This is a genomic window from Streptosporangium sp. NPDC087985, assembly GCF_044741965.1.
Classification (GTDB): domain Bacteria; phylum Actinomycetota; class Actinomycetes; order Streptosporangiales; family Streptosporangiaceae; genus Streptosporangium.
On sequence record NZ_JBIUTQ010000008.1, the window covers coordinates 112,184 to 169,854 of the forward strand.

The 57,671-nt window shown below is 71.1% G+C and carries 40 protein-coding genes (2 of these 40 running past the window's edge); 26 read left to right on the plus strand and 14 right to left on the minus strand.

Annotated features, from left to right (window positions below):
- From ACIN94_RS18000 to ACIN94_RS18015, 4 genes are all read left to right on the plus strand, one after another.
- A protein-coding gene (locus ACIN94_RS18000; protein WP_400706984.1) for an ABC transporter substrate-binding protein crosses the window boundary here: on the plus strand, positions 1 to 810 show its 3' portion. 495 nt of this gene lie to the left of the window's left edge; only the last 810 of its 1,305 coding nucleotides appear in the window; the start codon falls outside the window, past its left edge; its stop codon occupies positions 808 to 810.
- Positions 811 to 872: 62 nt separating this feature from the next.
- Positions 873 to 1,751 (plus strand): carbohydrate ABC transporter permease, encoded by an 879-nt coding sequence (locus tag ACIN94_RS18005; RefSeq protein WP_400706987.1) that lies wholly within the window; start codon positions 873 to 875, stop codon positions 1,749 to 1,751.
- Positions 1,748 to 2,563 carry a carbohydrate ABC transporter permease gene (locus ACIN94_RS18010; RefSeq protein WP_400706990.1) on the plus strand — a complete coding sequence of 272 codons (816 nt, stop codon included), beginning with the start codon at positions 1,748 to 1,750 and terminating at the stop codon, positions 2,561 to 2,563. Before ACIN94_RS18005 ends, ACIN94_RS18010 begins: the two co-directional genes overlap by 4 nt.
- Before the next feature lie 124 nt (positions 2,564 to 2,687).
- Entirely contained in the window at positions 2,688 to 5,609 is a 2,922-nt protein-coding gene (locus tag ACIN94_RS18015; RefSeq protein ID WP_400706993.1) for a glycoside hydrolase family 3 C-terminal domain-containing protein, read from the plus strand.
- A 77-nt stretch (positions 5,610 to 5,686) separates the two neighbouring features.
- On the opposite strand, the gene ACIN94_RS18020 is transcribed toward ACIN94_RS18015, so the two are convergent.
- The 5 genes from ACIN94_RS18020 to ACIN94_RS18040 form a co-directional block, all read right to left on the minus strand.
- Positions 5,687 to 6,604 (minus strand): hypothetical protein, encoded by a 918-nt coding sequence (locus ACIN94_RS18020; RefSeq protein WP_400706996.1) that lies wholly within the window; start codon positions 6,602 to 6,604, stop codon positions 5,687 to 5,689.
- The gene (locus tag ACIN94_RS18025) at positions 6,601 to 7,152 is read right to left on the minus strand and encodes an RNA polymerase sigma factor (RefSeq protein ID WP_400706999.1); all 552 of its coding nucleotides are present in this window, start codon (positions 7,150 to 7,152) and stop codon (positions 6,601 to 6,603) included. The genes ACIN94_RS18020 and ACIN94_RS18025 overlap by 4 nt, the downstream gene beginning before the upstream one ends.
- A gap of 141 nt (positions 7,153 to 7,293) precedes the next feature.
- Complete coding sequence (locus tag ACIN94_RS18030; protein WP_400707002.1) at positions 7,294 to 8,193, minus strand: carbohydrate ABC transporter permease; 900 nt, start codon at positions 8,191 to 8,193, stop codon at positions 7,294 to 7,296.
- A complete protein-coding gene (locus ACIN94_RS18035) occupies positions 8,190 to 9,212 on the minus strand; it encodes an ABC transporter permease (protein WP_400707005.1) in 1,023 nt (340 codons plus the stop codon). Before ACIN94_RS18035 ends, ACIN94_RS18030 begins: the two co-directional genes overlap by 4 nt.
- Positions 9,205 to 10,899, minus strand: coding sequence for a sugar ABC transporter substrate-binding protein (locus ACIN94_RS18040; protein ID WP_400707008.1), 1,695 nt, complete (start codon positions 10,897 to 10,899; stop codon positions 9,205 to 9,207). Before ACIN94_RS18040 ends, ACIN94_RS18035 begins: the two co-directional genes overlap by 8 nt.
- Positions 10,900 to 11,116: 217 nt before the next feature.
- Between ACIN94_RS18040 and ACIN94_RS18045 the strand changes: the two genes are divergently transcribed.
- From ACIN94_RS18045 to ACIN94_RS18055, 3 genes are all read left to right on the plus strand, one after another.
- Positions 11,117 to 12,322, plus strand: a complete 1,206-nt coding sequence (locus ACIN94_RS18045; protein ID WP_400707011.1) for an ROK family protein — start codon at positions 11,117 to 11,119, stop codon at positions 12,320 to 12,322.
- Positions 12,323 to 12,484: 162 nt separating this feature from the next.
- Entirely contained in the window at positions 12,485 to 15,271 is a 2,787-nt protein-coding gene (locus tag ACIN94_RS18050; protein ID WP_400707014.1) for a glycoside hydrolase family 3 C-terminal domain-containing protein, read from the plus strand.
- 76 nt (positions 15,272 to 15,347) lie between these two features.
- A complete protein-coding gene (locus tag ACIN94_RS18055) occupies positions 15,348 to 16,352 on the plus strand; it encodes a LacI family DNA-binding transcriptional regulator (protein ID WP_400707017.1) in 1,005 nt (334 codons plus the stop codon).
- A gap of 67 nt (positions 16,353 to 16,419) precedes the next feature.
- Here the strand turns inward: ACIN94_RS18055 and ACIN94_RS18060 are convergent, their stop codons facing one another.
- A complete protein-coding gene (locus ACIN94_RS18060; RefSeq protein WP_400707020.1) occupies positions 16,420 to 17,787 on the minus strand; it encodes a hypothetical protein in 1,368 nt (455 codons plus the stop codon).
- 252 nt (positions 17,788 to 18,039) lie between these two features.
- Here ACIN94_RS18060 and ACIN94_RS18065 point away from each other — a divergent pair, with 252 nt between their 5' ends.
- Both ACIN94_RS18065 and ACIN94_RS18070 read left to right on the plus strand, forming a co-directional pair.
- Positions 18,040 to 24,180 (plus strand): phospholipase A2, encoded by a 6,141-nt coding sequence (locus ACIN94_RS18065; RefSeq protein WP_400707023.1) that lies wholly within the window; start codon positions 18,040 to 18,042, stop codon positions 24,178 to 24,180.
- A gap of 128 nt (positions 24,181 to 24,308) precedes the next feature.
- Positions 24,309 to 27,281, plus strand: coding sequence for a BTAD domain-containing putative transcriptional regulator (locus ACIN94_RS18070; protein WP_400707026.1), 2,973 nt, complete (start codon positions 24,309 to 24,311; stop codon positions 27,279 to 27,281).
- A gap of 32 nt (positions 27,282 to 27,313) precedes the next feature.
- On the opposite strand, the gene ACIN94_RS18075 is transcribed toward ACIN94_RS18070, so the two are convergent.
- Together ACIN94_RS18075 and ACIN94_RS18080 are read right to left on the minus strand one after the other, a co-directional pair.
- A complete protein-coding gene (locus ACIN94_RS18075; protein WP_400707029.1) occupies positions 27,314 to 28,123 on the minus strand; it encodes an SAM-dependent methyltransferase in 810 nt (269 codons plus the stop codon).
- Positions 28,124 to 28,291: 168 nt separating this feature from the next.
- Positions 28,292 to 30,043, minus strand: a complete 1,752-nt coding sequence (locus ACIN94_RS18080; protein ID WP_400707032.1) for an acetyl/propionyl/methylcrotonyl-CoA carboxylase subunit alpha — start codon at positions 30,041 to 30,043, stop codon at positions 28,292 to 28,294.
- 421 nt (positions 30,044 to 30,464) lie between these two features.
- On the opposite strand from ACIN94_RS18080, the gene ACIN94_RS18085 reads away from it, so the two are divergent.
- The gene (locus ACIN94_RS18085) at positions 30,465 to 30,737 is read left to right on the plus strand and encodes a WXG100 family type VII secretion target (RefSeq protein WP_184755698.1); all 273 of its coding nucleotides are present in this window, start codon (positions 30,465 to 30,467) and stop codon (positions 30,735 to 30,737) included.
- A 46-nt stretch (positions 30,738 to 30,783) separates the two neighbouring features.
- Here ACIN94_RS18085 and ACIN94_RS18090 read toward each other — a convergent pair whose 3' ends face one another.
- Positions 30,784 to 35,370, minus strand: coding sequence for an FtsK/SpoIIIE domain-containing protein (locus ACIN94_RS18090; RefSeq protein WP_400707035.1), 4,587 nt, complete (start codon positions 35,368 to 35,370; stop codon positions 30,784 to 30,786).
- Between the two features lie 371 nt (positions 35,371 to 35,741).
- Here ACIN94_RS18090 and ACIN94_RS18095 point away from each other — a divergent pair, with 371 nt between their 5' ends.
- The 13 genes from ACIN94_RS18095 to ACIN94_RS18155 all read left to right on the plus strand — a co-directional run bounded on the left by ACIN94_RS18095 (position 35,742) and on the right by ACIN94_RS18155 (position 48,204).
- Entirely contained in the window at positions 35,742 to 36,443 is a 702-nt protein-coding gene (locus ACIN94_RS18095) for a hypothetical protein (protein WP_400707038.1), read from the plus strand.
- Between the two features lies 1 nt (position 36,444).
- Positions 36,445 to 37,200, plus strand: coding sequence for a hypothetical protein (locus ACIN94_RS18100; protein WP_400707041.1), 756 nt, complete (start codon positions 36,445 to 36,447; stop codon positions 37,198 to 37,200).
- Entirely contained in the window at positions 37,197 to 38,498 is a 1,302-nt protein-coding gene (locus ACIN94_RS18105; RefSeq protein WP_400707044.1) for a CpaF family protein, read from the plus strand. The genes ACIN94_RS18100 and ACIN94_RS18105 overlap by 4 nt, the downstream gene beginning before the upstream one ends.
- 55 nt (positions 38,499 to 38,553) lie before the next feature.
- Positions 38,554 to 39,441, plus strand: a complete 888-nt coding sequence (locus ACIN94_RS18110; protein ID WP_400707047.1) for a type II secretion system F family protein — start codon at positions 38,554 to 38,556, stop codon at positions 39,439 to 39,441.
- On the plus strand, positions 39,434 to 40,369 hold the full coding sequence (locus ACIN94_RS18115) for a type II secretion system F family protein (protein WP_400707050.1): 936 nt from the start codon (positions 39,434 to 39,436) through the stop codon (positions 40,367 to 40,369). The genes ACIN94_RS18110 and ACIN94_RS18115 overlap by 8 nt, the downstream gene beginning before the upstream one ends.
- Positions 40,370 to 40,371: 2 nt before the next feature.
- Positions 40,372 to 40,602 (plus strand): Flp family type IVb pilin, encoded by a 231-nt coding sequence (locus ACIN94_RS18120; protein WP_400707053.1) that lies wholly within the window; start codon positions 40,372 to 40,374, stop codon positions 40,600 to 40,602.
- A complete protein-coding gene (locus ACIN94_RS18125; RefSeq protein ID WP_400707056.1) occupies positions 40,592 to 41,011 on the plus strand; it encodes a TadE/TadG family type IV pilus assembly protein in 420 nt (139 codons plus the stop codon). The genes ACIN94_RS18120 and ACIN94_RS18125 overlap by 11 nt, the downstream gene beginning before the upstream one ends.
- Complete coding sequence (locus tag ACIN94_RS18130) at positions 41,002 to 41,457, plus strand: TadE/TadG family type IV pilus assembly protein (RefSeq protein ID WP_400707058.1); 456 nt, start codon at positions 41,002 to 41,004, stop codon at positions 41,455 to 41,457. The genes ACIN94_RS18125 and ACIN94_RS18130 overlap by 10 nt, the downstream gene beginning before the upstream one ends.
- Before the next feature lie 330 nt (positions 41,458 to 41,787).
- Positions 41,788 to 43,095 carry an RNA-guided endonuclease IscB gene (gene iscB, locus ACIN94_RS18135; RefSeq protein WP_400707061.1) on the plus strand — a complete coding sequence of 436 codons (1,308 nt, stop codon included), beginning with the start codon at positions 41,788 to 41,790 and terminating at the stop codon, positions 43,093 to 43,095.
- Between the two features lie 141 nt (positions 43,096 to 43,236).
- Complete coding sequence (locus ACIN94_RS18140; RefSeq protein ID WP_400707064.1) at positions 43,237 to 43,698, plus strand: TadE/TadG family type IV pilus assembly protein; 462 nt, start codon at positions 43,237 to 43,239, stop codon at positions 43,696 to 43,698.
- Positions 43,699 to 43,823: 125 nt separating this feature from the next.
- A complete protein-coding gene (locus ACIN94_RS18145) occupies positions 43,824 to 46,610 on the plus strand; it encodes a hypothetical protein (protein WP_400707067.1) in 2,787 nt (928 codons plus the stop codon).
- Entirely contained in the window at positions 46,580 to 47,281 is a 702-nt protein-coding gene (locus ACIN94_RS18150) for a hypothetical protein (RefSeq protein ID WP_400707070.1), read from the plus strand. The genes ACIN94_RS18145 and ACIN94_RS18150 overlap by 31 nt, the downstream gene beginning before the upstream one ends.
- Positions 47,282 to 47,283: 2 nt before the next feature.
- Positions 47,284 to 48,204 carry a hypothetical protein gene (locus tag ACIN94_RS18155; protein WP_400707073.1) on the plus strand — a complete coding sequence of 307 codons (921 nt, stop codon included), beginning with the start codon at positions 47,284 to 47,286 and terminating at the stop codon, positions 48,202 to 48,204.
- 4 nt (positions 48,205 to 48,208) lie between these two features.
- On the opposite strand, the gene ACIN94_RS18160 is transcribed toward ACIN94_RS18155, so the two are convergent.
- The 5 genes from ACIN94_RS18160 to ACIN94_RS18180 all read right to left on the minus strand — a co-directional run bounded on the left by ACIN94_RS18160 (position 48,209) and on the right by ACIN94_RS18180 (position 53,028).
- Positions 48,209 to 48,724 carry a methylated-DNA--[protein]-cysteine S-methyltransferase gene (locus ACIN94_RS18160; RefSeq protein ID WP_400707076.1) on the minus strand — a complete coding sequence of 172 codons (516 nt, stop codon included), beginning with the start codon at positions 48,722 to 48,724 and terminating at the stop codon, positions 48,209 to 48,211.
- Positions 48,721 to 50,124: an AlkA N-terminal domain-containing protein gene (locus ACIN94_RS18165; protein ID WP_400707079.1), complete on the minus strand. Its 1,404-nt coding sequence runs from the start codon at positions 50,122 to 50,124 to the stop codon at positions 48,721 to 48,723. The genes ACIN94_RS18160 and ACIN94_RS18165 overlap by 4 nt, the downstream gene beginning before the upstream one ends.
- A 68-nt stretch (positions 50,125 to 50,192) precedes the next feature.
- The gene (locus ACIN94_RS18170) at positions 50,193 to 51,140 is read right to left on the minus strand and encodes an NYN domain-containing protein (RefSeq protein ID WP_400707082.1); all 948 of its coding nucleotides are present in this window, start codon (positions 51,138 to 51,140) and stop codon (positions 50,193 to 50,195) included.
- Between the two features lie 101 nt (positions 51,141 to 51,241).
- Positions 51,242 to 51,439 (minus strand): acyl-CoA carboxylase subunit epsilon, encoded by a 198-nt coding sequence (locus ACIN94_RS18175; RefSeq protein WP_400707085.1) that lies wholly within the window; start codon positions 51,437 to 51,439, stop codon positions 51,242 to 51,244.
- A complete protein-coding gene (locus ACIN94_RS18180; protein WP_400707088.1) occupies positions 51,436 to 53,028 on the minus strand; it encodes an acyl-CoA carboxylase subunit beta in 1,593 nt (530 codons plus the stop codon). The genes ACIN94_RS18175 and ACIN94_RS18180 overlap by 4 nt, the downstream gene beginning before the upstream one ends.
- A 209-nt stretch (positions 53,029 to 53,237) precedes the next feature.
- Between ACIN94_RS18180 and ACIN94_RS18185 the strand changes: the two genes are divergently transcribed.
- From ACIN94_RS18185 to ACIN94_RS18195, 3 genes are all read left to right on the plus strand, one after another.
- Complete coding sequence (locus ACIN94_RS18185) at positions 53,238 to 54,017, plus strand: ABC transporter ATP-binding protein (RefSeq protein ID WP_400707091.1); 780 nt, start codon at positions 53,238 to 53,240, stop codon at positions 54,015 to 54,017.
- The gene (locus ACIN94_RS18190; RefSeq protein WP_400707094.1) at positions 53,993 to 55,657 is read left to right on the plus strand and encodes a hypothetical protein; all 1,665 of its coding nucleotides are present in this window, start codon (positions 53,993 to 53,995) and stop codon (positions 55,655 to 55,657) included. Before ACIN94_RS18185 ends, ACIN94_RS18190 begins: the two co-directional genes overlap by 25 nt.
- Before the next feature lie 65 nt (positions 55,658 to 55,722).
- Positions 55,723 to 57,671 carry the 5' portion of a phosphoenolpyruvate carboxylase gene (locus tag ACIN94_RS18195; RefSeq protein ID WP_400707097.1) on the plus strand. 691 nt of this gene lie beyond the right edge of the window, so 1,949 of the gene's 2,640 nt are visible here — the first part of the coding sequence; it begins with the start codon at positions 55,723 to 55,725; its stop codon lies off the right edge, out of view.

Sequence of the window (57,671 nt, forward strand, 5' to 3'; positions counted from 1 at the left end):
TACAACAAGGACGCGTTCGCCAAGCAGGGCATCGAGATACCCACGACCTACGACGAGTTCACCGCGGCGCTGGAGAAGTTCGTCAAGGCCGGGATCACCCCCATCTCCGTCGGCGGCGCCGAGTATCCGGCGCAGCAGATCTTCTACCAGCTCGCGCTGAGCAAGGCGCAGCGCCCGTGGGTCGACGCGCTCCAGCTCTACAACGGCAAGACCGACTTCAGGGGGCCGGAGTTCACCTACGCGGCCGACACCTTCGCCGACTGGGTGAAGAAGGGCTACATCGGCAAGGACTCGGCCGGGATCAAGGCCGAGGACATGGGCGTGTCCTTCATCGGCGGCAAGTATCCGATCATGGTGTCGGGGAGCTGGTGGTACGGCCGGCTCGTCAGTGACATCAAGGACTTCGCGTGGGGCTCGTTCCTCTGGCCGGGCAACACGATGAGCGCCGGATCCAGCGGCAACCTCTGGGTCGTCCCGCAGAACGCCAAGAACAAGGACCTCGCCTACGACTTCATCGACATCACGATGGAGAAGGAGATCCAGAACCTGCTCGGCAACTCCGGCGGTATCCCGGTGGCGGCCGACCCGGCCGCGATCACCGACGCCAAGAGCAAGGAGCTGATCGAGAACTTCACCACGCTCTCGGCCTCCGACGGGCTGGCGTTCTATCCGGACTGGCCGGCGCCGGGCTACTACGACGTGCTGGTCTCCGGCGTGCAGAACCTGATCAACGGCACCAGGACGCCCGCCCAGGTCCTGGACGAGATCGCCGGGCCGTACAACGAGAACCTCGCCGACATCGGCGACTGACGTCACCCCGTTGCGGCCTGTCCTCGGGGGCGCAGGCCGCACGCACACAGAGAGGTCCTCCCATGCCGAGGTCTCGTAGCGGCGGGTACTGGGTGTTCCTCCTGCCGAGCGCCGTGCTGTTCACGGCGGTCATCGTGGTGCCGTTCCTGATGAACGTCGGGCTCGGGTTCACCCGGTGGCAGGGGATCGGAGACCCCAGCTGGATCGGGCTGGACAACTACGCGCGGCTCCTGGCCGACGAGCGGTTCTGGACCTCCTTCCGCAACAACGTCGCGCTGATCGTCGCGATGGCGATCGTCCCGACGGCCATCGGGCTGGTCCTGGCGGCGACCCTGTTCGACTACGTGGGTAAGAAGTTCGGTCCCCGTACCGCCGGCATGCTGCGGGCGGCGTACTACCTGCCGCAGGTGCTGCCGGTCGCGGTCGCCGGGATCGTCTGGGGATGGATCATGCATCCGCGGTTCGGCGCGCTCAACGAGCTGCTCGGACTGCTGGGGATGGAGCCGCGGAACTGGCTCGGCGATCCGGACTGGGCGCTGCCGAGCGTAATGGTGATCATGGTGTGGTTCCAGATCGGCTACCCCGTCGTGATCTTCATGGCCGGTCTGCAGCGGGTCGACCCGGCCCTGTACGAGGCGGCCGAGATGGACGGGGCGTCGTGGTGGCGGCGGTTCTGGCACATCACGCTCCCACAGATCCGGCCGGAGATCTACGTGGTCCTGCTGACCTGCACGATCGCCGCGCTCAAGGTCTTCGGCCCGATCTTCGTGCTGACCCGGGGCGGCCCCGGCGGCGCCACGCTCGTGCCGTCGTACTTCAGCTACCAGAACTTCTTCGAGAAGGCCAACGTCGGGTACGGCTCGGCGATCGCCACCGTGCTCACCCTGATGATCATCATGGTGACGGCCCTCTTCCTGCGGATTCAGGACAGGGATTCATGATCCGGAAATACTCGGTCCTGGTCTCGCTGGCCGTGCTGGCCGTCGTAATGCTGGTGCCGTTCGTCATCGTCACGCTCAACGCGGTCAAGTCCCCGGCCGACTACTCCTCCGGCGGCCCGCTGAGCCTGCCCGGCGGCCTCCACCTCGACGGGATCGTCGCGTTCTGGAACCGGGTCGACTTCGGCGGCAAGCTCTGGAACAGCCTGCTGATCAGCGGTTCGGTGGCGGTGCTCGCGGTGGTGCTGTCAGTGCTCAACGCCTACGCGCTCGGCATCGGCCGGGTCCGCGGCCGGGTCTGGATCCTGGTGGTGTTCCTGCTGGCCAACACGCTGCCGCAGGAGGCGCTGGTCTACCCGCTGTACTACCTGGCCAAGCAGGCCGGCCTCTACGACACCCGGCTCGGGGTGATCATCATCTTCACAGTGATCCAGAGTGCCTTCGGCACCTACCTGCTCGCCTCGGTGCTCGGCCGGTTTCCGCCCGAGATCCTGGAGGCCGCGGCCATCGACGGGGCCGGGAAGTGGCGGGCGCTGTGGCGGATCGTCGTCCCGATCAGCAGGCCGACACTGAGCGTGCTGCTCGTCTTCTTCTTCATCTGGACCTGGAACGAGTTCTTCCTGCCGCTGATCTTCCTGATCTCCAACGAGAACCAGACCGTGCCCGTGGCGCTGGGAGTGCTGCAGGGAGACAAGATGATGGACGCCACGATGTCCAGTGCCTCGGCGCTGCTGGGCATCCTCCCGGCCGTCGCCTTCTTCCTGATCTTCCAGCGGACCCTCACCCGCGGGGTGACCGTCGGCGCGATCAAGTGACCCCCGTGATGTGCCCCGCGCCGGGTAACGCGTACCGGTGACGTCACCCGCCGCTCGGGGGCGGACGGCGCCCCGCGCGTTCCCTGCTCGAAGCGCTTCGACCCCTACCTGACCTGGAGGCGCAGTGTCCCTGTCCAAACCGCTGGCGGCGGCGGCCGTACTGGCCCTGACCATGGGATTGTCCGCGGCCCCCGCCGACGCGGCCGACGAGTATCCCTTCCGCGACCCCGCCCTGCCGATGAGCCGGCGGGTCGACGACCTGCTCGGCCGTCTCACCCTGGCCGAGAAGATCTCCTGGCTCCACCAGTACCAGCCCGCGGTGGACCGGCTCGGCATCGGCCTGTTCAAGACCGGCACCGAGGCGTTGCACGGTGTCGGCTGGTCCACCGACATCGACAACGGCGGCAACGTGGTGACCGCCCGGGGAACCGTGTTCCCGCAGGCGATCGGCCTGGCCAGCACCTGGGACCCGGAACTGGTCAGGCAGGTCGGCTCCGCCGTCGGCGACGAGGCCCGGGGCTACCACGCGGAGAACCCCCGGCTCTGGGGCCTGCAGCTGTGGGCGCCGGTGGTCAACCTGCTCCGCGACCCCCGCTGGGGCCGCAACGAGGAGGGCTACTCCGAGGACCCGCTGCTCACCGGGGCGATCTCCACCGCCTACGGCAGGGGCATCCAGGGCGAGGACCCGGACCACCTCAGGGCGGCCCCGGTGCTCAAGCACTTCCTGGCCAACAACAACGAGGTCCGCAGGGACACCACCTCCTCCAGCCTGCCGCCGCGGGTCCTCAACGAGTACGACATCCCGGCCTTCAAGGCGGCGATCTCGGCCGACGCGGCCACCGGCGTCATGACCGCCTACAACCTGATCAACGGGCGGCCCGCCACGGTCACCGACCTCAACTCCACCGTCCGGACCTGGACCGGCAGGTCCCTGTTCAACGTCTCCGACGCCGGCGGTCCCAACAACCTCACCGGCTCGCAGGCCTACTACGCCACCCAGCCCGAGGCGGTCGCCGCGACGATCAAGGCGGGGGTCGAGAGCTTCACGGTGAACGACACCAACGCCGCCCCGACGGTGGCGGCGGTCAACGCGGCGCTCTCCCAGGGGCTCCTGACCACGGCCGACATCGACAACGCCATCCGCAACGTGCTGAGCGTCCGGTTCCGGCTGGGCGAGTTCGACCCGGACGGCGGGCCGTACGGGAAGATCACCAAGGACGTCGTCGACAGCCCGGAGCACCGCGCGCTGAACCGCCGGACGGCGGCCGAGGCGATGGTCCTGCTCAAGAACGCGGGCCAGACCCTGCCGCTCAGGCCGTCGAAGAAGGTCGCCGTGGTCGGGCCGCTGGCCAGGACCCTCTACACCGACTGGTATTCGGGAAAGCCGACCTACCAGATCACCCCGCTCGACGGGATCAAGGAGCGGGCGGCGACCACCGACACCGAGGGCGTCGACCGGATCGCGCTCAAGGCCGGCGGCAGGTACCTCACCGCGGGCACCGGCGCGGGCGGCGACCTCACGCTCTCGGCGACCACGGCCGGTGAGACCGCGCAGTTCGACGTCTTCGACTGGGGCCAGGGCATCGTGACCCTGCGCAGCGCCGCCAACGGCAAGTACGTCAGCCGCGCCAACTGGTCCACCCTGGTCAACAACCAGGACCAGCCCAACGGCTGGTTCGTCCAGGAGCAGTTCAAGCTGGAGGCCCAGCCAGGCGGCACGACGCTGCTGAGGTACGCCGGTTACGAGACCGCCTACGACTGGTTCGGCCCGAACACGTACGTGAAGGCCGCCGCCGACGGCACGCTCAGCCTGACGACGGCCGCTGATGCCACCCGCTTCACCAAGGAGACCGTGCGCAGCGGGATCGACGAGGCCGTCGCGGCGGCGAAGCGCGCCGACGTGGCGGTGGTCGTGGTCGGCAGCATGCCGTTCATCAACGGCCGCGAGGACCACGACCGTCTCGGTCTGAGCCTGGCCGAGGGCCAGGAGGCGCTGGTCGAGGCGGTCCGCAAGGCCAACCCGAACACGGTGGTGGTGCTGGAGAACAGCTATCCGACGACCATTGACCGGCTCCAGGACAAGGTCCCGGCGATCCTCTGGACCACCCACGCCGGAGCCGAGACCGGTCACGCCCTGGCCGACATCCTGTACGGCGACGCCAACCCGGCCGGCCGTCTCACCCAGACCTGGCCCCGCGCCGGGACCCGGCTCCCCGACATCCTCGACTACGACATCATCAAGACCGGCGCGACCTACCTGTATTCCAAGGACACCCCGCTCTACGCCTTCGGCCATGGCCTGAGCTACACCACCTTCGGTTACCAGGGGTTGAAGGTCACCCCGATCCCCGGCGGCCACGAGGTGAGCGTCCGCGTCACCAACACCGGCTCCCGGGCGGGCGACGAGGTCGTCCAGCTCTACACCCACCAGCACAAGTCCCGGGTGAAGCAGCCGGTCAAGCAGCTCCGCGGCTTCCAGCGGGTCCACCTCGCACCGGGCGAGTCGAAGGTCGTGAAGCTCCCGCTCAGGACCGCCGACCTGGCCCTGTGGAACGTGACCCGGGGCCGTTTCACGGTGGAGCCGTCCACCCACGACGTGCTCGTGGGCCCGTCGTCGGACAGCATCCGCCAGCGGGCCACGGTCCAGGTATCCGGCGAGCGCATCCCCGCCCGCGACCTCACCAAGGTGACCCGCGCGGCCGACTTCGACGACTACGCGGGGGTCGAGCTGGTCGATGAGACCAAGGTCCGCGGCGACGCGGTCGGCGCCTCGGCGGGCGGGTGGATCGCCTTCAGGGACGTGGACTTGGGCAAGGGCGTCACCGGCGTCAAGCTCGGCGTCGCGGCCACCGCGGCCTCGTCCGTCGAGGTCCGCCTCGGCTCCCCGGCCGGAAAACTCCTCGGCACCGTCCCGGTGCCCGCCACCGGCGGGACCCACCAGTGGACCACGGCCACCGCCCCGCTCTCCAAGGCCCAGGGCAACGGCGACCTCTACATGGTCTTCAGGGGCGACCTCCGCATCAAGGACCTCGTCCTGACCCGCTGACCCATCCGGTACGGCGTGCGCCTTCCCTCCGGGGGGCGCACGCCGTACCGGTTTCGACGCCGCCTGTCTGTCCAACGTCACTCGATGAGGTCGTACCACTGGGGAGTGGCGGCCTTCAGCGGGTCGGGGGCGGGGCCGGCCTCGGGGCCGGGGATGACGTAGAGGTCGACGGCGTCGGAGCTGTGGTCGCGGAAGCCGTTGACGATCCAGTCGTCCTTGATCCGGTCCGCGGGGACGGTCTGGTCGAAGAAGCTGGTCTGACCGGTGGGGCCGTCGTCTGAGAGGATCCAGAGCAGGCGGTAGCCGACTTTCAACCCTCGCCGGTGCAGCTCGGCGCGGACGGCCGCGACCGTCTTGCCGTGAACCGTGTAACCGTCCAGGGATTTTCCCCCCGAGGGATCGTAGACATCGACGTCGGCGTAGGGCTCGCCCGGCTCGGCGGGGCGGCCGACCCCGAAGACGACCCGCTGGGAGAGGTCCGCGGGCATCCAGACCTTGCCGCAGAACGCCGACGCGCAGGACGCTATGCCCTGCACCCCTATGGTTCCTGGCCCCTTGAAGCCCTCGGGGACGATCGGGCCGATCAGCGTGCCCACCGCAGCCGGCGCCACCGGGATGACCTTCACCGTGACGTCCAGTCCGACCGCGCGGAAGGCCTCCTCGAAGCGCCGGTGGTCGGCCGCGGGGTCGGTGATGGTGACGCTGAAGTAGTCGTCGGCCTTCTTGATGGAGACGGCCGCGTTGGCGTAGTCGGTGGCGGGACCGCCGGACGGCAGACCGACGCCGATCGCGACGGCCACGGCCAGGGCGGTGGCCGTGGCGAGCAGGACGGGCAGCCGGGCCCGTCCTAGCCGGGGGAGCCAGGACGGCCGGCGGTGCGCAGGCGGGGTCGCCATGATCTCCTCAAGCAGGTCGTGGACCCCCTGGCTCAGGGCGGGCTCGGTGGATCCGGCGGCCGGATCGATGGCGGACACCATCCGGTCGATCTTGCTCATCGGTTCTCTCCCCTCAGTACGGCCGTCACATGGACCTCGTCTGTCGTGTCGAGCAGCCGGGCCAGCCGCCTGCGGGCCCGGTGCAGGCGCAACCGGGCGGCGGTGCTCGAACAGCCCAGCACCGTGGCGATCTGCGGGCCGGTCAGCTCCTCCCAGCAGGCCAGAGCGAGCACCTCCCGGTCCGCCGGGGCCAGGGTGGCGAAGGCGGCGCGGACGGCATCGGCCTGCGGATCGGGAGGCGCCGTCTCCTGACCGGCGGCCAGTTCGTCGCGGAGCCGTGAGGCCAGCGCGGTGCGGCGGGACTCCCCACGCCGGTGGTTGGCCAGGACGCGGCGGGCCGTGCCGTACAGCCACAGCAGAGTGGCGTCCCCCTCGGGAACGTCGTCCAGCCGCCGCCACGCGATGAGGAAGGTCTCCGCGATCACATCGGCGACGTCGTCGGCCGAGTCGGTCCGGCGCAGCGCATAGCGGTGCATCGCCGGATAGCAGGCGAGGTAGAGCGCCTCGAAACGATCGCGCGCGCCGGGGGGCACGCGTGGATCCTGCACAGGTGTCTCCTAACCGAAAAGGTGCTGGACACCTGATCAGGTGTCCAGCACCCTCGGAAGTGTTTCACCCCCTGGTCAGGCGCACCGCCGGTGACGTTGGCCGCCTGGCGGTCTCGGCCCCGGAGAGGTGCCCGGTGCCGCTCAGCCCTTGACGGCGCCGATGATGACGCCCTTGGTGAAGTGGCGCTGGACGAACGGGTAGACGAAGAGCACCGGGAGCAGCGCGACGACCACGATCGCCATCTGGATGGCGAGGCTGGGTGGCAGGCTCTGGCCGGGGAGCGTGGTGTTGCCGCTCTGGCCGACGAACAGTGACTGGCCCTGGAGCACGTACTGCCGGAGCACCACCTGCAGCGGCCACTTGGCGTTGTCGTTGAGGTACAGGACGGCGTTGAAGAACGAGTTCCAGTAGCCGACCGCGTAGAACAGGCCGATGACCGCCGTGACGCCCTTCGACATGGGCAGCACGATCTTCCGCAGGATGTGGAACTCGCTCGCGCCGTCGATGCGCGCGCTGTCGCTCACCTCCGCGGGGATGTTCATGAAGAACGCCCGCATGACCACGAGGTTGAACGCGGTGACCGCGCCCGGCAGGATCAGCGCCCAGTAGGTGTCGATGAGTCCCAGTGAGCTGACGAGCAGGTAGTTCGGGATCATCCCGGGACCGAACAGGAACGTCAGCAGGATGAGGAACAGCATCGGCTTGTGCAGCAGCGAGCCGGGCCGGGACAGGCCGTAGGCGGCCAGCACCGTGACGGTCAGGCTGATCGCCGTGCCGACGACGGTCACGCCGAGGCTGACCACGACCGATCTGGTCACCACGCCGCCGGCGAAGAGCTCCGCGTACGCGGCGAAGGAGAGGTCGCCGGGTACGGTGACCAGGCCGCCGGCCTCCGTCACGGCCTCCTGGGTGGAGAGGCTGGTCAGCACGACCATGTAGATCGGGAAGAGGACGCACGCCACGATGAGCGTGAGGATGATCCCCTTGATGAGCCCGCCGGCGCGGCTCGGCCGCTCGGCCCAGGCAAGTGAGGTCGTCATGATTTTTTGTAGATTCCCTGCTCGCCGAATCGGTGGGCGACCTTGTTGGCTATGAGGATCAGGATCAGCCCTACCAGGCCCTTGACCAGGCCCACCGCCGCGCCGTAGCTCCATTCGCCGGTCAGCAGCGTGCGCCAGTAGACGAAGGTGTCCAGCACTTCGGCGGCGCCCCTGCCGACCGCGTCGCGCTGCAGGAAGAACTGCTCGAAGCCGACGTTCAGCGCCTCGCCCAGGCGCAGGATCAGCAGCAGGATGATGACCGGGCGCAGGCCCGGGAGCGTGATGTGCCAGAGCCGCCGCCAGCGCGAGGCGCCGTCCACCGCCGCGGCCTCGTAGAGGTTCTGGTTGATGGCGGCCAGCGCGGCCAGGAAGATGATCGTTCCCCAGCCCGCGTCCTTCCAGACCGTCTCCGCCGTCACCAGCGCGATGAACGTATCCGGATTTGTCATGATGTCGATGCCGCTGTATCCGTGGTCCCGCAGTGTCTGCGAGAGCAGGCCCGCGCCGCCGAACATCTGCTGGAACAGCGTGACGACCAGCACCCACGAGAAGAAGTGCGGCATGTAGACGATGCCCTGGATGAACAGGCGCAGCCGGGGCCGTACCACGCTGTCCAGGAGCACGGCCAGCAGTATCGGCACGGGGAAGTAGAAGACCAGCTGGAACGTGGTGATCGTCAGGGTGTTGAGCGTCGCGTCCCAGAAGCTCTCGTCGAGCATCAGCCACTGGAAGTTGGACAGGCCGACCCAGGGGCTGTCGCCGATGCCGACGTAGGGCGAGTAGTCCATGAAGGCGATGACGTTGCCGAACAGCGGGACGTAGTGGAAGACGATCAGCAGGCCGATCGCGGGCAGCGCCATCAGCAGCAGCTGCCAGTCACGTCTCAGCCGGGCGCGCAACGGGCCGCGGCGGGACAGGCTTGTCCTCGCGGCCTTCTTGCCATCATGCTTGGGGGTGCCGAGGCCGGCGGGTGAGGTCAGGTCACCCGCCGGTCCGGTCTCTGCGGAGTTCCTAAGCACGGCCGTTGTCCCGCAGGACCTTCATGTAGAAGTCCCTGGCCTCGTCGCCGCCGTCCCGCCGCCACTCGGTGACGATCTGCTTGACGTCGCTGACAGGGCGCCGGCCGCGCATGATGTCGGTGAACTTGTCCTCGGTGGGGATCTGCAGCCCTGAGAACTTGGACGGCCGCTGGATCCGGATTCCGTCGAACGGGGCCTTCTCGATGTACGGGAAGGTGGCGTTCTGCCAGTCCAGGTTGAGCTTGACCGCGTCGGGGTAGGGCCAGTCCACGTAGAGCGGGCGCCCGCCGAGGAAGCCGTAGGTGTAGGCGACCTCCTTGCGGCCGAGGTCGGTCAGCTCCGGGATGCCGTCCTTGCCCCGGGTGAAGTGCTTGCCCTCTATGCCGAAGTTGGAGAGCTCGTACTCCTTGCTCCCGAACGGCGCCGCGCACCAGTTGAGGATGGAGAGGATCTCCTCGACCTTCTCCTTCGGCAGCCCCTTCTTGACGAAGGTGAAGATGCCCGCCGCGTTGCCGTGGTACATCAGCGGGGTGCCGCCGTCGTGGGCGAAGACCGGGAAGACGCCGAGGCTGAAGTCGGGGTTCTTGCCCCGGTGCTGCTGGAGGAGCTCCTTCCAGCCGCCGAGCCCGTCCCGGTAGATGAGGATCTGCCCGGCCCCCATCAGGTCCTTCTCGTTGGCGCCCTTGCTGCTGACGACGTTCGGGTGGACGAGCCCCTCCTTGAAGACCTTCCGCATGAACTCCAGCATCAGCTCGAACTCGGGCGTCTCGTACTTGTGGACGAGCTTGCCGCCCTCGTACCGCCAGTCCTGCGGGATGCGGAAGGTCGGCCACATCATCTCGTGGATGCTGCCGAACGCCCAGCGCTTCGCCTTGGGGTCGGTGATCTCCTTGCCGAGCTGGTACAGCTCGTCGGCGGTCTTGGGGTTGGCGTTCCAGCCGTTGGAGTCGAACAGGTCCTTGCGGTAGAGCAGCCCGAAGGGGTACGGCTCGGTGGGGAAGGGGACGGCCATCAGCTTGCCGTTCCAGACCGACCACTGCCAGGCGGCGGTCGGCAGGTTGGCCAGCAGCGCGTACGGCGCGACCTTGTCACCCTGCAGGTAGGGGGTGAGGTCCTCGAAGGCCTTGTCGACGGCGGTGTTGAAGTCCGCCATCTTGTCGATCTCCCAGCTCGGGATGACCATGATCTCCGGGATGTCCCCGGCGGCGAGCCGGGCGATCGTCTTGTCGCCGTAGACGTTGCCGTCGGTGATCTGGAACTCCACGGTCGCGCCGATGTCGGCGTTGACGGCCTGGAAGTAGGAGTTGTCCGCCAGGCCGGGCGGCGGCGGGCCCCACAGCGGTGTCATGGCCTTGTAGGTGCCGCCCTTGCCGGCCTTCTGGGTCAGCGCCGCGGTGGGGCTGGCGGGGTAGGAGGTGAAGCCGCCGCTGACGTCGGGGACGCCCGGCAGGGTGGAGACGGTGCCCGGCAGGTCCGGCTTGACGCCGGGGAAGGCCGTGTAGGTGGGGGTCAGCGACGTCAGCTTCTCCGCCGCGGCGGCGGTGGCTCCTCCGCTGCCGGGCCTGGGGCCGCTCGGGGTGGAGCACCCGCTGAGAAGGCCACCGCCGGCGACCACCGCGGCGCTGAGCCCCACCAGGCCGAGGAATCCGCGGCGGCTGGTCATCGCGCCTTCGGGGAGATGGTTCACGGCGCGCTCCCTTCGTTCGTTGGTTCGAGACGGGTCGGGGGTGTCGGAGGAGGATGACTCCGAGGTAGAATTAGTTCGTCTGCTAGCCAAACAAATTAGACCAGGGTGACCGTAGCCACAAGGGACCGTAGTTCGCGGACCGGCGGGTGGCGGTCACAGATTGGTGAACGATGGGGCATGATGGGGCCAGCCTGGCCGAGCCGGAACGGGACTGACCTTGATCACATCTACGACCGACCCGCAGCCGGCTGACTTCGCCGACGTCCGGGCCACCAACCTCGCTGTCGTGCTGAGGTCCGTGCGTGAGCACGCGCCCTGCTCGCGGGCGGACATCGCGGCCTCCACGGGCCTCAACAAGGCGACGGTGTCGAGCCTGGTCGCCGATCTGATCGACCGCCGCCTGGTCCGGGAGACGGGGCTGACCGAGAACCGGGTCGGCCGTCCCGCCACGATGCTCGTGCTCGACGGCTCGCCGTACGCCGCGATCGGCGTCGAGATCAACGTCGACTACGTCACCGCCGTCGCGGTGGACCTGTCGGGGGAGCGGCTGCTGTCCTGGCGGCGGTCCTTCCCCGGCGCGACCGTCACGGCCGCCCAGGCCGTGGCCACCGTCGCGGCGCTCGTCCGTCGCGTGGGGAGCCGGATGGCGAAGGAGGAGCGCCAGGTCCTCGGCCTGACCCTGGGCGTGTCCGGCCTGGTCGGCACCGACGGCACCGTGCGCATCGCACCCAACCTCGGCTGGCGTGACACCGACCTGTGCGGCGACCTCACCAAGGCCCTGCGTGACCCCGGCTACCCCGTGCAGGTGGACAACGACGCCAATCTCGCGGCCCTGGCCGAGCACCGTTTCGGCCCCCGGGCCGGGACGCCCAACCTGGTCTACCTCACCGGTGAGATCGGGGTGGGTGCCGGGATCATCCTCGACGGGCGGCTCCGCCGCGGCGGGCAGGGATACGGCGGGGAGATCGGCCACATCCAGCTCGACCCGCTCGGCGCCGAGTGCCGCTGCGGCCGCCTGGGCTGCCTGGAGGCCGTCGCGGGGATCGGCGCGGTCCTGGAGCACGCCGTCCTCTCGCCCGCGGAGGTGGAGATCGAGCTGGACGAGGTGGTACGGCTGGCCCACACGGCCGACCCCCGCACGCTCGCCGTCCTGGCCGCCGTGGGGCGGAACCTGGGCAAGGGCGTGGCGGTGATCGCCAACCTGCTCAACCCCGACGTGGTCATCCTGGGCGGTTACTACGTGCCGCTCGCCCCCTGGCTGCTGCCCGCGGTGGAGGCCGAGATGCGCGGGCGCACGATCGCGCCGGAGGCCGGGGGCTGCGAGGTCGTGGCCTCCACGCTGGGGTATGGCGCGGCGGCGCTGGGTGGCGCCGCCCGGGTGCTCGACTCGGTGGATTCGGGTCGTTTGCCCCGACTCTCTTGACCTGAGCCCTACAGGCGTGCACCCTTCAGGGGAACTCCGTTCGAAACATGTGTGTAACGGACGGAGTTTTCCTGGACCGAATATCGAAGCGCTTCGACAGAGGCGCGTCCTCCCGGCCCCATGTCGAAGCGCTTCGACGCTCTCAGAGGGATGGTCCCCCCGATGAACCAACCGTTCCGTGATCCCAATCTCCCGCTCGCGCAGCGCATCGCGGACCTGCGGGGCAGGCTGACCCTTGAGGAGAAGCTCGGCCTGCTGCACCAGTACCACGCGCCGGTCGAGCGGCTCGGCCTGGGGGCGTTCCGGACCGGGACGGAGGCCCTGCACGGCCTGGCCTGGCTCGGTCCGGCGACGGTGTTCCCGCAGGCGGTCGGGCTGGCGAGCACCTGGGACCCCGAACTGGTCAGGCGGGTCGGTGAGGCGACGGGCGACGAGGTCCTGGCCTTCCACCACAAGGACCCGGCCGGGGCCGGTCGCAACGTGTGGGCCCCCGTGGTCAACCCGCTCCGCGACCCGCGCTGGGGCCGTAACGAGGAGGGCTACTCCGAGGATCCGTGGCTGACCGGGATCATGGCCACGGCGTACGCCTCCGGCCTTCGTGGGAGCGATCCCACGGTGCTGAAGACCGCGCCCACGCTCAAGCACTTCCTCGGCTACAACAACGAGACCGACCGCTGCGTCACCTCCAGCAACCTGCCGCCCCGGGTGCTGCACGAGTACGAGCTGCCCGCCTACCGGCCCGCCCTGGAGCACGGCGCCGCGGTCGGCGTGATGCCCTCCTACAACCTGGTCAACGGCCGCCCGGCACACCTCAGCCCGCTGATCAACGAGGTGCTGCGGGGCTGGGCGTCCGACGACGTCCTGGTGGTCAGCGACGCCTACGCGCCCGCCAACCTCGCCGGCATGCAGGCCTACCACGACGACCTCCCCGAGGCCTACGCCCACGCGATCAAGGCCGGGCTCGACAGCTTCACCCAGGACGACGACCGGACCGAGGCCACCCTCGGCCACATCCGACGGGCGCTGGAACGGGACCTGCTCACCGAGGCGGACATCGACGTGGCGGTGGGGCACGCGCTGTCGATCCGCTTCCGGCTCGGCGAGTTCGACCCCGGCACGCCGTACGACCACATCACCGAGGAGGTCGTCAACTGTCCCGAGCACCAGGCGCTGGCCCGTGAGGCGGCCCGGCGCTCGATCGTGCTCCTGCGCAACGACGGCATCCTGCCGCTGACCTCGGTCACCAGGATCGCGGTCATCGGCCAGCTCGGCGACACGCTGATGGAGGACTGGTACTCCGGGACGCTCCCGTACGCCGTCACGGCCCGCGCCGGACTGGCCGAGCGGTGCGAGACCGTGTTCTGCGAGGCCGTGGACCGGGTGACGCTGACGGTCGAGGGCGGCTCCGTCATCGCCGGTCTCGACGGCGGCCCGCTCGCGGTCGGCACCCTCGCGGCCGGACCGGACGCCGGCCTGTTCGACCTCTTCGACTGGGGCGGCGGCTCGTACGCGCTGCGGGCCGTGGGGACCGGGCGCTACCTGTCGGTGGACGACGACGGCGTGCTGGTCAACGACCAGCCGGGTCCCAACGGCTGGGAGGTGCGCCAGACCTTCAGGATGGAGCCCCGGCCGCGCGGGGCGCTGGCGCTCCGGCACATCTCCACCGGCCGTTACGTCGCGCTGGACGGCGCGGTGTTCCGGCTGGTCGACGACGCCGACGCGGCGGTCTGGCTGACCATGGAGCAGGTCGTCGACGGCGCCGGGACGGCCGCCGCGCTCGCCGCCACGGCGGACGTGGCCGTGGTGGTGGTCGGTGACCATCCGCTGGTCAACGGCAGGGAGACCGAGGACCGTCTCGACCTGGCGCTGCCCGCCGCGCAGGAGGCCGTGGTCCGGGCCGTACGCGCGGCCAACCCGCGGACCGTCATGGTGATCAGCAGCGGTTACCCGGTGACCTGGGACGAGGAGGACCTGCCCGCGGTGCTCTGGTCCTCGCACGGCGGGCAGGAGTACGGCCACGCGCTGGCCGAGGTGCTGTTCGGCGACGCCGACCCGGAGGGACGGCTCACCCAGACGTGGTACCGGTCGGCATGCGAGCTGCCCGACCTGCTCGACTACGACATCATCGCCGCCGACGCGACCTACCAGTACTACCGGGGCACCCCGCTCCACCCCTTCGGCCACGGCCTCAGCTACACCTCCTTCGACTACGCCGACCTGACCGTCTCGGTGGCGGACGGCCAGGTCACCGCCTCGGCCACCATCACCAACACCGGTCCCCGCGCCGGGGTCGAGGTCGTCCAGATCTACACCCACCAGCGGCGCTCACGGGTCAAGCAGCCGCTGCGCCGCCTGCGCGGCTTCGCCAAGGTACGGCTCGCACCGGGGGAGAGCGAGACGGTCACCTGGAGCATGGACGTCCGCGACCTGGCCTTCTGGGACGTGACCAGGGGTCGTTCCGTCGTCGAGGACGCACCCCACAAGATCATGATCGGCCGTTCCGCCCGCGACATCCGCCTCTGTGCCCCCTTCCACATCGACGGCGAGCACATCCCGCCCCGAGCCGCCCTCACGGGCCCGATCTCCGCCGTCGACCACGACGAGTACGACGCGGTGGCGTTCGTGGACGCGGCCAGGGTCTCCGGCGACGCCGTACGGTCCGTCGCCGAGGGCTCGTGGATCCTGTTCCGCTCGGTCGACCTCGGGGCCGGGGCCGCCTTCTGCGCGGCCCGCGCGACCAGTGCGGAGGGAGGCGTGATCACCCTGCGGCTGGACGACCCCCTCTACGGCCCGGTCATCGGCGATCTGCCCGTCCCCCCGGGCGGCCGCTACGACCTCGCCGAGGTCCGCGCGGGGCTTGCGGAGGCCGAGGGGGTCCACGATCTTTATGTGGTGTTCGAGCAGATGGGAATCACCCTGGTCACCCTTGCCTTCGAGGGGGCCGCATGAGCAGGCGTGGCGAGCGAGCCGGTAAGCGCGGGGTGTCCGCGGCCGCGGACTCCGAGCCGCAGGGCGGGGAGGCCGTATGAGCGGGCGGGCGGTGACGATCACCGAGGTCGCCAGGCACGCGGGAGTGGCGGTGAGCACGGTGTCCTACGTGCTCAGCGGGAAGCGGGCGATCTCCGCCGACACCCGGCGGCGGGTGCTCGACAGCGTGCGCGTGCTCGGCTACCACCCCAACGCCGGTGCCAGGGCGTTGGCCAGCAAGCGGGCCAACGTCATCGCGCTGGTGCTGCCACTGCGGGCCGGGATGCACGTCCCGGTGCTGATGCAGTTCGCCACCTCGGTGGTCACCGCGGCCCGGCAGTACGACCACGACGTGCTGCTGCTGACCGCAGACGAGGGGGTCGGCGGGCTCCGCAGGGCGGCGGCGAGTGCGCTGGTGGACGGCCTGGTGCTGATGGACGTGGAGCTCGACGACCGCAGGGTGCCGCTGCTGCGGGAGCTCGCCGAGCCGAGCGTGCTGATCGGGTTCCCCGCCGACACGGCCGGGCTGACCTGCGTGGACCTGGACTTCGGCCGGGCGGGTGCGCTCTGCGTGGAGCACCTGGCCGAACGCGGGCACCGGAACGTCGCGCTGCTCGGTGCCCCCGCCGTGGTCTACGAGCGGGGGACCGGTTTCGCCCGCCGGACCCGGGAGGGATTCATCCAGGCCGTGGCCGAGCACGGTCTGACCGGGGTGGCGCTGCCCTGCGAGGACACCTTCGACCAGGTGTCCGCCGCGCTGGGGGAGCTGCTGGAGACACGGCCCGGCCTGTCAGGCCTGGTCGTGCATAACGAGGCCGCGGTCAACCACGTGCTCGGGGCGCTCCGCCAGTACGGCAGGCGGGTGCCCGGGGAGGTCGCGGTGGTGGCGATCTGCCCCGACGACATCGCGGAACGGTCCAGCCCGGCACTCACCTCGGTGCTGATCCCGGCCGAGGAGGTCGGCCGCCAGGCGGTGCGGCTGCTCATGGACAAGCTCGCGGGCCATGCCGTACCCGATGGCACCCTGCTGGAACCCCGGCTGACCGTCCGCGACAGCACCTGACCGGGCCTGACATGACGACGGGCGCGTTCCCCGGAAGGAGCGCGCCCGTCTCGGCTGTCAGCGGGGACTACCAGTCACCGCCGCCGAAGTCACCGCCACCGAAGTCGCCGCCGCCGCCGAAGTCACCCCAGCCGCCGCCACCGAAGTCGCCGCCGCCACCGAAGTCGCTGCCGCTGTCGCTGTCGGCCGCGCCCGCCGCGTAGCCGGCGTTGTAGCCGCCCATGCCCCAGCCGCCGCCGCCCATCATGCTGCCGAGCATCGTGCCGACGAGCATGCCGGTCATGACGTCGCCGAAACCGCCGTAGTAGCCGTGGGCGTAGGGCTGGTAGGCCGGGCCCGCGTCGTAGTACGGGCGGCGCTGGCCGTCGACCATGACCTCGCGGGTCTGCGGCTCGAAGCCGCGCTCGATGGCCTCCGCGTCCGCCGCACAGGCGGGCACCTCACGCACCACGCCGCCGGGAGGTGCCCAGCGGACGTCGCGGGTCGAGGGGCCGTGCTGCGGGTTGAAGAAGCAGGGCGAGCGCCGCTCGGGGAGCGGCTGGTTGTTGACGCGCGCCTTCACACAGGCGAGGGCGTAGCGGCCCTCCTCCAGCGCGGTGGTCACGCCGCGCAGCTCGTCGGGGCGGCTGACCGCGGCGAGCTCCATCTTGGCCCGCTCGTAGGAGTCGAGCGCGCGCTGCCAGTCCTGCAGGTGGTCGGAGCCGTTACCGAGCAGCTTGACGTCGGTGTCGAGGTCGGTGATCTCCTCACCGAACTTGGTGACGTCCTCGTCCACGGTCTGCTTGACCGCGGCCAGCTCGGCGGCCTCGCGGGCCTCGCGCTCCTGCTTCTTCTTCCGGGAGTAGAAGAAGATGCCCACGCCGCCGACCAGGGCCAGCACCAGGATCCCGATCAGCACGCCCCCGCCGGAGCCGCCGGAAGAGGAGCTGGAGCTGGAACTGGAGCTGAGGCCCGCGCCGGTGGCCGCGTCATCCGCCAGCTTGACGAAGCTGATCACGTTGTCCGTCGGGCTGCTGCTCGTCTTGGCGCGGCCCAGGAGCTCGTCGACGTCGACGCCCTTGATGTTGGAGACGCCGAACGGGGTCTTGCCGCTCATCAGCAGGATGGTGGACTTGCCGCCGATGTCCTTGCGGACCGAGGTCAGCAGGGTCCTGGCCTGCGACTGGCTGGTCACCGCACCCGCGGGCAGTATTCCCACGTAGACGGAGGAGGTCTTTTCGACGGCGCCGCGTATGGCGTCGACGGCGTTGCTGGGCAGGCCCGCGGCGGGATCGACATAGAAGTGATCTCCGTCCTTCAGGCCCGAGGAGATCGTGCTGGGATCGGGCCCGGCGGCATGAGCCGCCGGAGCGATCATGAAGACGGCCAGCAGCCCGGCGAGTAACGCGACGATCGCGACACCGAAACGACCTGGCGCGGATTTTGTGGTGATCACGGCAGAAAGCCTCCTTCGCCCTGATGGACGAATGAGTGGACGTCAGAGTTCCCTACTACCCGACCGTATCCTCTCCGAGACCGCGTGTCGTAGAAAGGTCGCCGTCATGTCCGGCGCGCTGGGCTTATACGCCCGTTATACGTGCGGTCAACTCTCCTTCCTCACGCTGGGCGCAACGCCTGTGGATCTTCCGAAGAGCGTGGAGGAACCGTGTCGAGAAGGACACTAGGACGGCTTACCGCCGTTTCCCCCGTGGTCGCGTTGATGATGGTGGTGACGGGCCTCACCCCGGCCTCGGCCATCGCGCCGGCCGCCATCCAACCCAGATCGCCCGCCAAGACCGCCTGTCCCGACGAGATGCCGGGTGAGGCGTCGGTGCGCCTCGCCGTACGGCTGTGCGGGAAGCGGATCAAGGTCGCGGATCTGACGACCGAGACCGCCGAGTACTTCGTCAACCTCGACGGCAGCACCACCGTCGAGCAACGGGTCAGGCCGGTGCGGATCAACCGTGACGGGCAGTGGCTGGCCGCCGACACCACCCTCGCCGCCCGTCCGGACGGCACGCTGGCACCGCGCGCCGCCGCCACCGAGATGAGCTTCTCCGGCGGCGGTGCCGGGCCGCTGGTCAAGGCGTCCGTCGACGGCACCGGGATAGAGATCGGCTCCCCGGTGGGGGCGCTGCCCGCGCCGCACCTGGAAGGCTCCTCGGCCGTCTACCCCGAAGTGCTGCCCGGCGTGGACCTCGTGGTCACCGCAGACGTGGACGGCTTCGCCGAGAAGCTCGTGGTCAAGAACCGTGAGGCCGCCACCAACCCCGCACTCGCCCGGGTCCGCTTCCCGGTGATGAGCGAGAAGGGCACGCTGACCGCGGACAAGGACGGCAACAACGCGATCCTGAACGCCAAGGGAGAGCCGGTCTTCGTCGCCTCGGCCGCGGAGATGTGGGACGGGGCCGACGAGCGCGCCAGGACCCGGTCGCCGGGGGCGAAGGCGGGGGTCCAGGCGGGTGCGGGCCGGCACCGGCTGATGAAGACCCGCATCAACGGCGGAGCGCTGGAGGTCACCCCCGACAGGGACGTGCTGGCCGACCCGGCCACCGAGTTCCCCGTGGTCATCGACCCCGGGTTCACCTCGACCCGGTCGGCCTGGACCTACGTCGACTCCGGCTACCCGACGACGACGTACTACAACTCGACCACCGAGGCCACGGTCGGCACCTACAACGGCGGTACCAACAAGAAGCGCTCCTTCTTCAACATGGGCCTGTCCGGGCTCGCGGGCAAGAAGGTGACCGCGGCCACCTTCAACATCCGTGAGGTCTGGGCCTGGAGCTGCACGGCGCGGAATGTCACCCTCTACCGGTCCGCCGCCGCCATCTCCTCCGGCACCAACTGGAACAACCAGCCCGGCACCAACCTCGGGCTCGGTTCCAAGAACGTGGCCTACGGCTGGTCCTCCGCGGGCCAGGGCGGCGCGTCGAGCTGTCCTGCCGCCTGGGTCGGCTGGGACGTGACCGGCGCCGTGCAGGAGGCGGTGAACGGCGGCGCCACGACGCTGCCGCTGACCCTGCGGGCCGCCAGCGAGACCGACGACACCTACTGGAAGAGGTTCGAGAACAACCCGAACATCTCCATCACCTACAACACGGTCCCCGGTACCCCGACCGCGCAGGCGGTCGCGCCCTGCGTGTCCGTGTGTGCCAGCCCCGCGGTGACCGGGGCGCTCCGGCCGACTCTGTCGGCCAAGGTCTCCGACGCCGAGGGCAGCGCGCTCCGCGCCGACTTCGAGGTCTGGACCGCCGACCGGGCGACCAAGGTCACCGGCGGTTCGGTGACGTCGGTCCCCTCCGGTGGCACAGCCTCGTGGACGCTGCCGTCGAACCTGGCCGACGGCACCCGCTACTCATGGAAGGTCCGGTCCTTCGACGGCCTGGACTACAGCGCCTGGACGGGCTGGTCCGACTTCACCGTGGACGTCACCGCTCCGGCGGCACCCTCGATCGCCTCGGACGACTACCCGGCCGGTGAGTGGGCCAAGGGTGCGAACCAGGCCGGCAGGTTCACCATCACCCCGGCCTCTGCCGACGTGAGCACGCTCCTGTGGTCCGTCGACGGCGGCACGCAGCAGAGCGTGGCGAACTCCGGCTCGCCGTACACGCTGACCTACACCCCGACGTCCGACGGCCCGCACACGCTGCGCGCCTCGGCCCGTGACAAGGCCGGCAACGTGTCGGCCACGACCACCTACGTCTTCTACGCCGGCTCCTCGGCCGTCACCTCTCCCACGGAAGGCCAGTCCACCGCCCGCCGGGTGGTGCTCGCCGCCTCCGGCAGCGGCGGGCTGACCGGCGTCACCTTCGCCTACCGGCGCGGCTCGGCCGACACCTGGCACCAGGTGCCCGCCGCCGACGTCCGCAGGAAGGCCGACGGCTCCGCGGTGACCTGGCCGGTCGCGATGTCCTCGGCAGGCTCACCCGAGCTGGTCTGGGACGTCACGCACAGCCTGACCACCGACGGCACGATCGAGATCCGGGCCGAGTTCGTCACCGCGCAGGGTACGGCCTCCTCCCCGGCTGTCTCGCTGATCGTGGACAGGAACGCGCAGGGCGCGGCGACCCAGCCGATCGGGCCGGGTGTGCTCAACCTGCTCACCGGTGACTTCCGGTTCTCGGCGACCGACGCCAACGCCTTCGGTGTCGGCGTCATGCGGTCGTTCGGCTCGCGCGCCTCCCGGACCGGGGCCGACGGCACCGTGCCGATCTTCGGCTCCGCGTGGAACTCCGGCGGTCTCGCCCAGACGCTGCAGACCTCCTACAGCCGGCTCCATGCCACCTCGGCCACCTCGGTGGACCTGGTCGGCATCGACGACAGCAGCCTCGGCTTCACCAAGAACGCCAACGGCACCTGGAGTACGCCACCGAACGCGTCCGGCCTGACGCTGACCTACAGCGCCTCCACCGACCGCTACACGCTCACCGATCAGATCTCCGGCGACCAGACCGTCTTCGCCAAGGTCGACCCGGCTGCCACCGACTACCTGGTCAGGAGCATCGTCCCGCCGGTGGCCAAGGGCGGCACGGTCTTCGTCTACGACCGGGTGACCGGGACGGGAGGCGAGATCCTTGCCAGACCCGCGAAGATCATCGCGCCGACCACCGCGGTCGCCTCGCAGAACGACTGTGACGTCGCCACCTTCACGGCGCTGCCCGCCGGCTGCCGGGTGCTCGTCTTCGGTTACGCCTCGGCGACCACCGCGACCGACGGCCGGCTCGGGGACTTCACCGGACAGGTCCGCCAGATCAGCCTCTGGGAGGGCGGCACCGCCGCTCCGTCGGTGCTCGCCGACTACCGCTACTCGGCTACCGGACAGCTCCGCGAGGTCATCGACCCGGGTGTGGCCCCCGGTGCCGTCACCGCCTACGAGTACGACGCGGCCGGACGCGTCGTGAAGCTCACCCAGCCCGGCCAGCTCCCGTGGACCTTCACCTACGGTAGGGCGGGCAACCCCGACACCGCCGCCGACGGCATGCTGGTCGCCGTCTCCCGGCCGACCCTCACCCCCGGCAGCAAGACCCAGACGAACGGCACGGCCGTCGCGTCGGTCGTCTACGACGTGCCGGTCAGCGGCACGGGCGCGCCGTACGCGATGGGCGTGGCCAATGTGGCCGCGTGGAACCAGCTCGACGCCCCCCAGGACGCCACGGCGATCTTCCCGGCCGACCAGGTGCCCACCTCGGTCACCGGCAGGGGCGCCCTCGGCTCCGGCGACTACCGGCGGGCCGGCGTCTACTACCTCAACGCCAACGGCAAGCTGCTCAACCGGGCCGAGCCCGGCGGGCACATCGCCGCCAGCTCCTACGACAGCCACGGCAACGTGGTCGGCCAGCTCACCGCGGCCAACCGGGCTCTCGCGCTCGGCCAGGGCGAGAACGCCACCGAGCAGCTGACCCAGCTCGGCCTGATCGGCGCATCCACCGCCGAGCGGGCCAGGCAGCTGTCCACCGAGTCCATCTACAGCGCGGACGGTGACCGAAAGGTCGCCGAGTACGGCCCGCTGCACGTGGTCACGCTGGAGAAGGTGCTGGCGGCCGAGGGGAACCAGCCGCAGCTCGCGGCGGGCACCCGGGTCGCCGCCCGGGCCCACAGGGTCAGCGTCTACGACGAGGGCAGGCCGACCGACGGCAGCGCCAACGTCAGCGGCCTGATCACGACGGAGAGGACCGGTGCGGCACTGGCCGGCCGGACCGTCGACGGCGACGTCCGCACGGTGAAGACCACCTACGACTGGGCCAAGGGCCTGGCCACCAAGGTGGTGAAGGATCCGGGCGGCCTGGCGATCACCACGGTGACCGCCTACGACGCCGAGGGGCGCGTGATCGAGTCCCGGATGCCCAAGTCGGCCGGGAACGACGCCGGGACGACGGTCAGGGAGTACTACACGGCCGACGGCACCGGGACCTGCGGAGGCAGGCCCGCGTGGGCGGGACAGCTCTGCCGTACCAGTCCCAAGGCGGCGGTGACCGGCGGCGGGTCGAACCCGTCCGGGCTGGTGACCAAGGTCTACACCTACACCGACGGCGGCCGGATCTCCAAGGTGACCGAGACCGCCAACGGCGTCACCAGGACCACCAGTACGGAGTACGACGGCGAGGGCCGGGTGACCGGCACCAAGGTCACCGGTGGCCTCGGCGCGGACGTCCCGGAGGTCACCGCCCAGTACGACATCGCCGGCAACCCGGTCAGGACGACCGCGGCCAACGGCACAGTGATCATCCGGGAGTACGACGCGCTCGGCCGCCAGGTGGCGTACACCGACGCGGACGGCGGTGTCACCCGGGTCGACTACGACAGTTTGGACCGCGTGATCAAGCGGACGGACAGCGCTCCGTCCACCACCACCTACACCTACGACCTGAACACCGAGCCCCGCGGGCTGGTCACCACGATGACCGACTCCGTCGCGGGCGCCTTCCAGGCGCGGTACGACCCGGACGGCGCGATCTCCGGGGAGGTCCTGCCCGGCGGCGTCACGTACGGCGTGATCAGGAACGAGGTCGGCTCGCCCAGTTGGCGCGGCTACCAGGCGCCCTCGGGGGTCTGGCTGGCCAACAACAGCGTCGAGTGGTCGATCCACGCTCAGCAGACCCAGAGCGCGGCGGTGTCGACGCAGAAGTACCGCTACGACGGGATCGGCCGGCTGTCGACGGTGGAGGACACCGAGGGACCGGTCTGCACCGGGCGGACCTACGGCTACGACGGCAACAGCAACCGGACCTCGGTCAGCACCGTGGTCTCCGTGCCGGGCAGGCCCTGCCCGCTCACCGGAGCCACCACGGTCACCCACTCCCACGACAGCGCCGACCGGCTGGTGGATCCCGGCTACGCCTACGACGCCTTCGGGCGGGTGTCGGCGACGCCGGGCGGCGAGGCCATGGACTACTACACGACCGACCTGGTCAAGTCGCTGCGCTCGGGCGACAGCAGGCAGTCCTGGTCGCTGGACCCGCAGCTGCGGCGCCGGGCGATGACGGCCGAGCGGCTGGTGTCGGGGGCCTGGAAGCCCGCAGGGTCGAAGGTCGACCACTTCAACGCCGACGACGACACCCCCGCGTGGACCGTGGAGGACACCGCGACCGGGGCGATCACCCGCGACGTCCGCTCGATCAGCGGCGGGCTCGCCGCCACCACCTCGGCCACCGGGGAGGTCCGGCTCCAGCTCACCAACCTGCACGACGACGTCAACGTGGTCTACGACCTGGCCACCGGCATCCCCGCGGTGCTGGACTACGACGAGTTCGGCAACCCGCGCTCCGGTCAGCCCCGGGTCAGGTACGGCTGGCACGGCGCCGCCCAGCGGGCGGCCGACACCCCGGACGGCTCGCTGCTCATGGGCTCCCGGCTCTACCAGCCCAAGTTGGGCAGGTTCCTGCAGGTCGACCCGGTCGAGGGCGGATCCGCCAACGCCTACGACTACGCGGCCCAGGCACCGACCAGCAACGCCGACCTGGACGGCAACAAGTGGTACTCGTGCCGGAACTTCTGGCACTTCGCCTTCAACCACTGCGGGGTGGACTACGCCTGGTACCACGGTTCGTGGCGGGCGGTGAAGTGGGTGCACACCCCCGGTGGCTGGTGGGTGCGCGGGGTCTACTACGACTACTGCACCTCCTCGCCGGACAAGCCCCTGGGATATGACTTCCGCTCGGCCTGCATGATGCACGACTACGGGTACGCCCTGGTCAAGAGGGGCTACGTGAGCAGCAAGCACGAAGTCGACTACGTGTTCTACTACGTCCTCTACTGGGGCGTCTGCAACCACTACTTCTGGAAGGGGACCTGCCGGGGCATCGCCTACAAGTACTACCTGGCCGTCTACTACTTCGGACGCGTCTGACCCTCCTCTGACGTGGGCCTCCGGGATCTCCGGGGGCCCATTTCGGCATGCCGTTTACTGTGGTGTTGACGCTTTGTCGGCGATCGTGCACATTGAAAGCCTCATGATCGCTTGACAGGCGGAATGCAATGTTCTTCGCCGTGCTGGGACCGCTGGAAGTCCGTGTCGACGAGCAGGTCATCCCCCTCGGGGGGCTCAAACAGCGCACTCTGCTCGCCGTACTGCTCCGTCACGCCAACCACTCCGTCTCCCCGCACGTTCTCATCGAGGCGCTGTGGGGCGGCCGCCCCCCTCGTACGGCCGGCGACAATCTGCGCCTGTACGTCTACCAGCTCCGCCGCGCGCTGGGCACCGAGCGGATCCGCCGCCACCGTGAGGGCTACGAGCTGGTCATCGGGCCGGGCGAACTCGACGTCGAGTGCTTCGAGGAGCTGTCACACACGGCACCGGCCACCGGCGACGACCTGAAGACGGCGGAGATCCTGCGCGAGGCTCTGGCGCTCTGGCGCGGCCCGGCCTACGCGGGCATGGACACCGTCCCGCTGCTCGGAGACGAGGCCGCGCGGTTGGAGGAACGCCGCCTGGCCGTACTGGAGAGCAGGATCGGAGCCGACCTCGACGCCGGGCTGGGCGCCGGGCTCACCGGCGAGCTCCTCGGCCTCGTGGCCGAGCACCCGCTCAGGGAGCGGCTCCGGGGCCAGCTCATGCTCGCGCTCAACCGGGCGGGGCGGCAGGCCGAGGCGCTGGCGGTCTACCAGGACGCCAGGAGGACCCTGGCAGCCGAGCTGGGCATGGACCCCGGCCCCGAGCTGCGCCGCGTCCATCAGATGATCCTCTCCGGCTCTCCCGGACGCGGTCACGGACCGGCCCAGCTCCCCCCCGACATCCCCGACTTCGCCGGGCGGGACGAGCATGTCGCCACCCTGGTCGGGCGGCTGCGCCAGACGGGCAGGGTCACGGGGGTATCGGTGATCGCCGGAATGGGCGGGATAGGCAAGACGACGCTCGCCGTCCACGCGGGTCACCGCCTGGCCGCGACGTTCACCGACGGCCAGCTCTACGCCAACCTGCAGGCCTCCGCCGACCCTGCGCAGGTCCTCGCCGGCTTCCTGTCCGCGCTCGGGCTGCCCGGCGCCGCGGTTCCGCAGTCGCTGGAGGAGCGGGCGGCGCTCTACCGCAGCCGTATGGCGCAGCGGCGGATGCTCGTCGTCCTGGACAACGTCGCCTCCGAAGGGCAGGTCCGCCCCCTGCTGCCCGGCGCCGCGGGCTGCGCGGTCCTGGTCACCAGCAGATCCAGACTCAGCGGGCTGGAGGGGGCCAGGCTCATCGACCTGGGGGTGCTCGCCCCGGCCGCTGCGATGGAGCTGCTGGCAGGGGTCGCCGGCCGGCCGAGGGTGGACACCGAGCGCGAGGCCGCGGCCGAGATCGTCCGCCTCTGCGACCACATGCCGCTCGCCGTCCGCGTCGCCGGAGCCCGCCTGGCCGCCCGGCCGCACTGGCGCCTGCAGTGGTTCGCCGCCCAGCTCCGCGACGAGCGCCGCCGCCTCGACCAGCTCTCCACCGGAGACCTCGCTGTCCGGGCCAGTCTCGCCCTCAGCTACGACGGGCTACCGGAGCGGGCCAGACAGGCCTTCCGGCGACTCGGCCTGATCGAGGCCGCCGACTTCGCGGCATGGACGGTCGCCGCGCTGCTGGACGGCGCCGTCCCCGAGGCGGAGGAGCTCGTCGAGGAGCTGGTGGACGCCCAGCTGCTCACCATGACGGGCATCGACCAGACCGGTACCCCCCGGTACCGCCTGCACGACCTCGTCCGGCTCTACGCCAGGGAGCGGGCCGAACTGGAGGAGACGCAGCCCGACCGGGAGGCCGTGGTGGCCAGGATGATCGGTGCCTGGCTCGCCCTCGCCGAACGGGCGATGGAGGACGTGCCCGGCCCGTGCTACGCCGTACTGCACGGCGGCTTCCCGCGGTGGGGCCCGCTGCGGGCCGAACCACCCCGTGACCCGCTGGCCTGGTTCGACGCCGAGCGGGAGGCGCTGACCGCGGCGGTCGGCCACGCCTGCGCACTTGGCCTGGACGAGGCCGCCTGGGACCTGGCCGGCTGCCTGGAGCGCTACTTCGACGTGCGCGGGCTCTTCGACGAGTGGCGGCGGACCAACGAGCGGGTCATGGACGTGTGCCGCGGAGCGGGCAACCTGCGTGGCGAGGCCGTGATGCTCCGCGGCCTGCTGGACTGCACCACCTGGATGGACACCAGCCAGGCGGGCGGGGCCATGGTCTCGCTGCACGACCAGGCGCGGCGCCTGGTGGAGATGTTCCAGCGGATCGGCGAACGCCGCGGGCTGTCCGACGCGTACGCCATGTGCGCCTGGGGACTGGCCGCGCAGGGCACCGTGGACGAGGCCAGGAGAACAGCCTCCCACGCGCTCTCCCTGGCCGAGGAGACCGGCCACCTGGGCGGCCAGGCGCGCGCACACCTGGCGATGGCCGTCGCGCTTGGCGAGGAACGCCTCGACGCCGCCATCCCCCCGCTGCTGCGCTGCCTGGAGATGGCGCGGGAACTGGGCAACCCCCGTTTCGAGGCGACCGCACTGCAGTTCCTCGGCATGGTCCACGTCGAGTTCGACGCCGCCCACGACTATCTCAGCCGGTCACTGGCCATCTGCCGGCAGCTGCACGATCCGCTGCCGGAGGCCATGGCGCTCAACGAGCTGGCCAAGCTCTACCTGCGCCACGCGGATCCCAGGACCGCGGCCCTCGCCGTCGAGGCGGAGGAGCTCTCCCGCAGGTACCACCTCGCCCACCATCTGGCCGACGTGCTCTGGGTGGGCGGCTGCCTCGCCTTGGCCGATGACCGCGCGGACCTCGCAGTCACCCGACTGGAGGAGTCGGTACGGCTCTGGCGGACCCGGAGCTGGCCCTCCTTCCTCTCCAGAGCCCTGCGCAGCCTCGGTGACGCCTATACCGCGGCGGGGCGGCCGGCCGAGGCTGCGCAGGCGTGGAGGGAGGCCGACGCCCTGGGCGGAGCCCGTCTGGCGGGAGTAGCCGGCCCCAGTAGAGGCCGGCCCGCGGCGGCCGCTGAAGCGGGAGTTCCCGGGTGAGCGCGGCCCGTCCGTGCGGGAGCCGCCCGTCCCTAGTGCAGGAGGCCGACCCCGCTGTAGCCGTCGACGCCGGGGAGCCTGGGGAACCGGGGCTCGTTCTTCTCGGGGCGCCAGTCGTCAGTGGACACCAGACCGGGTTCCACCAGCTCGAACCCGTCGAAGAAGCGCAGGATCTGCGCGTGTGAGCGGGGGGTCGCGGACCCCGCGGAGGTCTTCTTGTAGAGCTCGCGGCCCTCGCGGACCTTCTCCTCGTCGAGGTCGCCGAAGGAGAGGTGGCTGATCACCATGCCGCTGCCGGGAGCGAGCCGGTCGCGCAGCGTCGTGACGATCCGCTCGGCGTGGTCGTCGTCGGGGACGAAGTGCAGCACGGCCAGCATGAGCAGACCCACCGGCTGGTCGAAGTCGATGTGCTCGTTGATCTGTGGGTCGCCGAGGATGGCCTCGGGCTCCCTCAGGTCACCGTTCAGCACGATGGTCTGCTGGTTGTCCGCCAGCAGGGCGCGCCCGTGGGCGAGCACGATGGGGTCGTTGTCGACGTAGACGATGCGGGACTCGGGTGCCATGCGCAGCGCCACCTGGTGCACGTTCTCCTGCGTGGGCAGGCCCGCGCCGATGTCGAGGAACTGGCGAACCCCCCTCTCGGCCAGGAGGTTGACGGCTCGGCTGAGAAAGCGCCGGTTGGCCCGGACTCCGTCCCTGACGTTGGGCGTGAGCTTGATGATCTTTTCGGCCGCCGCCCGGTCGGAGGCGAAGTTGTCCTTGCCCCCGAGAAGGTAGTCGTAGATCCGGGCAACACTCGGAACCGTCGGGTCGATACCCAGCGGCGCTTGCTTCATGTCCATCCCGCCCTCAACGCATCATTTGTTGATCGTAAGGTAACGGATCAAGAAAAATATCGCTACAAGTCGTGATTAAGGACGGTATAGATATCGCACGATCGCGGGGGAGCCGGCGGAGGCACGGGCGGCCGGGGGACACGGCCCCCCGCCGTACCCTTCCCCGGGCGCCGGTCAGGCGTCCTTGATGTCGCAGATGACGGCGCCGGCGGTGACCGTCTGACCAGTGGCGGCGGCCAGACCGGTAACGGTGCCGGCCTTGTGCGCGGTCAGCGGCTGCTCCATCTTCATCGCCTCCAGCACCACGATGACATCACCCGCGGCGACCGTGTCGCCGTCGGCGGCCGCCACCTTGACGATGGTGCCCTGCATCGGGCTGACCAGACTGTCCCCACCCGCGGCGGCCTGCTTACCCGCTCCGCGCCCGGCCCGCCGGGGCGCCCGGGCACCGGCGCCGGCGGAGGACGGCGCGCCGAATCCGGCGGGCAGGACGACCTCCAGGCGTTTGCCGCCGACCTCGACGGTGATCCGGTCGCGTCCGGCCGGCTCGCCCGGTTCGGTGACCGGCCCGGCGTAGGGGGCGAGGGGCGTGGCGAACTCGGTCTCGATCCACCGGGTGTGCACCCGGAACGGCTCGGCGGTGAACGCCGGGTCGGTGACCACGGCCCGGTGGAAGTCCAGCACGGTGGGCATGCCGTCGATGGTGAACTCCGCCAGGGCCCGCCGGGAGCGCTCGAGGGCCTCCTGGCGGGTGCGGCCGGTGACGATCAGTTTGGCGACCAGGGAGTCGAAGGCGCCCGGCACGGTCATGCCGGCCTCGTAGCCGGCGTCCAGCCGTACCCCGGGCCCGGACGGGGTGCGCATCGCGGTGATGGTGCCCGGGGCGGGCAGGAAGTTACGGCCGGGGTCCTCGGCGTTGATCCGGAACTCGATGGAGTGGCCGCGTGGTGTGGGGTCGTCGTAGTCCAGGGGGTGGCCGGCGGCGATGTGGAACATCTCCCGGACCAGGTCGATGCCGGTGACCTCTTCGGTGACGGGGTGTTCGACCTGCAGGCGGGTGTTGACCTCCAGGAAGGAGATGGTGCCGTCCTGGCCGATGAGGAACTCGCAGGTGCCGGCGCCGGTGTAGCCGGCCTGGCGCAGGATCGCTTTGGAGCTGGCCGACAGCAGTTGCAGCTGGTCGGGTGTCAGGAAGGGGGCGGGGGCCTCTTCGACGAGTTTCTGGTGGCGGCGTTGCAGGGAGCAGTCGCGGGTGGAGACGACCACGACGTTGCCGTGGGTGTCGGCCAGGCACTGGGTCTCCACGTGCCGGGGGCGGTCGAGGTAGCGTTCGACGAAGCATTCGCCGCGGCCGAAGGCGGTGATGGCCTCGCGGACGGCGGAGTCGTACAGGTGGGGGATCTCCTCGAGGGTGCGGGCGACTTTGAGGCCGCGGCCGCCGCCGCCGTAGGCGGCTTTGATCGCGATGGGCAGGCCGTGCTGTTCGGCGAAGGCGATGACCTCGTCGGGGCCGGTGACGGGGTCGGTGGTGCCGGCGACGAGGGGGGCGCCGACGGCGTGGGCGATGTGGCGGGCCTGGACCTTGTCGCCGAGTGCGGTGATCGCGGCCGGGGGTGGGCCGATCCAGGTCAGGCCGGCGTCGAGGACGGCCTGGGCGAAGGTGGCGTTCTCGGCCAGGAAGCCGTAGCCGGGGTGGACGGCGTCGGCGCCGCTGTCGGTGGCGATGCGCAGGAGTTTGTCGATGTCGAGGTAGGTCTCGGCGGGGGTGGTACCGCCCAGGGCGTGGGCCTCGTCGGCCAGGCGGACGTGCAGGGCGTCCAGGTCCTGGTCGGCGTAGACGGCGACGCCGGTCAGTCCGGCGTCCTTGCACGCGCGGGCGATCCGCACGGCGATCTCACCACGGTTGGCGATCAGGACTTTCTGCACCGACGTCGTTCCCTTCCTTCAATACCACCTGCGACCTGAGGGGTCGGCGGGCCTCTCAGGGAGTTTAAGCGGCTCCTGATCGCGGACCCCCGCTGGGGGTCCGCTCGCCGGAGGGCGCGCCGCGGCCCAGGTGGGCGGCCCGGCCGGTGATCCGCCGGACCTCGTGGAGGCCGGGAGCCTCACCGTCGTCGCGACACCACCGGGTGCCTATTCCCGTAAGTCTCCAGATGTCGCCGCAATCTCATCTATCGCCCTTAACTTGTTGCATCACGAAAAATCAAGATGAAAGGGAACGTTACCTTCTCCACGTGTCCGGGAAGGTCCATATCCGCTCGGCATAATCCCGGTATCACTGTGATCCACTCGCCTATCGTGATTTCGTTTGGCGAGTCCCCCGACACCGATCCCGAAGGAGACTGGCATGAGCCAGAACTTGCTCGGCGGCAATCCCGCGGAAATGCAGCAGATGGCCACCCAGTTCACCCAGCAGGCCGATCAGGTGCGGGCCACGATGGCCGCACTGGACCGGGAGGCCGCCAAGGTCGGCACCGCCTGGACCGGCCCCGGCGCCCAGCGTTTCACCGAGGCCTGGCAGAACTACCGCGCCGCTTTCCAGCGGATGTCCGAAGAGCTCGCCGAGGCTTCCCGTGTCATCAACACCTACCGCGGCAACATCGAGTCCGCCACGAGGTAGGCAGGACCGCTGAGACGCCCCGGCCCACGCGGGTTGGGGCGTTCCGTCATGTGACGGCCGCCTGGATGGGGGTCACCGACCCAAGGGTGACCAGCAGGCCACGGCCGGGCGGGCCGCCGACCGTGCCGCGGGGGAGCCGGATCGTGAAGAGGTCGCCGTCGGCGGGGCTCTGCACCGACAGCAGCAGGCCCGTGCGGGCCTTGCGGGCCTCGGCGGCGAAACCGCGGTAGGCGGTGGTCAGGTCCCCGGTGGCGCCTCCGACGATCAGGCCGTGCTCGCCGTCGCGGCCGGTCCGGAGCACCTGTTCCAGGGCGGTGCCGAGAGGGCTGTCGGCGGAGATCAGCTCGGCGTCGTCGACGATCACCACATAACGCTCCCGCCCCGCGACGGCACCCGTCAGGTCGCCGTTGGCGTCGAGCACGGCCAGCACCCCCGGAGCGTCCGCCATCGCACGCAGCGGGCTGCGCCGGGGGGTGACCAGGGCCACCGGCGTGCCCTGGGCCAGCAGGGAGTGGGCGGCGGTCAGCAGGGTCGAGGAACGGCCGGACCTGGGCGGGCCCGCCACGATCGCGCCGGGCCCGTGGGCGAGCAGGTCGATGCCGAGTGGGGCCAGCGCGTCGCCTCCGGCGCCGAGCAGTGCCCACAGGGGCGAGGGAGGCGTGAAGGAGGGGGACAGTTCCAGCGTCTGCGCCGCGGTGATCCGCATCGGCAGCGCGTCCACCCGCAGGGGCGGCTCGGAGTCCCAGACCCACCCGCCGGACTCCGCCGCGCCCGCGTCCCCGGGGAAGCGGGCGGGCACCGCGCGGGTCAGCGTCTGGAGCGCGCCGACCTGGGCCGGCCCGGCGGGATCGTCGCAGAGCAGAGCGATCTGGCTCTCCGCGATACCGTGCTCGCCGGCCGCCAGGGCGCGGCCGGGGGCGAGCGTGGCGGGCAGGTCCTTTACGGGCAGCCCGGCCAGGCCGTAGTCGGCAGGGTCGGCCAGCCGCATGATCAGCCGGTCGTCGAAGACCGTGGAGATCTGCCCGATCAGCGCCGACCGGTCGCCGGTCACCACGGCGCGCAGCCCGACCGCCGGGCCCTCCCTGAGCAGCTGCATCAGCGACTCGATCAGCCGCCCGTAGTCGTAGCCCTCGAACGCGGCGACGAATCCCTCCCAACGGTCGAGCATCAGCACCAGCCAGGGCAGCCGGGGCCCTCCGGAGACGGCGCGCAGCTCGGCCAGCGACGCGTATCCGGCCTCCGCGAGCAGCTGCTGCCGCCGCCCGATCTCGGTGCGCAGGCGGGTCAGCAGCCGCTCCACCCGGTCGAGCTGGTCGCGGGTCACCACCGCCCCGCAGTGCGGCATCGCCATCAACGGCAGCAGCGCCCCCGACCCGCAGTCGATCGCGTGCACGTGCACGTCCTGGGGGGAGGCCCCCGCCGCGATCGCCCCCGCCAGGGTGCGCAGCGCGGTGGACCGCCCGCTCCGTGCGGCGCCCGCGAGCAGCAGGTGCCCGCCGTGCGCGAGATCCAGGGCCAGCGCCTGCCGGTCCTGTGCCCACGGCAGGTCCGTCACTCCGAACACCAGCGGCGGCACCTCCTCGATCCCCGCCCGGTACGGCGGTGCACCCCCGGGCGGGCCGGAGAGCCCGGGGGCGACCACGAGGTCGCCGAGCGGTGCGAGCCAGGGGCTGGGCTGTTCCGGCACTCCGGCGACGCGGGCGGCGTCGACCAGGGCGTCGGCGAGGAGCGACAGGTCGGTGACGGGGGCGCCTTCGGCGGACACCTCGGGCGCGAGCATCGGCTGTCCCAGGGCCTGCCAGCCGACCTCCGTCACCCGGGCCCTGACGTCGGTGAGGCTCCCCGGGCTCCGGCCGCCGATCCTGGCCGTCTGCACGGCCGCCGGCGCGCCCGCCCCCGACTTCACGTAGCACCGGCCGGGAGCGGACTTGGGGATGTGTGAGGCGTCCGGACGGCCGATGACGTCGGCCGACTCGGACGCCTCCGTCACCCGCAGCGCGATCCGCAGCGAGGTGTTCGCCTGGATGTCGGCGGTGACCACGCCGCCGGGCCGCTGGGTGGCCAGGATGAGGTGGATGCCGAGCGAGCGGCCCCGCCTGGCGATGTCGACCAGCCCGGTCATGAAGTCGGGCAGCTCGCTGACCATGGCCGCGAACTCGTCGATGACCAGCACCAGCCGGGGCAGCGCCACCGGCGGTTCGGCGCGCCCGCGCAGCGGCCTGGCCGGCGTCCTGCCGCCGGCGACGAGGAGGTCGCGGGAGGCGCGGGCCGTCTGCGTGTCGCGGAGGTCGTGGTAGTCCTCGATGTCCTTCGCCCCGGCGGCCAGCAGCAGCCGTTCCCTCCGGCGGATCTCGGCGGCCAGGGAGGCCAGGGCCCGCTGCGTCAGATGGCCGTCCAGGTCGCTGACCATGCCGACCGTGTGCGGCAGCCGTACGCACTCCTTGAAGGCGGCCCCGCCCTTGTAGTCGATCAGCACGAACGTCATCTCGTCCGGCCGGTTGGCCACCGCGAGCGAGCAGATCAGGGTCTGCAGCAGTTCGGACTTGCCCGCGCCCGTGGTGCCCGCGATGAGCGCGTGCGGCCCGTCCCCGCGCAGGTCGACGGAGAAGGGGCCGTCGGGGCCGATCCCGATCACGGCCTCGGTGGTCCGGCCCCAGCGTGCGGCCAGGGCGGCGCCCGATACCGAGGGCAGCTCCAGCAGGTCCAGCAGCCGTGCCGAGGAGGGCAGGGCCAGGCTCGCGTCGTCCCTGCTCACGTCGCGGATGGGGGCCAGGGAGCGGGCGAGCCGGTCGCACCAGGAGGCCGAGACCTGGTCGGCGAGGATCTCACCGAGGTCGTCCAGGCCGCCGCCGCGCAGCCGTACCAGGCCGTCGGCGGTCACATCGGCGACGGTGGCGCACTCCTCGGGCAGCAGCCGCTGGTCGTCGTCGATGGCCAGGGTGTAGACGCCCGCGCGGGGGCCCTGGCGGAGAACCTGCGGCATGCCCGGCAGCGCGCGCAGGACCTGGGCGCCGTCCAGGACGACCAGCACGTCGTAGGGGCGCTCGTCGTAGACCGGGGCGGCCTCCACCTTCTCCGGACTGCCGCCGAGGTCGCCCCAGCCGGTCGGGACGCGGCCCAGCTTGATCAACGGGCTGTCCTCCTCGCCGAGACGCTCGTCGATCAGCGTGGTCAGCTCGCTCACCCGGCGGGCCGCGGCCTCCGGGTCGGCGCCCACCAACGCCACGCAGTCCTCGCCGCTGTGCGGTGCGCAGTGCGGCAGCCAGCGGACCCAGTTCCACCGCTCGCCCCCGTCGCCGTGCGCGCAGAGCACCACGATCGCCAGGTCGCGCGGGCTGTGCAGGGCGGCGGCCTGGCCGACCAGCCAGCGGGCGAGCCCCGCCGTCGACCGGCGTGGCCCGGTCAGGCCGGCGACGCCCAGACGACGCATCGCCAGCGCCACCGGCACCGCGTGGCAGGTCGGAAGGTCGGGCAGGGGGGTGTCGGCCGCGGCGGAGCGTTCCGGGGCGAACTCGATACGGGCGGGGAGATCGGCGAGACCGACCCGGAGGCGGAGCGCGTCGGGGTCGTGGTCGCGGCGTTCCCACAGCCGCCGCCGGGGGCCGGTCGCGGTGAGCAGCAGCTCGGCGGGGTCGGGTGCGGCGGCCCGGCGTTCGGCCTCGTCGGCGGCGCGGGCCTCCGTCACGGTGGCCTCGAAGGCCTTCATCCGCTCCCGGTACCGCTTGAGCTGCTGGCGGTACTGCTTGCGGCCGTGCCGCCGGTCGCTCCACCACTGACCGATCATGATCAGCGGGGTCATCAGCGCGAACAGCAGGAAGTACCAGATCTTTAGTGCCATCGCCATGCCCACCCCCAGGACGGCGGGCAGGAACGCGGTCAGCAACTGCAGCCGCATGGTCTCGGCGCGCTTGGGCTCGGTCGGGACCTCGAACCGCCGTCCGCCGGCCGGGGTGCGGAGCCGGGGCGGCCGGTTGTAGGCGAGCCCCCCGTCGGGCTGGGCGTCCAGGTGCGCGTCGGGGGGCTCCACGGCCTTCAGGGTCAGCACGGTCGCGCCGCAGGTCAGCAGGGCGTGCTCGGGCCACGGTGCCGGGCCTTCGAGGGGTTCGCGGTCCAGGAGAGGGGCGGGTCCCGATCCGGGCTCCACGGTGATGGCGTCGGGGGTGAGCCTGATCACGGCGGCCTGGCCGGGCAGTCGCCCGTCCGGGACGGCCACCGCGCAGGCGGGATCGGAGCCGACGGTGTGGACGCCCAGGCTGAGGCGGTGCACGGACCCGGCGGCGGGCCCGCCGATCACCCGGACCTCCACGATCCCGCCGGGCTCCTCGGCCACCGTCGCCCCGGCCAGATCGCGGTCGAGGGTGACGAGGTCGCCGTCGCGGAGCAGGCCGAGCGCGGGGGCGCCGGGGTCCAGGGGGCGGCCGTCCAGCCAGAGCGTCGGGGGCGCGGCGCCGGGGGAGCCGTGGCCCAGCCCGTAGGGTGCCTTGCTCCGTGTCAGCCGCACCACGTTGGTCGGGCGCTCGCCGCCCTGCCCGGACAGCGACTCCGCGAGCCGCGCCACCGTGGTCGTCTCGTCGCTCTCGACCATGACATCGCGGTCGGCGTGCTCGGTGAGCACGGTGAGCATGATCCGCATCGCCGCTCTCCTCGGGTCGACCCGCGTCCAAGGTACAGAGGGGGAACGGTCCAGGAGGAGCTGTTTGCGGCAATGCGACTCCGCGCCCCCTCGGAGATGATTCCGGCCGGCTCTCCGAAGGATTTAGATGACGTATGTAAATATCGGTGGGGTTGTTATGCGATTTAATCTAGGCCCTTATCATCCGGATAAGTCATCTGTCATCTAGCCGAACCGCCAGTTTCTTTCCGATCGACGTTGACAGACCTGTTCCTATCAAACGAGCATGGGTCCTGGCTTTTGTCCGGCAGTTCATCGGCACGGTGCGCATAATGGCGTAAATTCAACCAGTAGTCCCTATATTTGTGATCACTCTGGGAGACCCCCTGCCCATGAGGACCAGCGAGAAGCCAGCGGGCCGTCCACCGGTGAACGCCGAGCGGCAAGGCTCGGCGGGCGCTCTTTCAGGACCGGCGTCGCGCAAGCTCCCCGTCCCCCCGCGCGAGCGCAGGCCCGCGCTCGCGGCCCTTGCCCTGCTGCTCATCCTGGGCGGCGCGCTCGCCACCACCCTGCTGGTCATGCGGAGCGGAGACCGGGTCTCCGCGATCGAGATCACCCAGCAGGTCGGCACCGGCCAGCGCATCTCCCTGGCCGCGATGCGCGAGGTCCAGATCGCCGACACCGGCATCGGCTACGTGTCCTATGCCGACCGTCCCCGCGTCGCGGAGAACTACGCCCGCGTCACCCTGCTGCCCGGAACCCTGCTGACCCGCGAGATGGTCGTCTCCTCCAGCGCGGAGCTGGGCCCGGGCAAGGCACAGGTGGGCCTTGCCCTCAAACCCGGCCAGTTCCCCTCGGCCCTCGTGCAGGGGGACCGGGTCCAGGTCATCCACGTGCCGGGGCGGGGCGGCACGGCCGACGCGCAGAGCCGCGTGCTCGCACAGGCCGCGCTCGTCCACAGCGTCGGGGCTCCGGGAAGGAACGGCTCGTCCGGACAGGTGACGGTCATCGTGGACGCCACGGTGTCGCCGACGATCGCCGCCTACGCCTCCAACGGTGAGATCGCCCTGGCCAAACTGCCGGGAGCGCGCTGACGTGGCTCTCATCGTGCTGGCCGCGGACAAGGGGGCGCCGGGTGTGACCACGGCGGCCACCGCACTCGGCGCGATCTGGCCGCGCCCGGTGCTGCTCGCCGAGTGCGACCCGGCCGGAGGGGACATCGCCTACCGCCTCCCCGGCGACGACGGCGGCGTGCTCAACCCGGCCCGCGGCCTGCTCACCCTGGGCGCCATGGCCCGTCGCGGACTGCATCCCGACCAGATCCACGAGCACACCCAGAGGATCGTCGGGGGTCTCGACGTGCTGGCCGGGCTGACCCACGGTGAGCAGGCCGCCGGGCTCACCTGGCTCTGGGGCCCGCTCGGCCGGGCGCTGGCCGCACTGCCCCACGCCGACGTGCTGGCCGACTGCGGCCGGCTCGGCGCGCACCCCGAGCTGGCCGAGCTGACGGCCGAGGCCGCGATGGTCGTGCTGTTCACCAGGGCGAGCCTGGACCATGTCGCCCACCTGCGGGAGCGTCTGCAGATCATGCCCCGGACCCCGCAGGTCGGGGTGGTGGTGATCGCCGACCCCCGGCAGTACCGCGTGACGATCGACGAGGTCCGCCGGATCGTCGCCGCCACGGGCAGGGAGGTCGCCTTCGTCAGCGGGCTCGCCCACGACCCCAAGGGCGCGGAGCTGCTGCGCGGCCAGTGGGGCGGGCGTCTTGACCGCTCCCTGCTGATCCGTACCGCCCGCGAGCTCGCGGGCCGCCTGGCGGCCCAGGTCCGTGCCCCGGAGCCCGCCGCATGACCATCGATCACACGCTGGTGAAGCGTTTCCGGCAGGAGGTCGGCGACCGGCTGGCCCATCAGCGCCGCCTGGACCAGGCCAGCGGCCTGGTGCCGATGACCGGCGAGGACGAGCGGCAGTTCGCCCGCGCGCTGATCGCACAGGTCCTGGAGGAGTTCGCGCGCGGCGAGATCGGCGTCGGCCGTACCCCGCCCACGGCCGAGGAGGAGGAGGCACTCGCCGCCGGGATCCACGCGGCGCTGTTCGGCGTCGGGCGCCTGCAGCCGCTGCTGGACGACCCCGAGGTCGAGAACATCGACATCAACGGCTGCGACCGGGTCTTCGTCGGCTACGCCGACGGGCAGGAGATCATGCGCGAGCCGGTGGCCGAGTCCGACGACGAGCTGGTCGAGCTGATACAGATCCTCGCCGCCTACAGCGGCCTGTCCAGCAGGCCCTTCGACACCGCCAACCCCCAGCTTGACCTGCGTCTGCCGGACGGCTCCCGCCTCTCGGCGGTGATGGACGTGACGGTCCGCCCGTCCATCTCCATCCGCCGCTCCCGGCTGGGCAAGGTCTTCCTCAGCGACCTGGTGGGAAACGGCACGCTGACCCCCGAGGTGGGCCGTTTCCTCTCGGCCGCGGTGGCGGCCAGGAAGAACATCATGATCTCGGGCTCCACCAACGCGGGGAAGACGACCCTGCTGCGCGCGCTGGCCAACGAGATCCCGCCGTCCGAGCGGTTGATCACCGTGGAACGCGCGCTTGAACTCGGCCTCGACCAGTTCTCCGAGCTCCACCCCAACGTGGTGGCCTTCGAGCAGCGGCTGCCCAACTCCGAGGGCCAGGGCGAGATCACCATGGCGGAGCTGGTCCGCCGGTCGCTGCGGATGAACCCGTCCCGGGTGATCGTCGGCGAGGTGCTCGGCGACGAGATCGTCACCATGCTCAACGCGATGACCCAGGGCAACGACGGCTCGCTCTCCACCATCCACGCCAACTCCTCGATGGAGGTCTTCAACCGGATCGCCACCTACGCCCTCCAGGCCGCCGAACGCCTGCCGATCGAGGCGACCCACATGCTCATCGCGGGCGCGATCGACTTCGTGGTCTTCATCGAGAAGCGCAACGAGTACGCCGCGGGCGGGCGGCTCCGTCGCTTCGTGTCGAGCGTGCGCGAGGTGGCGGGGGTGGACGGCCGGGTGCTCTCCTCGGAGGTGTTCGCGCTGTCGCCCGACGGCCGGGTGCTGCCGCACGCCCCCCTGTCCTGCCTGGAGGAGCTCGCCCACCACGGCTACGACCCGGGAGGCTGGGCATGATCCGCGTCCCGCCCGGGCCGTACGCCCGTCCCGGTCACCCCTCGGGAGGCCGGACATGATCCCCATCCCGCCCGGGCTGCTCGACCCGCTGACGCTGCTGGCCGGAGCGGCGGTCGGCGCGGGGCTGTTCCTGCTCGGCCTCGCCCTGTACGGCACGCGCCCCCGTCCCGCCACCGCCGGGAAGAAAGCCGGCAGGCGGGAGCTCATCCGGGCCCTGTCCACCCGGTCCGCGGCGGGCGCCATCGCCGGTGTGCTCGTGCTGGTGGTGACCGGCTGGCCGGTCATGGCGGTGGGAGCCGTGCTCCTCGCCCTGGGATGGCGGGGCCTGTCGGGTGGCGCGGCCGAGGAGCGCACGGCGATGCGGCGGCTGGAGGGGCTGGCCGCCTGGACCGAGTCGCTCCGCGACACCATCGCCGGAGCCGCGGGCCTGGAACAGGCGATCCCGTCCTCGATCCGGGCCGCGGCCCCCATGCTCCGCCCGCACCTGCTCGCGCTGGTGGACCGCCTGCACACCCGGATGCCGCTGCCCGACGCGCTCCGGCTGTTCGCCGAGGAGCTCGACGACCCCTCGGCCGACCTGGTCGTGGCCGCGCTGATCCTCAACTCCAAGCTGCGCGGTCCCGGCCTGCGCGAGGTGCTCGGCGCGCTTGCCGTCTCGGCCAGGGAGGAGCTCGACATGCGCCGCCGGGTCGAGGCCGAGCGCCGCTCCACCCGGCGCAGCGTGCAGATCGTGGTCGGTACGGCCGTCGCCTTCGCCGTCGCGCTGGTCGTGTTCAACCCCTCCTACGTCGAGGAGTACGACAGCACCCTCGGCCAGGCCGTCCTCGTGGTGGTCGCCGGGTTCTTCGGTGCCGGCTTCGCCTGGATGCGCCGTCTGGCCCGCTTCGACAAGCCCGCCCGCCTGCTGGGCCTGCCCTCCGGAGGCGAGGTGCCCGATGACTGAACCACTGCTCGCGGGATCGGTGCTCGGACTGGGCCTGTTCCTGCTGATCCGGGCGCTGTTCCCGGCCCGGCCGGGGCTGGTGACGCGGCTGCTGGCGCTCGACGCGGCCAGGGAGGGCACGGCCGCCCCGCGCATGCAGCTCATCCTGCCCGACGAGGAGGTCAGCGCCTTCCGGCGGAGGCTGGGCGTACGGCTGGCGCGCTTCTACGCGGCCCGCGGGTGGGAGGCCCGCTCGGCCAAGGCGGACCTGGCCCTGCTCGGCAGGTCGTTCGAGGGGTTCCTGGCCACCAAGGCGCTGCTGGCCGTCTCCGGGCTGCTGGCGTTCCCGCTGCTGGTCGGCTGGCTGGTGCTGATGGAGCTGGGCATCTCGCTCGCCATCCCGCTGTGGGCCGCCCTCGCCGTCGCCGGAGTCTTCTTCGTCCTGCCCGACCTGCAGATCAGACGGGACGCCTCCCGGATGCGCCGTGACTTCCGGCATGTCGTCGGGGCCTTCCTGGACCTGGTCGCGATGAACCTGGCGGGCGGGCGCGGAGTGCCGGAGGCACTGATGATGGCGGTCTCGGTGGGCACCCCGGACGCCGGCGACGAGGGGGTCAACTGGGCGATGACCCGGATCCGCGAGGCGCTCGGCAACGCCAGGATCGTCGGCATCACCCCGTGGCAGGCTCTCGGGCAGCTCGGCGACGAGATCAACGTGGACGAGCTGCGCGACCTGTCCGCCGCGCTCGGGCTGGTCGCCGACGACGGCGCCAAGGTCCGCGCGTCCCTCACGGCCCGCGCCGCGACCCTGCGGCGGCGTGAGCTCGCAGAGGTGGAGGGACAGGCGGGTGAGCGGTCCCAGTCGATGCTCGTCGCCCAGCTCCTGCTCTGCGCGGGGTTCGTGATCTTTCTTAGTTTTCCCGCCGCTATGAAGATGTTGGGGTCCTGACCATGCTGAGCCATCCGTGGATCGTCTACACGACCGCCCTCCTGAACGTACGGATCGACAAGGCCCGCAACGCTCCCACCCGGGGTGCCTCCGCCGTGGAGTGGGTCATCATCACGGCCATCATCGCCGGGGTCGCGCTCGGTCTCGCCACGCTCATCAAAACGCTGGTCGAGGGGAAGCAGAACGAGATCTCCACCCAGTTCGGCGGCGGAGGCGGCCAGGGTGACGGCTGAGAGCCGTGACCGGGAGCGGGGCGCCGCCGCCATCGAGTTAGCGATGATCATGCCGGTGGTGCTGGCCGTCATCCTGCTCGTCGTGCAGTTCGCCCTGTGGTTCCACGGGCGCCAGGTGGCCGACGCCGCCGCCCGGGAAGGGGCCCGGCTCGCCCGGATCGACACCGACTCCTGGGAGAGCGACGCCAGGGAGCGGGCAGACGCGGTGCTCAAGGCCGTCGGCCCGAAGCTCCTCGACGGCGCGACCGTCACGGCCTGGGAGGAGGGCGGCCGGCGGGGCGTCGAGATCACCGCCACGGCGGTCCAGGTGGTCCCGCTGCTGCCCTCCACGACGTTCACCATCACCTCGCGGTTCGGCGGGCCGATCGAGTGCTTCCGCCCCGACGACGGGAGCGAGGGATGCCCGTGACCCGCACGGTCCTCTCCCGCGGATGTGAACGCGGACGCCCGCGGCGCGGTGGCGAACGAGGATCGCTGACGGCGGAGACGGTGCTGCTGGCCCCGGTCTTCCTGCTGTTCCTGCTCTTCCTGGTCGGCGCGGGCCGGGTGGTGGAGGCCCAGGGCGAGGTCAACGGCGCGGCCAGGGACGCGGCCAGAGCCGCCTCGGTCGAGCGCACGCTGGCCGACGCCGAGGCCGCCGCCGACGACGCGGCGAAGGAGTCGCTGTCGGGTGAGTGCGAGCCCGAGGTGAGTCTGGCCGGTTCCCAGTGGAAGGAGGGCGGCCAGGTCCGGGCCGAGGTGATCTGTTCCCTGAACCTGGACTTCCTCGGCTTCGGCGCGGCCAAGGACGTCAAGGGTGACGCGGTGGTCCCGCTGGAGCAGTACCGGAGGGTCGAGTCAACGACCCCCTCCTGAAGGGAGGGGGCTTGAGGCGCGGTAACGCACCTTGAAGCCCCGCGTTGACCAGCCCTAGCCGTCAGCTCAAGGAGGTGCATTTTGATGGCTACGTTGAATACAAGATCGCAGACCCACCGGCAGGTGCTTCCTCAGCCTGCCGCTCTGGAATCCGTGGGAGCAGACACGCCCGAGGGTGGGCACGAAACGGCTCACGGACACCGCCGCCAGGCGGTATCTGGTGTTCAACCTGGGCGAGGGGAGATCGAGCGGACCGGCACCCGGTCTGCTCGGCGTCACCCCGAGGGCGCTTCGGCGCCGGAGGGAGCGAACCGTGAGGTTCACCCCGTCGTGTTTGTCCTGGACAGGCACGGCACCCCGCTGCAACCGTGTCACCCGGCCCGTGCCCGCCGCCTGCTGGCAGCCGGGCGGGCGGTCGTGGCCCGTCACACCCCGTTCGTCATCCGTCTCAAAGACCGGTCGGTTGCCGATTCCACCGTGGCAGGCGTGCAGGTCGGTATCGACCCCGGCTCCAAGCACACCGGCCTGGCCGTGTTCACCAGCCACGGCGGGAGCTGGGCCGGACGGTATGCGATCCAGCTCGACCACCGAGGCGCACTGATCCGCGACCAGCTCACCGCCCGCTCGCAGTATCGACGGCGACGCCGTAGCGCGAACCTGCGCTACCGCGCGCCCCGGTTCCTCAACCGGACCAAGCCGAAGGGGTGGCTCGCGCCGTCCCTGCAACACCGCGTCGACGGCACCGTGTCGTGGGTGGCGCGGCTGACCCGTTGGGCGCCCGTGGCCGCCGTGCACGTGGAGAAGCTCTCCTTCGACACGCACGCCCTGTCAGCCGGGCGACCGCTGGAAGGAGTGGAATACCAGCAGGGCACCCTGCACGGGTGCGAGGTGCGCGAATACCTGCTGGCCACGTGGGGCCGGGCGTGCGCGTACTGCGGCCAGCAGGACGTGCCGTTGAATATTGATCACATCCACCCGCGTTCCCGGGGTGGCTCCGACCGGATCAACAACCTCACCCTGGCCTGCATCCCGTGTAACCAGACCAAGAACGCCACCCCGATCGAGGAGTTCCTCACGGGCAGGCCCGCGCTGCTGTCGAAGATCCTCCAGCAGGCGAAGGCTCCGCTGCGCGACGCCGCCGCCGTCAACGCCACCCGGTGGGCGCTGTGGCGGGCCCTGGAGGCGACCGGCCTGCCCGTTCACCCCGCCTCCGGCGGCCGCACGAAGTGGAACCGCTCCCGTACCGGCGCCGCCAAGTCGCACACGTTGGACGCGTTGCACGTCGGCGAACTGGAGACCGTGACCGTCTGGCCGTCCACGGTCCTGGTGGTCACGGCGACCGGGCGCGGCGCCTACGCCCGCACCACCCCCGACCGCTACGGGTTCCCCCGTCTTGTCCGGCCACGGATCAAGCTGCACCACGGTTTCCAGACCGGCGACCTGGTCCGGGCGAACGTCCCGGCAGGCAAGAAGGCCGGGGTTCACCTCGGGCGAGTCCTGGTCCGCTCCTCCGGTTCGTTCGACATCACCACCCGGCACGGTCGCGTCGCCGGGATCAACCACCGGCATGTCCGCCATCTTCAGCGCGCGGATGGCTACGGCTACACGACTCAGAAAGAAGCCGATCGAAATGACTGACCGGTTAGGGCACGCTCGGGCCTTGGCGGCCCTCCCGCTCCCGATTCCTCCCCGGCCTGAAGGCCGGGGCATCCTCGGGAGGTTCTGGTGAACCCCGGCGGCAGGGCAGCGACCTTCCAAACTCCCCGGGGGACCGGAAGGGTGACGGGCCCTGCCCGGAACCGGGGGCACGGACGCCGGGCGGCCGGTGAGCGGGGATCGATGTCGGTCTTCACGGTGATCTTCTCAGTGGCGGTCTTCCTGCTGGCTGGGCTCCTGGTCGACGGCGGGGCCGCCATCAACGCCCGGCTGCGGGCAGCCGACATCGCCGAGCAGGCGGCCCGGTCGGCCGCCGACCAGATCGACGTCGAGCACCTGCGCGCCACCGGCCAGGCCCGGCTGCTGGACGAGGGCGCCGTCTGTGCCAAGGCCGGGGAACTCGTCTCCGCCCACAGCACCGACGAGGTCCAGCTCGTCCAGTGCACGGCCGGCGGGGGCCAGGCCGAGGTCACCGTACGGGTCTCGGTGGCGTGGAAGGCGTTCTTCCTCGCCGCCTTCGGCTTCCCCGGCTCCGCGATGGAGGCCGAGGCCACCGCCGGTCCGGACACGGGGGAGGACGGCTGATGGGCGGGGGCGGCCGGGGCGGTCTCGGAGGGCGGGAAAGGGCATGCCGAACGCCCTAGACCAATTGCCGCGAACCACTGGCCGAGCGGATGACGGACGACGAATCTGGACGGGGAGGGAAACACATGCCCACGCGACAGCCCATGCGCATCAGGCCCAGACGTAGCGCGGGTGACCTGCTCGCCGGACTCGGCGCGCTGACCGTGCTGCTTGCGCTCCTCGGCGGGGTGCCCTATGCCCTGCTCCGGCTGGCCGGGCCGCCGCTCCCGCCCGAACTGCTCGACCTCGACCTGCTGACCAGCCAGGTCGGCACGGGCACGATCGTCGCGATCCTCGTCCTGCTGGTCTGGCTGGCGTGGTTGCAGCTGACCGTCTGCGTGATCGTCGAGATCTACGCCGGGCTGCGCCGGGTCGGCATGCCGGCCAGGGTCCCGCTCTCCGGCGGCACCCAGATGCTGGCCAACCGGCTGGTCTCCGCCGTGCTGCTGCTGTTCACCGTGTCGGCGGTCGTCGTGCCGATCGCGAGGGCGGGCGCCCCGCCGGCCGACCGCCCCGCGGTCGCCTCCGTCGCGCTCTCCGCACCGGTCGCCGAGGAGCGGGCGCCGCTGGTGCCGGTGGGGAAGGCCAAGAAGGTCTATGTGGTGCAGCCGCCGCACGGGCGGCACCACGAGAGTCTGTGGGAGATCGCGGACAAGTGCCTCGGCGACGGCCGGCGCTATCCGGAGATCTACCGCCTCAACCAGCACAAGGAGCAGCCCGACGGCAGCCGCCTCCACATGGCCGACCTGATCAGGCCGGGCTGGGTTCTGGACATGCCTGATGACGCCAGGAACGTCCACATCGTCCCGGCCACCCAGCCCCGCGACGCCACCCTCGAGGACCACCCGGGCAGGCCGGTGGAGCTCGACGGCCGGACCCAGAACTTCACTCCCGGCCGGCCGGACGTCCCGGTGGAGGTCCGGCCGGAGGTCTCCCGCACCGCCGATCCCGCAGAGCGGCGATCTCCCCGGGAGACGGCCACCGGGCACCAGCCGGTGAGGGACGGCAACGTGCGTGAGCCGGCGGTGGTCGCCAACCCCGCCGCGCACGACCCGGGGCTCGGGATGCTCGACTACCTGGCGGGGGCCTCGCTGGCGGCGGCCGGGCTGCTGGCGGCGCTCGGCCGCAGGCGCAGGCAGCAGCTGTGGTACCGGGCGTTCGGGCACCGGATCGTCCGGCCGAGGGACGACGCGGCCCAGGCCGAGCTGGCGCTCCGGCTTGGTGCCGACGCCCCGGGCAGCCGGATGCTGGACCTCGGGCTGCGCCTCCTCGGCAGGTCCCTGGCCGCCCAGAACCGCGTCCCGCCCACGATCTACGCCGCGCACCTGTCCTCGCGGACCCTTGACCTGTGGATCCACCCGCCCGACCTCGACGCCCCCGCCCCCTGGGCCGCCCACGACGACGGCCAGGTGTGGCGGTTGCCGGCCCACGAGGGCCGCATGCTCGACGAGCAGGCGCTCGCCGGGGCTCCCGCACCGTACCCGGGCCTGGTCTCGCTGGGTTCCAACGAGGGGGGACGGGTGCTCGTCGATCTTGAGGCGGCCCACGGGCTGATCAGCCTCACGGGCGCCCAGAGCACTCCCGCCCTCGCCGCGCTCGCGGTGGAGCTGGCCACCAACCGCTGGTCGGACCGGATGCGCGTCACACTTGTCGGCTTCGGGGAGGAGCTGGGCGTGATCGCCCCCGGCCGGATCCGTTACGCGGGCAGCCTGGCCGAGGTCCTCCCCGAGCTGGAGGCCACGGCCGGCGAGCGCGGCCACGGGGGCGACGTGCTCACCGGCCGGATCCACGGCCGCGCCGCCGACCCGATCTGGCCCCCGCACTACGTGCTGTCCGCGGTCGCCCCGACCGCCGACGAGGGCCGCCGCCTCGCGGTCCTCGCCAGGAAGGGCGTCCGGACGGCCGCCGGATACGTCGTGGCGGGCGACGTCCCGCACGCCACCTGGAACTGGAAGATCACCGAGGACGGCCGTGCCACCGTGGACGCGCTCGGCTTCGAGGTGACCGCGCAGCTCCTGCCCCGCCGCCACTACCGGGCCCTGATCGACCTGTTCGACACGGCGGGGCGGCTCGACGGGGAGCCCCTGCCCGACGAGCCGGAACCGGTCACGCAGACGCCCTCGATCGAGGTGCGGATCCTCGGTCCGGTCGAGATCACCGGCCCGCCGCCGCTGGAGGAGGGCCGGGCCGCGATCGCCGTCGAGCTCGTCGTCTACCTGGCGACCCACCCGGGCGGCGTCCACCCCGTCGTGCTCGGCGGCATCCTCTGGCCGAGGGGCGTGCAGGCCGTGGTCAGGGACGCCACGATCGCCCGGGTCGTCGCGTGGCTGGGCACCGACAGCACCGGACGGCCCAACCTCTTCACCGACGAGTCGGGACGGCTCCGCCTCGGACCCGAGGTGAGGACCGACTGGATGCTCTTCCGCGACTTCGTCCGCCGGTCGCACGTGGATGCTCCGCTCCGTGCCGTACTTCTGGAGAAGGCCCTGAACCTGGTGCGTGGCCCGATGCTGAACGGCCGCCCGCCGGGCCGATACGCCTGGCTGGCCGCCGACGACCTGGAGTACGACGTGACCGCCGGGGTCGCGGACGCCGCCCACCGGCTCTGCGAGGTACGGCTGGCCGGCAGCGAGGCCGCCGGGGCCGTCGCGGCGGTCCGGGCCGGACTGCTGCTGGCGGGTGACGACGAGGGACTCTGGCGGGACCTGCTGCGCGCCACCCACCTCACCGGCGACCCCGGCCGGATGCGTGCCGTGGTCGAGGCTCTGCATCGCCGCCCGGGCCATGCCGACGGCGGGATGGCCCCGGAGACGGAGGCACTCGTCGACGAGCTGCTGCCCTCGTGGCGGATGCGATCGGCGCCGTCGGCATGAGCGGGACGAGGGGGCCGGGGCCCGCGACCGCGCGCGTGGTGGTCGCGCTGGCCCTGCTGGTGCCGGTGGGCTGTTCCGCGCCGGAACCCCGGCCGTTCACCCCTTCCGACCTCCCGGCCGGCGACCCGGGCGTGTCGCAGCAGGCCGGGGCCGCTCCGGAGGAGGAGAAGGGTCCGAGGGTGGAGACGGTCAGGGTCGCCCCCGGCGTCCGGGTGGTGGTCGAGTGGCCCGCCGTGGCCGACCAGGACACCACCGGGATGATCAACACCTTCCGCGACTACCGCGCCGGATCGTTCAAGTCGGTCGTCACCGGAGGACAGGACACCGCCTACCTGGAGGCGGTCCAGGACGAGGCGGGCACGGACGCGCGCCGGTGGGTGAGGGAGTTCCTCAAGCAGCACAGATCGGTGCGCGGGACCTCCCGGCTGTATGCGCTGAACGTCAGCTCCGTCACCGGCCGCGGAGCCGTGCTGCACGCGTGCGTGGACGAGACGGGGATGCGGCTCCTGGACTCGGAGACCGGCAAGGCGGTCCGCGCGCAGCCCGACTGGACCAGGGAACCTTTCTTCCAGCTCGTCGGCCTACGGCGGGACGACGACGGGATCTGGCGGATCAGGCTGCTCCAACACGCCGAACTTCCCAGTGAACCCGCGAAGGGATGTCTTCGATGATCATGAACGTGGTTGTTGCGGGGCTGACGCTGCTCGCCCCGGCGGGGCCGGGTGGCGGCGGTGGCGGTCAGGACGTCCAGGTCCAGGGCTATCAGAACGGAAGGACCGCCGGGGTCAGCCTGAAGAACTCCCAGATCGTCATCAGCGGGAACGGCCGAGGGGGGAAGAGCGACGGCTATCGGCTCAAGCGCCCCTGCTGGTACGAACCCACCCAGAACGCCGAAGAGATGCTGGACTTCAAGCAGAGGACGACGCACGTCGACCCGGATGACCTGAAGACCCGCCCGGAGACCCTCAAGCCTTTCGTGGAGAAGATCGGCCAGGAGGGGCGCTGGTGGACGATCGCCCACGACTCGTCCGACCCCAACGGCCTGAGCTGCCAGCTGGCGATGGAGACCTACGTGTTCGTGCCGCCCAACACGACCCCGCCCGGCGGGATCACCCTTCAGGACCTCGTGGACATCGCCCGCGCCGCGCTGACCGTGCCCGAGCCGAAGATCGAGCTCAACCCCGATGCCAGGAGCTACGTCAACCTGCCGACCTGGGTCTGGCTCGACAATGCCGGTGAGACCACCAGATCGGTGACCGCGACGCTGCCCGGGGTGATGAGCGCGACCGTGGTCGCCACCCTGGCCGACCTCACGATCGACCCGGGGACGGACGGCGGCCGAGCCGAGGTGAGGAAGGACTGCGGGCCGGCCGGCACGCCGTACGCCAAGGGCAGGACGTTCACCTGCGGCGTCACCTACCGGCGGGCTTCGGCCGACCAGTCCCGCGACGTCTACACGCTGACCGTCACCTCCGTCTGGAACGTCGGGGTGCAGGACAACGTGGTGCCCGTCGTCTACGACCCCATCCAGGTCAGCGCCACCCGCGACGTCGAGGTGGGCGAGGTGCAGAGCACCGTCCGGGGCTCGAAGTGAGCGATCACGGCACGAGGGCCGGGGCCAGGGCCTTCTCGTGGGTGAGCAGCCAGCGTTTGACCGGCGTGCCGTAGTAGTAGCCGCCGAAGCCGCCGGTGGACGGCAGGATGCGGTGGCACGGGACGAACGGCGCGATCAGGTTCTGCGCGCACGCCGACCCCGCCGCCCGGGCCGCCGTCCTCGGCAGCCCCGCCCGCTCGGCGAGCTCGGCGTAGCTGATCGTGGTTCCCGCCGGGACCTCCCGCAGCGCCGTCAGGAGCCGCTGCCGGGTGGGCGTGCCCGGCTGCTCCACCTCGACCCTGTCGAGGGCCGCCAGGTCGCCGTCCAGATAGTCCCGTACGGCCTGCGCCGCCGGCCCCAGATCCTCCACCCGGGCGAGCCCGTGTGCCTGGAGCCGGGGCGAGAGCCGGGCGAACATCTCGTGCGGGTCGGCGGTGAAGCCCGCTGCGACGACGACCCCCTCGTGCGCCAGCAGCGCCAGCGGGCCGGTGGGTGTGGGCAGTGTCTGTGCCTCGATCATTCCGCACTCCATAGGTGTAGCGCGGCGTAGGCCCGCCAGGGCCGCCACCGCTCGATGTGCTCCTCCGAGATGCCCAGGCACGCCATGGCCCGCCGCAGCCCGAGGTCTCCCTCGGGCCACGCGTCCGGGTCACGCAGTGCCCGCAGCGCGATGTAGCCGGCCGTCCACCGTCCGATCCCCGGCACCTCCAGTAGCCCGGCCACGGCCTCCCCCGGCTCCTGGGCCCCGTCCAGGTCGATCTCCTCGCCCGCCACCTTCGCGGCCAGCGCCTTCAGCGTGGCCACTCGCCGTCCGGTCAGCCCGAGCCCGCCGATATCGGCTTCCAGGAGTTCGGCGGCGGTGGGGAACAGGTGGGTGAACCCCTCCGCGCCGGTGGGGCGACCGGCACGGACGGTGAGGCGGCCGAGGATGGTGCGGGCGCCGGCGACGGAGATCTGCTGGCCGACCACGGCACGGACGGCCACCTCGAAGCCGTCCCACGCTCCGGGGACCCGCAGACCGGGGCGGGCGGCGACGAGCGGGGCCAGGGACGTCTCCCCGAGGGCGTCGGCGATGGCCGCGGGGTCGGCGTCGAGATCGAGCAGGCGGCGGCAGCGGGCGACGACGCGGGCCAGGTGGCGGGTGTCGTCGAGGCTCACCTCCAGCCGGACATGGCCGGGGTCCGGGGTGAGGGTGACCGTGCCGCCGGGGACGGCGCGGCGGTAGCCCGTCTCGTCGACGTGCTCCAGCCCGGGGATCGCTCTTGCCGCCAGGAACCGCATCAGCGTCTCCGCCTCGTACGGCTCGCGCCGGTGGAGCCGGAGCGTCAGCGAGCTGTCGGTGACGGCCCGGCCCGCTGTGGCCCGCAGCTCGCCGGGGGTGAAGCCGTAGGTCTCCTTCATGGTCGCGTTGAACTGCCGCACGCTCCCGAACCCCGACGCGAACGCCACATCGGTGATCGGCAGCCCGGTCTCGGTCAGCAACTGCTTGGCCAGCAGCAGCCGCTTCGTCCGGGCCACGGCCAGCGGCCCGGCGCCGATCTCGGTGGTGAACAGCCGGTGCAGGTGCCGTTCGGTGATGTGCAGCCGCGCGGCCAGCTTCGCGACCCCGCCCTCGTCGGCCACACCCTCGTCGATCAGCCGGAGCGACCGGCCGATCAGGTCACCCCGGTGGTCCCAGCCGGGATCGCCGGGGCTGAGCTCCGGACGGCACCGCTTGCAGGGCCGGAAACCGGCGGCCTCGGCGGCGGCGGCGTGGCGGTAGAAGCGCACGTTGCGGGAGGCGGGCGTGCGTGCCGGGCATATCGGCCGGCAGTAGATGCGGGTGGAGGTGACCGCCGTGTAGAACCGCCCGTCGAACCGGGCGTCTCTCGCGGACACCGCGCGGTAACAGGAGTCGAAATCAAGCTCTTCCACGTACACACCAACGACGTTATCCGCAGCTCAGTCCCTACGGCTGGCGGGAATCGGACATGACCGTCAGGTAGCCGTCACTTGGAGGAGACGCCGACTCCGATCTCGAACTCGCGGTAGACGCGGGCCCAGAAGCCGTCCCGGAGCCAGACCCGGGCCTCGGGGTAGGGGCGTAGGGAGTGGCCGAGCTCCTTCTCCGCCTCGATGAGGAGCTCGGTGTCGATGACCGTGGGAAGGATCGGGCCGGGGAGCAGGTCGCGGATGTTGTCCCGGCCGCGGGTGAGGATCCACTTCTGCGCCACGTGCTCGCCGACCTCCTCGACCCGGGGCCTGCTGGGGCCGAGCTTGGCGGCCTGACCGGCGGGTGCCTTCGGCTTGGCCGCGGCGGCGGTGCGGGCGGCGAAGACCTGGGCGGGAGAGGGGGCGACCGGGGTGACGGGGACGGGGACCGGGACGGGGGCGCGGCTGAAGTAGGAACGGAGGAAGTCGGCGGTGATGATCTCGACGGTGTCGGACTCCCAGACCAGGCGTTCGGCCTGGTTGGTGCCGTACGGCGGTTCGACACCCCACAGGTGGATCCGCACGCCGTAGGCCTGGGCGGCCTCGACGGCCGGGACCATGTCCTCGTCCCCGGCGAGCAGGATCGTGTCGCTCACCGCGTGGTGCCTGGCGAGCGCCTCCAGATCGCTTCTGATCTGCGCGTCCACGCCCTTCTGCTGGCCCCGCGCGTTGAGGTTGCCCAGGCGCACCTTGACCCAGGGAAGCTGGGCGATGACGCGCTGGTCCACGGTCGGCACCCGGTCGCGGGCGGCGTCGTACCAGTAGATCCTCAGCAGCTCGCCATGGATGCGGGCCTCCGCGTGCTTCTGCAACGCCTGGATGAGCTCGTCGGCGGCGACGCGGTATTCCTTGCGTTCTTTGGCACCGAGAAGCACTTCTCCCGCTGCCGCGTACAGATACCCCACGTCCACCAGGACTGCGTACTTCGCGGCAACGGGATGGGAGGTGAGGTCCAGGATGGTCATGTCGTCCTCCAGGCCTCGGAACTATCTGATCGGCTGACTATATGCGCCCATTTCTTAGATAGTCCCAACTCTCGTGCAACTTGACACCCCGTTCCTGGGATCTATCTCGGCAGGCCGCTTGATCTCCATGCGCCTTGTCCAGAGGGAAGAGGTTTTCGCATGTGATGTATAGGATTACGCCAATTTTCGGATTTCCTGACGGCTTTCGCCTCAGGAGTCCCACGCGACGCCAGTGCGATCACCAGCGCGGCGATCTCCTCCGGCGTCGCGTCCCCATGGACGATCCTCAGGTGCGTCACAGCGGAATGTTCCCATGCTTCTTCGGGGGCAGGCTCGCGCGCTTGTTACGCAGCGCTCGCAGCGCCCTGACAATCTGGACTCGGGTCTCGGACGGGCGGATCACCCCGTCCACATACCCGCGTTCGGCGGCGAGATACGGGTTGGCGAGCGTGTCCTCGTACTCGGTGACGAAGCCGGCCCGCGCGGCGTCGGGATCGCCGGCCGAGGTGAGCTCACGCCGGTAGAGGATGTTGACCGCGCCCTGCGCGCCCATCACCGCGATCTGCGCGGTCGGCCAGGCCAGGTTGATGTCCGCGCCCAGGTGCTTGGAGCCCATGACGTCGTAGGCCCCGCCGTACGCCTTGCGGGTGATCACTGTGACCAGCGGAACGGTCGCCTCCGCGTAGGCGTAGAGCAGTTTGGCGCCGCGGCGGATGATCCCGTTCCATTCCTGGTCGGTGCCGGGCAGGAAGCCGGGCACGTCCACGAATGTCAGAACCGGAATGTTGAACGCGTCGCACGTCCGGACGAATCTCGCGGCTTTCTCCGAGGCCGAGATGTCCAGCGTGCCCGCGAAACTCGTCGGCTGGTTGGCCACGATGCCCACGGAACGGCCCTCCACCCGGCCGAAGCCCACCAGGATGTTGGGCGCGAATTGCGCGTGCACCTCCAGGAATTCGCCGTCGTCCAGGACATGCTCGATCACCGTGTGCATGTTGTACGGCTGGTTGGCCGAATCCGGGATCAACGTGTCGAGCTCGCGGTCCTCGTCGGTGGTCGCAAGGACCGGATCAATGTCGAAAACCGGAGCCTCGTCCAGGTTGTTGGAGGGCAGATAGGACAGCAGCGCCCTGGCGAACTCCAGACAGTCGGCCTCGTCGGCGGCCTCGTAGTGCGCGACACCCGACCGGGAGTTGTGCGTGCGGGCGCCGCCCAGCTCCTCGAACGTCACCTCCTCGCCGGTGACCGTCTTGATGACGTCGGGGCCGGTGATGAACATGTGCGACTTCTCCGACACCATCAGCACGAAGTCGGTGAGCGCGGGAGAGTAGACCGCGCCGCCCGCGCACGGGCCCATGACCAGAGAGATCTGCGGGATCACCCCGGAGGAGTGCACGTTCCTCTTGAAGATCTCGGCGTACAGCCCCAGGGAGACGACGCCCTCCTGGATGCGTGCCCCGCCGGAGTCGTTGATGCCGACCACCGGGCAGCCGGTCTTCAGCGCGTGGTCCATGACCTTGACGATCTTCTCGCCGAAGACCTCGCCCAGCGATCCGCCGAACACCGTGAAATCCTGGGAGAACACCGCCACCGGGCGGCCGTCCACCGTGCCGTGGCCGGTCACCACGCCGTCGCCGTACGGGCGCTCGCGCTCCAGGCCGAAACTCGTGGACCGGTGCCTGGCCAGCTCGTCGAACTCCACGAAACTGCCGTCGTCCAGGAACGCGAGGACCCTTTCCCTGGCGGTCATCTTGCCCTTGGCGTGCTGCTTCTCCACCGCGCGCGCGGAGCCGGCGTGGGCCGCCTCGTCCAGGCGGCGCTCCAGGTCGGCGAGTTTGCCGGCCGTGGTGTGAATGTCAATCCCGGCGGCTAGCGGTTCAGCGCTCATCGGGTCGTTCCACTCCTGTTCACTCACGCGGTCCCGCGGGGCCGGCGCACCCTTTCCGACACCTCGCTCCACCTGCCGCGTCAGGCTCGCTCCTGCCCATCTCCAGCAGGGTAACCGTCTGCCGAAAAGGCGAACTATCGGGGGCGGCCGTTCGTTGCCTGCGGTGAGACCTCATCCGCAAAACCATAAATTCTGCCAAAGTGGGGGCTATGACGGACATCGCTGACGCGGTACGCACACGACAGCTGTTCAAGAGATTCGGCCGGCAGACAGCCGTGGCCGGCGTCGACCTCGTCGTTCCCCAGGGCAGTTTCGCCGGCCTGGTGGGCCCGAACGGCGCCGGTAAGACCACCACGCTCAGCATGGTCACCGGCCTGCTCCGGCCCGACGGCGGCACCGTCCACATCGACGGCCTCGACGTCTGGCGCGACCCGATCCCCGTAAAGAGCCGCATCGGCGTGCTTCCCGAGGGACTGCGCCTGTTCGAGCGGCTGTCCGGACGGGAACTGCTCTCCTACAACGGCCAGCTCCGGGGCATCCCCCGGCTCGAGGTGGAGCAGCGTGCCGAGGGACTGCTGAAGGTCATGGACCTGATGGAGTCGGCGGACAAGCTCGTCGTTGACTACTCGACCGGCATGCGCAAGAAGATCGGCCTGGCGGCCGCGCTGCTGCACAACCCCAAGGTGCTCTTCCTCGACGAGCCGTTCGAGGGCGTGGACCCGGTCAGCGCCAACACGCTGGTCGAGGTGCTCCGGCGCTACACCGCCTCCGGCTCGACCGTCGTCTTCTCCAGCCACGTCATGGATCTCGTCGAGCGCCTGTGCGACTGGGTCTCGGTGATGAACCGCGGCCAGATCGTCGCACAGGGCCCACTGGACCAGGTCCGCGCGGGACGCAGCCTCAACGAGGCCTTCCTCGGCCTGGTCGGCGTCGGCGGCGGCGACAACGGAGAGGAGGGCCTGCCATGGCTGGGCGCGACCCCGGCATGAGCGCGGCAGGCCACGACCCCCACACGGCCGTCCTCGGCGCGGCGGATCAGGACCCCGAGGCCGGCCCCGCCAAGGTGGGGCCGGGGGTCTTCGTCCGGCTCAAGCTCCGGCTGATCGCCGGAAACCTGCGCGGCAGCGCCCGGCGCCTGCTCGGGTTCATCTTCACCGTGCTCGCCGCGGTCGTCGTCGCGGGCTCCGGCTTCCTGATGACGTCCGCGCTCCGGTTCGCGTCCGCCGACATCGCGACGGACGTCGGAATCGTGCTGTTCACCGCCTTCCTCGTGGGATGGGCGTTCGTCCCGCTGCTGGCGTTCGGCCTGGACGACACGCTGGACCCGTCCAGGCTGTCGCTGTTCCCGCTGCGGACCGGCCAGCTCGCCGCCGGCATGTTCGCCACCTCGGTCACCGGCGTCTGGCCGATCGCCACGCTGGTCATCACGGCCGGGGCCGTCGTGGGCCTGGCCACCGGCATCGGCGGCCTTCTGCTGGGCGTCGTCGCGGCGCTGCTGCAGTTCGCGCTCTGCATCGTCACCTCGCGGCTGGTCACCACGGCCCTGTCCGGCATCCTGCGCACTCGCAAGGGCCGGGACGTGCTCGCCGTCTCGACGATCCTGGTCATCCTGGCGGCCCAGCTCCCCAACCTGCTGCTCAACGGCAAGCTCGTGGCCGACCCCGCCGCGACCCTGCGCGGCGTCGCCTCGGTGCTGCGCTGGACCCCGCCCGGTCTGGCCGCGCACGCCATCGCCGACGGCGGCCTCGTGGCGGTCGCAGAGCTGGCCGTGCTCGCCGCCCTGGTCGCCGCGGTGGGATGGCTCTGGATCGTGGCGCTCCGCCGCACGCTGGTCTCCACGGACGCCTCCACCGAGGGGGCCTCGGTCCGCAACTCCAAGGGCCTGCTCGCCCGGCTCCTGCCCGACGGACCGCTCGCCGCCATCGCCACCAAGGAGCTCAAGTACGCCCGCCGTGACCCCCGGGGGCGGGTCGGCTGGTTCGCCGCCGTCGCGGTCACCGGCATCATGGCCTTCTCCCTGAGCCGCAACGGGACCGGGGCGGGAGGCGTCGCCCTGGCGGTCGGCCCCGCCTGCATCGGCGGGATGATGATCGCTCTTCAGTCGGCCAACTCCTTCGGGATCGACGGCCGCTCACTGTGGATGAACTCCGTGGCCTACAGCACCGGCAGGGACTGGCGGACCGACCTCGCCGGGCGGCACCTGGCCATCGTGACGATCGCGGCCCCGCTGCTGGCCGTAGTGTCCGTGGTCGCCGCCATCCTCGCCGGGAACCCGGTCTGGGCGGTCCCGGCCGTGCTCACAGCCTGGGGCATCCTCGGCGTCGGGCTCGGCGTGGGCGCCCTGACGAGCGTGCTCCTGCCGTACACGGTGCCCGAGCGGCTCAACGCCTTCACCGGCGCCGCTCCCGGGCAGGGCGGCGCCGCCTTCCTGGCCTCCTTCGGAGCGTTGATCAGTAGCGGCGTGCTGGCGCTGCCGATCGCGCTGCCGGTCCTCCTGGGTCTCACCTGGGTCAGCGTGCTGGCCGTGCCGTACGGCCTGCTGATCTCCTGGGGCGGCCGCCGGCTCGCCGGTGACCTGGGGTTCAGGCGGTATCCCGAGCTCCTGGCCGCGATCTCCCGGTCAGGCTGAATGGTCTAGTCCAATAGGTGAGACCGGTCTCCGCCGGAGAAAACGGACTGACTACGCTGGCAAGCATGTCCGCCATCGCGCATCATGAGGCAGAACGTTCTTCCGCGGTCACCGAGATGCCCGACGAGCTGCGCGCGGACGTGCGCCTGCTCGGCGAGCTCCTGGGGCAGGTGATCGCCGAGCACGGCGGTGACGACCTGCTCGCCGATGTCGAACGTCTCCGCAAGGCCGTCATCGCGGCCCGTCGCGGAAAGGTCTCGGTCGACGAGATCACCGCGCTGGTCGCCGAGTGGCCCGTCGACCGGGCGGTGCACATCGCCCGGGCGTTCACCTGCTACTTCCACCTGGTCAACCTGGCCGAGGAGCACTTCCGCATCCGTACGCTCCAGGTCCGCGACACCGGCGAGGAGCCGCTGCCCGAGTCCCTGGCACAGGCCGTGCAGGAACTCGGCGGCGAACGGGTCACCGAGCTGGTGGAGGGGCTGCGGCTGCACCCGGTGCTGACCGCGCACCCGACCGAGGCCCGCAGACGCGCGGTGGTCACCGCGATCCAGCGGATCAGCGGCCAGCTCGCCGCCTACAACAGCCCCGATCGGGGCGCCGCCGAACGGGCGGAGACCCGGCGCCGGCTGCTGGAGGAGATCGACCTGCTCTGGCGGACCTCACAGCTCAGGTCCACCAAGCTCAACCCGCTGGACGAGGTCCGCACCGCCATGGCGGCCTTCGACGAGACCCTGTTCCGGGTGGTCCCGCTGGTCTACCGCTCGCTGGACGCCGCGCTCGGCGAGGGCACCGGCACCCGCGAGCCGCTGGCCCGCGCCTTCATCCGCTACGGGAGCTGGATCGGCGGCGACCGCGACGGCAACCCCAACGTCACCGCCAAGGTGACCAGGGACGCCGTGCTCATCCAGACCGAGCACGTGCTGACCGCCCTGGAGAACGCCACCCACCGGATCGGCCGCACCCTCACCGTGGCCTCCGGATACACCCCCGCCTCGCCGGAGCTCCGGGCCGCGCTCGCCGCCGCCGAGAACCACTACCCCGACCTGGTCTCGGAGCTGGCCACACGCTCCCCGCAGGAGCCGCACCGCCAATGGCTGCTGTTCGTCACCGCCCGCATCCTGGCCACCCGGCAGCGCGGCCTCGACCTGGCCTACCGCTCCCCCGAGGAGCTCCTGGCCGACCTGCGGCTCGTCCAGTCGTCACTGGTCGCGGCCGGAGCCAGACGACAGGCGTACGGCGAGCTACAGCACCTGATCTGGCAGGTGGAGACGTTCGGGTTCCACCTGGCCGAACTGGAAGTGCGCCAGCACTCGCAGGTCCACGCCGCCGCCCTGGCCGAACTCGCCGCAGGACGGCCCTCAGAGCGCACCGACGAGGTCCTGGCCACCATCCGGACGATCGGCTGGATCCAGGAGCGGTACGGCGTGACCGCCTGCTCCCGCTACGTCGTCTCCTTCACCCGTTCGGCCGACGACATCGCCGCGGTCTACTCGCTGGCCGAACACGCGCTCGGTGACAAGGCCCCGCAGCTCGACGTGGTCCCCCTGTTCGAGTCGGGCAACGACCTGGCCAACGCCCCCACAGTGCTGTCGGGGATGCTGGAGATCCCCGGCATCCAGCACCGCCTCGCGGCGAACGGCCGCCGCCTGGAGGTCATGCTCGGCTACTCCGACTCCGCCAAGGAACTCGGGCCGGCCGCCGCGACCCTGAAGCTGTACGAGGCCCAGGAGGCGCTGGCCGGGTGGGCCGCCGAGCACGACGTACGGCTGACGCTGTTCCACGGCCGGGGCGGCGCCCTGGGCCGGGGCGGCGGGCCGGCCAACCGGGCGGTGCTCGCCCAGGCGCCGGGCTCGGTCAGCGGCAGGTTCAAGGTCACCGAGCAGGGCGAGGTCATCTTCGCCCGCTACGGCCACGCCGCCATCGCCCGCCGCCACATGGAGCAGGTCACCTCCGCGGTGCTGCTCGCCTCCACCCCGACCATCGAGGCCCGTACGGCAGAGGCCGCCGGACG

Bases quoted from the DNA above. Each gene is read 5' to 3' on its own strand.
- ACIN94_RS18005 (WP_400706987.1), top strand. From the start codon at position 873: ATGCCGAGGTCTCGTAGCGGCGGGTACTGGGTGTTCCTCCTGCCGAGC.
- ACIN94_RS18010 (WP_400706990.1), top strand. From the start codon at position 1,748: ATGATCCGGAAATACTCGGTCCTGGTCTCGCTGGCCGTGCTGGCCGTC.
- ACIN94_RS18020 (WP_400706996.1), bottom strand. From the start codon at position 6,604: ATGAGCAAGATCGACCGGATGGTGTCCGCCATCGATCCGGCCGCCGGA.
- ACIN94_RS18030 (WP_400707002.1), bottom strand. From the start codon at position 8,193: ATGACGACCTCACTTGCCTGGGCCGAGCGGCCGAGCCGCGCCGGCGGG.
- ACIN94_RS18050 (WP_400707014.1), top strand. From the start codon at position 12,485: ATGAACCAACCGTTCCGTGATCCCAATCTCCCGCTCGCGCAGCGCATC.
- ACIN94_RS18055 (WP_400707017.1), top strand. From the start codon at position 15,348: ATGAGCGGGCGGGCGGTGACGATCACCGAGGTCGCCAGGCACGCGGGA.
- ACIN94_RS18070 (WP_400707026.1), top strand. From the start codon at position 24,309: ATGTTCTTCGCCGTGCTGGGACCGCTGGAAGTCCGTGTCGACGAGCAG.
- ACIN94_RS18075 (WP_400707029.1), bottom strand. From the start codon at position 28,123: ATGGACATGAAGCAAGCGCCGCTGGGTATCGACCCGACGGTTCCGAGT.
- ACIN94_RS18085 (WP_184755698.1), top strand. From the start codon at position 30,465: ATGAGCCAGAACTTGCTCGGCGGCAATCCCGCGGAAATGCAGCAGATG.
- ACIN94_RS18090 (WP_400707035.1), bottom strand. From the start codon at position 35,370: ATGCGGATCATGCTCACCGTGCTCACCGAGCACGCCGACCGCGATGTC.
- ACIN94_RS18095 (WP_400707038.1), top strand. From the start codon at position 35,742: ATGAGGACCAGCGAGAAGCCAGCGGGCCGTCCACCGGTGAACGCCGAG.
- ACIN94_RS18105 (WP_400707044.1), top strand. From the start codon at position 37,197: ATGACCATCGATCACACGCTGGTGAAGCGTTTCCGGCAGGAGGTCGGC.
- ACIN94_RS18110 (WP_400707047.1), top strand. From the start codon at position 38,554: ATGATCCCCATCCCGCCCGGGCTGCTCGACCCGCTGACGCTGCTGGCC.
- ACIN94_RS18115 (WP_400707050.1), top strand. From the start codon at position 39,434: ATGACTGAACCACTGCTCGCGGGATCGGTGCTCGGACTGGGCCTGTTC.
- ACIN94_RS18120 (WP_400707053.1), top strand. From the start codon at position 40,372: ATGCTGAGCCATCCGTGGATCGTCTACACGACCGCCCTCCTGAACGTA.
- ACIN94_RS18130 (WP_400707058.1), top strand. From the start codon at position 41,002: ATGCCCGTGACCCGCACGGTCCTCTCCCGCGGATGTGAACGCGGACGC.
- ACIN94_RS18145 (WP_400707067.1), top strand. From the start codon at position 43,824: ATGCCCACGCGACAGCCCATGCGCATCAGGCCCAGACGTAGCGCGGGT.
- ACIN94_RS18155 (WP_400707073.1), top strand. From the start codon at position 47,284: ATGAACGTGGTTGTTGCGGGGCTGACGCTGCTCGCCCCGGCGGGGCCG.
- ACIN94_RS18160 (WP_400707076.1), bottom strand. From the start codon at position 48,724: ATGATCGAGGCACAGACACTGCCCACACCCACCGGCCCGCTGGCGCTG.
- ACIN94_RS18170 (WP_400707082.1), bottom strand. From the start codon at position 51,140: ATGACCATCCTGGACCTCACCTCCCATCCCGTTGCCGCGAAGTACGCA.
- ACIN94_RS18180 (WP_400707088.1), bottom strand. From the start codon at position 53,028: ATGAGCGCTGAACCGCTAGCCGCCGGGATTGACATTCACACCACGGCC.
- ACIN94_RS18185 (WP_400707091.1), top strand. From the start codon at position 53,238: ATGACGGACATCGCTGACGCGGTACGCACACGACAGCTGTTCAAGAGA.
- ACIN94_RS18190 (WP_400707094.1), top strand. From the start codon at position 53,993: ATGGCTGGGCGCGACCCCGGCATGAGCGCGGCAGGCCACGACCCCCAC.